The sequence below is a fragment of the Ralstonia sp. 110700041-2 genome (assembly GCF_056280165.1).
On the sequence record NZ_JBSFAI010000001.1, the window covers coordinates 57,672 to 112,224 of the forward strand.

Genomic DNA, 54,553 nt, shown 5'->3' on the forward strand with positions numbered 1-54,553 from the left:
GCGCTCGCCAGGATGGCCAGCGCCACCGCCACTTCCTGGAAAAGATCGCGGATGGCGCGCTCGTAGGCAGTCAGCGGCTGCGCCACCGTAGCGGAAATCTTGCCGTCGACGCTGTCGACCGTGTAGCTGCGCCACGGCTTGCCCTCCAGCATGATCTCGACGACGGTGCCGTGTGCCTTGCCGCATGGCATGGTGGGCGCACCGGGGAAGGCGGTGATGACGTTGCCGGCGCGATCGCACAGCACGTACCGGAATTCGCCAGGCAGGATGTTGGGCAGCGACAGGCCCAGCTTGATATCGGTAAGGCGGCGCAGGAATTCTTCGCGACGCGGCACGTCATCCATGTTGAGCGTGGTGAGGTCCGCATAGGCCTGCGCCGACATGCGCAGATCGCTCACCACCTGGCGGCTGTTGGTGCGCGAGATTTCCAGATGCGCGATGACGAGCTGCACCAGCAGCATCAACACCAGCGCGAGCAGGATCAGCACATACAGGCGGAACGACAGCGAGCGAACCCGCAGGATGGCTGGAACCGCCAGCTTCATTGGGCGGCCCCGCGGTTGCCACCGATCATGTAACCGACACCGCGAATGGTCTGGATGGTTTCGTTGCCGAGCTTGCGGCGCAGGTGGTGGATGACGACCTCCAGCGCGTTGGCGCTCACGCTGTCGCCCTCACGATAGAGCGCGTCCATGAGCGTCTCGCGCGGTACCCACCGGTGGGCGCGGCGCACCAGTTCAAGCAGCAGCTGGTATTCGCGCGGCGTGAGTTCGATGACCTGCCCCTCTTGCGTCACGCGCTTCTGCGAGGGTTCCACCACCAGGTTGCCGACGTTCCACTGATTGGTGCTCTGCCCCGCATGGCGGCGCAGCACGGCGCGCAGACGGGCGATGAGTTCGTCCACGGGGAACGGCTTGACGAGAAAATCGTCCGCGCCGGAATCCAGGCCCTTGAGCCGTTCCGACAGCGCGTCGCGCGCGCTGGCGATGATGACGGGCACGTCGCTGTGCGCGGCACGCAGTTCTTCCAGGAAAGTATGGCCTTCACCATCGGGCAACCCGAGATCGAGCACGATGGCTTCGAACGTGTTGGTGGTGATCCATTTCTGCGCGTCGACAAGGCGGCGCACCCAGGTCGCGTTGTAGCCGGCCTGACGCAGCGCGCGGGCCAGCGCCGTGCCCAACGGCAAATCGTCTTCGATGAGGAGGATGGCGTTCATGCGCGGGAATCTCGGCGGCGGTAATGACGGTAAACGGACAACCGGCACCTGGAAAACAGGCGCCGGCGAAGGTCGAAATCTACCGCAACGGACTGAGCTTTACCTTAAATGTGTGGAGGCACGTGACGAAGAAGTCTCCTCGCCAATACATACCGGGCGCGGGCTCGGGCATGCAACGTGGCGTTTAGCTATCATTCCGAAATTCCGATTGCATTTTCCTTAAGCCGCCGAGCATGTTCCGCCTGCCCACCACCGCCACCGCGCCGTTCTGCCCTTCCGAGGTGCGCGGCACCGTTGCCGTCCCGCCCGGCCTGCCCCTGTGGAAAAAGCTGCTGCGCTTTGCGGGGCCGGGGTTGCTGGTGTCGGTCGGTTATATGGACCCGGGCAACTGGGCGACCGACATCGAAGCCGGTTCGCGCTACGGCTACGCGTTGCTGTTCGTGGTAGGGCTCTCGAGCCTGGCGGCAATGGTGCTGCAGTGCCTGTCGGCGCGGCTTGGCATCGTCACCGGTATGGATCTGGCACGTGCCTCGCGCAACCGCTATCAGCCCGGCCCGTTACGCGCGCAGTGGCTGATGGCGGAGCTGTCCATCATTGCGTGCGACCTGGCTGAGGTGCTTGGTTGCGCGCTGGCCTTCCACTTGCTGCTCGGTGTGCCGATCCTGTGGGGCGTGGCGCTCACCGCGCTGGACACGCTGATCGTGCTGGGCCTGAAGGGCAAGAACTTCCGCCAGCTGGAAGCCATCGTGCTGGGGCTCATCCTCACGATCGGGCTGTGCTATTTCGTTGAACTCGTGCTCATCAAGCCGCATTGGCCGTCGGTGGCTGCAGGGCTGATGCCCTCGTGGCAGGCCGTGAGCCAGCGCGAGCCGCTGTACCTGGCGATCGGCATCCTGGGCGCGACGGTGATGCCGCACAACCTGTACCTGCATTCATCCATCGTGCAGACCCGCATGACGGCCAGCACCGAAGCCGCCAAGCGCGAGGCCATCGGCCTGTCGCGGCTGGACACCATCGTGTCGCTGGGGCTGGCGCTGCTCGTGAACGGTGCAATCCTGATCCTGGCCGCAGCGGCATTCAACGCGCACGGCCACCAGAACGTGGCCGACATCGAGGATGCCTACCACCTGCTGGAGCCCATCGTCGGGACGGCGCTGGCCGGGCTGCTGTTTGGCATCGCGTTGCTGGCGGCGGGGCAAAGCTCGACCTTTACCGGCACCATCGCGGGGCAAATCCTGATGGAGGGCTTCCTCGATTTGCGCATGCCCTGCTGGCAGCGGCGGTTGATCACGCGGGCGCTGGCGCTGATCCCGGCGTTCATTGGCGTGGCGATGCTGGGCGACCACGCCATCGGCAAACTGCTTGTCATCAGTCAGGTGGTACTCGGCCTGCAGTTGCCGTTTGCGATGTTTCCGCTGATCCGCATGACAGGCGATCGCACCTTGATGGGCGTCTTTGTTAACAGCCGATTCACGTCGTGGCTGGCGTGGGGCCTGTTCGTCGTCATCGGCGTCGCCAATATGTGGCTGGTATGGCAGGTACTGGCGGGCTGATACGCACATTGCGGGATTTCCCCCACTAAAAATCCGCGCACGGGGCTGCCCGCCGCCATTAGAATGCGCGCTTTGTTGCGCAATCCGGCCACGCCCGCGCCCGCATCATCCCGTCGCGCCCGAAGGCCTTTCTTGTCCTGCCTTGAGCGCGAACCTGCCTACCGCCTCCGACCTGCCCGACGCCCGCACGCCCTCGCTCGACTATCAGGCGCGCCATTTCGTGCCGATGATCCTCGCGCTGAGCAAATGCGGCGTGCTCGGTTACGGCTTCGCGATCATGCTGGGCTGGTCGGTCGGGCTGCTGCATCGGCCCGAGCCGTTGCTTGGACTGCTGCTTTTGCTGATGGCAATCGTGGTGACGGCGCAGCGGCATCGGCATACCGGCCTGTGGGGGCTGCTGGCGCTCACGCACCTGTTTGCCGAAGAGGTGGCCATCATCGCGTTCGGTTATCAGGCCGGGCTCCAATGGGTGCTCCCGGCGTTCTATCTGATGCCGCTTGCCACCAGCCCCGCGTGGCTCACCCGGCGCGATTTCTGCATTGCCATGGTGATGTGCGCCGCCGGGCCGCTCGTCGCGCTGCTCATCGCGCCGGAACCGGCCACGGCAATCCGCCACGGCTGGCTCGGTCTGGTGCTTTATCTGCCGATCTGCATTGCCGCAGCGGCGGTCATTCACCACTACCTGCTGCGCGCCATGGCCCGGCACTTTGCGGCCGAACGCAGCCTCGCCGATCGCGCCAACACGGACCACCTGACCGGCATGCTCGCGCGGCAGCGCTTCTTTGAACTCGGCAGCTTTGCGGTCGAGCGCGCGCAGCATCATGCCGAGCCGTTGTGCGCGTTGTACCTCGACGTCGATCACTTCAAATCCATCAACGATACGTGGGGACACGCCGCCGGCGACGAAGCGCTCGTCGCGCTCTCCGATGCGCTGGCGGGTGTGCTGCGCCCCGCCGATCTCTTCGGCCGCCTGGGCGGGGACGAGTTTGCCGTGCTGCTGCCGGGCTGCGGCCTGACGGGCGCGCTTGCGGTGGTCGAACGGCTCAAGACTGCCGTGGCCCGCACGCAAACGCCCGTCGGGCCCCTGACGGTGAGCGTTGGCGCCGCGGCGCTGCGCCCCGGGCAAGACCTTGCGCGCCTGCTGGCCGATGCCGATCTCGGCCTGATGGAAGCCAAGCGTCAGGGCCGCAACCGCGTGTGTGTATCGACTGACGCCGACCCCGCGGCAACGCTGCGGCCGTAGCGCAGGCACGCTATGTGCGGCGCAGCATCCGTGTTTTCTGCACGGAGAAACCCATGGAGTGGCTCAACGCCCACACCTTCCTGCGCGTGCCGGCCCGCGATTGGGCCGCCGCCACATTGACTGTCATCGCCGCGTATGCAGTGCTGTCAAGCGTATTGCGCCTCATCTGCAACCGGCTTGATGCGCGCGCGCGCCGTACCGGCCATCGCTTTGACATTCTCATCACCGCAGTGCTGCGCGATACGCATCCGCTCTTCATTGCACTGGCCGCATTGCTTGCCGGGTCGTACTTCATCGATCTGCCCACGCGCATTGCCAACAAGCTTGACCACATCTGGTTCGTCATCATCGGGTTCCAGATTGCGCTGTGGCTCAACCGCGGCGTGAAGCTGTGGGCGCGCGATCGGCTGTCGACGCAAACCCACGCCACACGCAATCCGGTCATCACATCAATGACCGCCTGGGTGCTGCGGTTTGCGCTGTGGTCAATGCTGCTGCTGGCCATTCTGGCCAACGTGGGCGTGAACATCACGGCCTTCGTCGCCAGCCTGGGGGTGGGCGGTGTGGCGGTGGCGCTGGCGGTGCAGAGCATCCTGAGCGACTTGTTTGCCTCGCTCGCCATCGGGCTGGACAAGCCGTTCGAGATTGGCGACTTCATCGTCTTCGAATCGATTGCCGGCACTGTGCAGCACGTGGGCCTCAAGACGACGCGCATCCGCAGCCTGTCGGGCGAAGAGATCGTCGCATCCAACACGGCGCTGCTCAAGAGCACGATTCATAATTACAAACGGATGTCGGAACGACGCATCGTCTTCGCCTTTGGGGTGACCTACGATGCGCGCGCCGCGCAACTGCAGAAAATTCCGGACATCGTGCGCCGTGCGGTGGAGGCCGTCGGCAACACGCGTTTCGATCGTGCGCACTTCAAGGAGTTTGGCGAGAACGCGCTGAACTTCGAGGTCGTGTATTTCGTGACCGATCCGGATTTCAATCTGTACATGGATATCCAGCAGCGCATCAACCTGACGATCCTGGAAGGGCTGGAAAATCTGGGCACCTCGTTCGCCCTGCCCACGCGTACGATCCAGCTGGTGCGCCGTGACGGCGAACCTGTTGGCCCGGAAGACCTCGCCGACCGCTCACCCGCCAGCACTCAGCGTGTGAGCGCGCGGGCTAGCGGTTGACCACTGCGGGCATGCTGAGAAACGCCGCATCGAGGCTGCGCCACAGCGGTCTTGAACGCGGCACCATGTCTTGCCGGAAATACCACCAAAAGTAGCCGCCGACAAAGCGAGGATGCGTGACTGCGAGCCCGTAATAGTGGGCAACGAGCGCCGTCTTGCGTGCGGCATGGCGCGTACCGACTTCTCCAAAGCCCAGTGCGGCGTGCGGAAACAGATCGCCCAAGCGGCTGAACACGGCGTTCCAGTCGGGTGGCGCGATCTTGCAGTCGTCTTCATAGAAGCTGATGAACACGTAGTCGAGCCCATCGCGCAGCCGTAGCGGCACATTGCGCTGCGTCCAATCAAACATGGCGCGTGATGGCTGCTCGGCGCAGCCCTCGTTGTAGTACAGCGTGAGCGCCGTGCGGCCGCCGCCGGCCTTGATGACCTCATAGGCTGCCATGGTCTTGTCGATCACGTCGCGTGTGGGGCCTGTCCACTCGCCGTTGATCTCATTGCCGATTTCCCAGACATCGACGTTGCCGGCGAGCGTGTGCAGATAAGCCGCGGCACGCTGGCGCAGTTGCGGGGTCGTGTACTGCTTGAGCGTGGAGGAATCGGCCAGCTCACCCATCACGTAAGCCACGTCCCGGATGGCGGCCACGGGCCCGACGTAATGCGGTGCGTCCATGCCTTCATCAAAGACGACGCGCACGGTGGGTGTGCGCGAGAGGTGCGACAGTGCGTCGACCACGGCGGGCACGTTGTCCACCGCATCGACGGTCACGCCATACAACGGCACAGGGCCGGAAGGCATCGCGCCCACCGGCCCTGCTGCTGCGGTGGATGCGCTCAAGACCAGCATGGCTGCCGCCACCAGTACCGAGCGCATCCGCAGCATCGCCTACTGCGCCGTGCTGGCATCCACCCAGGTAAAGCCCAGCGCGGTGATGCCGTTGATGATGGTTTGGAAATCCGCATAGCCCGGCGTGCCGATCTCCGGCTCAAGCCAGAACGGGTGGAAGAAGAACGAGGCAAAGCCGTCTCGCACCACCTGCGCATACGTCGCATTGGTCAGAATGTCCTGTGCGGTGTAGGTCAGGCACGACGACGGATCGATATTGCAGATGTTGTACTCCACGTTGCCCAGGTTTTCCGGAATGATGCGCTGGTTGTAGTAGTCCTTCTGAATGATGTACGGGAAGAACTGGCCAACCGAAAAATCATGACCCGGCGTCGAGGCATTCAGCGTCTGCGGATTGTCGGAGGTGTAGTACACCACGCGCTGATACGTGGTCTTGAAGTACTGGGGTACCGCCTTGATGGCTAGCGGAGACGACTGATAGTGCGGCGCCTCCCAGGCGAACGGCGCGTAGCCGTTGAGCTGGAACTCCAGCAGCCCCGACGACAATCGCCCTGCTGCCCATTGCGTTGAATCTTCGTTCACGGGCCGGTTCTGCGTGGCGAACCAGAACTCGAAGTCGTTCGCGCTGACGGCGTTGATGAGGTTCGGGATGTTGCTGTACTGGTGGGTGTAGCCGTGCATCAGGATCTTCCCCCCCCGCGCCAGTGCGTGGTTCAGTGCCGACTTGAGCCCCGTTGCATTGACGAGATGGATCGTCTGCGCAACGCCGCCGTTGTAGACACCGTTCGGGTCCTTGTACAGCGGGATGGTGGCAAGCGAGAACGGAATCTTGTTGCTGTACAGATAATCCGTGAGGGTATTGATGGACGTCACCGTGTTGGTGGCGTTGATGTCTTCCAGACGCACGAGCGCACGGTGCAGCGTCGGCGCATTGGTTCCCAGGATGTCATGCAGCATGTCGCATATCACCAAGTAGCGGTCGCGCGGTCCGATGTACGAGAACGGCATGTCGGCGAAGTACCAGAAGTTGCCTGAGCGGATCACATACGGAGCCGTCGCCTTGGTCACCGAGTTGGTGATCGTGACCAGGCTCGTCGCCTTGGTGGCATCGGCCACCGCCGTCACGCCAATGTCGGGGTCTGCGGAAATCGCCCCGGTCGTGGCGTTGAAGGCGTAGTACTTCGTCATCGTCTGGTTCTTGTAGGTGACCGTGTCAAAGAAGCCAGGGTTCGGTGCGCTGGCTGACGGTGCCGCGTTCATGCCCGCCAAGTTGGAGAACGAAATGCCGTAGCGCGAGGTAAACGGATACGCCGTATTCCAGGCAAGTTCCCACAGGTTGTACTTGAACCAGACCACGGTCTTCTGCGTGGTCGTCACATCCGACAGGAACGCTGCCGGTATGGGATTGTTGTAGTAACTCCCCATGTAGAAGATAGCGGTGTACTGCTCGGTCATGCCCGCCGTGTAGTTCTGCACGGGCAGCAGCGTGATGGTGGTGTTGAAGTGCGCGAGCAGGTTGTACAGCATGATCGCGTACGACTTGCCGAGGTTGGTGTACTGGTCGTTTGGCGGAGCGTCGTACAGCACGAGCATCGGGGCTGGCGCGGTCTGGGCCGATGCAGATCCACCAATGGTCACGCAGATGGGCCCAAGCCCAATTGTGCAGGTGGCGGCCTGCACTGGCGCTGTCAGCGAGACCCCGAGCATGCCGCCCGCAAAGACGAGCGCGCACAGAAACTTTCGTAGCAATGTCTTCATGATGACTCTCCGACTCATGGCAATCATGGGCGATAGACCGAGCCGTCCGCTTGGCGGTAGAGCCCGAGGTTGAAATTGGGGCCACGGTCGTGGCCACGTTCAGTGCCTGTCGTTTCGTTTTCCGGCATGCCGGGGCGGACTTCGGTCACGACGGCCGGGCGCGGCGGTGGGATGACCTGTCCGTTCTCGTCCATGACGCCGTAGCCGTAGGCGCGCGCGCCTCCGGTCACGGGCCTGGGCGTTGCTGCTGCCACAACGGTGGGCTGCATGGGTTGCGCAGCCATGGCCGTCGCCTTCGAAGACGCGGGCGGTGGGGCCTTCTTGTTCGTGCCGGCGCCGGGGGTGCCCTGGTCTGTCGCGCCGGTCACAATGGCAGGCACACCACCATCACCGCCCCCCGGTGGCGCGACGATCAACCAACCGGCGACAAGTGCGGAGGCAACCAACACGCCGCCCCCGATTTGCTTCGCTTTCATCAAAGCCTCCTAACCGTTCAGGCGGTGCTGTGTTGACGACCCTTGCGCGGTGGCACGCGCCGCTTCCAGATCGATGATTTCGGCCTCGGTGGCCGGTTTGCGAATGAGTTGCGGGCCGCGCGCTGCCTGCTTCGGCTGCGTGGTGAAGGCGTTCTTCAGCGCATCGACAATGCGCCGGCAGGCCTGGCCGTCGCCATAGGGGTTGTGCGCCTGTGCCATGCGTTCGTATTCGGCGGCGTTGTTAAGCAGCGTTTCTGCCTCGTCGACGATGCGTTGCGTATCGGTGCCGACCAGCCGTGCGGTGCCCGATGCCACAGCCTCCGGTCGCTCGGTCGTGTCGCGCGTTACCAGTACCGGTTTGCCAAGAGCGGGCGCCTCTTCCTGAATGCCACCGGAATCGGTGACGATCAGGTAGGCGCGGTCCATCAGGTAGACGAACGGCAGGTAGTCCTGTGGCGCAATCAGATGAACGTTGCCGTGGCCGGAAAGGATGGCGCTGACCGGCTGCTGCACGTTCGGGTTCAGGTGCACCGGATAGACGACCTGCACGTCCGGATGTCGCGCCGCCAGCAGGCGCAGCGCCACGCAGAAGTTCTCGAACGGCTCGCCGAAGTTCTCGCGGCGATGGCCTGTCACCAGGATCATCCGACGCCCAGCCGCCAGGAACGGATAGCGCGCCGCCAACTGCGCTGACAGCGCGGCATCGCTGTCCAGCCGTTGCTTCACGGCCAGCAACGCATCGATGACGGTGTTGCCGGTAAGCGTGACCTGCTCGGGGTCGATGCCCTCGTCCAGCAGGTTCTGGCGTGATTCGGCCGTAGGCGCGAAGTGCCAGGTGGTCACGGAATCGGTCACGCGCCGGTTCAACTCTTCCGGCCATGGCGACCAGATGTTGCCGGTACGCAAACCCGCCTCCACATGCCCGACCGGAATGCGCCGGTAGAACGCTGCGAGGCTCGCCGCCAGCGTGGTCGTCGTATCGCCGTGGACCAGCACGGCATCGGGCTTGTAGGCGTCTAGCACGCCGTCGATGCCGCTCAATACGTTGGATGTGATATCGGACAGCGTCTGCCCGGGCCGCATCAGGTTGAGGTCAAACTCCGGCACGATGCCGAAGAGCTCCAGCACTTGATCCAGCATCTGCCGGTGCTGCGCGCTCACGCACACTGCCGACGCAAAGCCTGCCTCGGCCTGCAATGCCTGCACCAGCGGCGCCATCTTGATGGCCTCTGGGCGCGTGCCGAACACGGTCAAGATCTTCCCCATCATCACTGCACTCCCCTGTCGTCTGCTCCGGCGCGCCTGCAAAGCACGACGGGCGCGAAGACGCGCGTGTCGCTTCTGACGCCGGGCAGACCTCGCTACTGAGCGAAGGCCGTGCCATGCGTCCTGCTTTGACCCACCATGGCGCTGCGACGCCATCCTGTGGACGCCGCTGCCAAGTCTCTTTGTTACCCGTTTCCCTCGGCGGTCAAAAACGTTTCATCTGCGACACCTCTGACTGGGGTCTGCTTGAATCCGGGGTTGCCCTAGAACCAAAGAATGGCTCGCGCGACCACCCCCTTTGCTCGATCCGCGTGCGTCAACGGCAAGCGGTATTGCACGGTCAAGTCCAGCCAACTGGCCGGCGCCGCGTAGTGCGACTCGCGAAACCAATAGCGGAAGTTGATGCCTGGGCCGACACCCAGCGCAAGCTGGTGGTCGATCGCCTTGTTGTCGTGATCGCCCGCCAGCACGATGTGCGGGTAGACCGTGAGCCGATCGCTGACGGAGTTCAGTAGCCACGTGTGTCCGTAGCGCATTTCCGTGCTGATGATCATCCGGCCCTGGTTGAGGAAATAGGCGCCCTCGCCATACACCTGCCAGGTCTGCCAGCGCGGCTTGGTGACCTGCAGGTCGAGCCCCTGGTCGGTCGAGAACCCGATGCGCAGCAGCGTGTCGTTGGTGGTCAGTTGCCCAATGCGGAAAAGGCGCTCGGCGGTGAACACCAGGTTGATGTCCTTGATCGGCTTGTAGCGCGCGCCCACCGAGCCCTGCGCGGTCGGGAGGCCTGTGTGGCCATTGCGGTCGTACACGTTGTCATAGCCGCGCGCAAAGACCTGGAAGATGCTGCCGTCCCGATACCCGATGCCGGGCGGCTGCCAGTACACCTCCGCGCCCGCTTGGCCCACGCTCACGGTGTTGGGCAAACCGAACGCCGAAGTTTGATATGCGCCCGAGACGACCATGCCGAAGTTACGCTGCATCTGCTCGACTTCGCGCCGGTAGCCGAAGCGGCGGTCGGGTGGAAGGCGGTCGTCGCCATTGCTGCCGCTGTCGCCCTTGGCATCGGCATCGGCGCGGTCGAGACTTTGCCGGAAAAGCCCGATGGCGGTCGGGTTGTCGCCCAGGCGCTTGGCCGCGTAGGCGGCATCGGCGTAGTGCGTCCAGCTGCCTTGGCCGGAGGCAAAGCCGCGCTGGAAGGCTGCCAGCGCGGCACGATCGTCACGCGCGCGCAGGTGACTGTAGGCATCGTTCAACTCACGCTGGCCGATCACGCGCCGGTCATTGGCGGACGTGGTTTCGCCCTGCGCTTCAGGTGCCATCGCCTGGGCAAGCAGCGCCTTGGCGTAGCGCTGGCGCGCCGGGTCCGTCGCGTGTTCGGCTGCCAGCGTGGCGGCCTGAGACGCACCATCGCGGTCGCCCAATTGCAGGCGAGATTGCGCGAGACGCAGTTGCACGTCGGCGTCGGGTTCGTCCTTCATGCCGCTCAGCGCATCGAGGGCGGCTTGCGGGTGCTTGGCCGAATATGCGCTGTCCGACCAGGCCAGATGCAGATTGCGCTGCTCCTGCGGCGTCCAGTCGGTGCCTTGCACAGCGTGTGCAAAGTCCTGTTCGGCCACGGCGGGATCGTCCGCTTTCTGCGCGAGGAACCCGTGCTGTGCAAAGACACGGGGCTCGTCGGGATACTTCCGCAGCAGCGCATCAGCCTGCGCGCGCGCCGCATCCAACTGGCCCTTGCGCGTCAGCACATCCAGCAGCAGCAGGTTCAGTTGCAGGCTGTCTGGCTGCGCGGCCAACGCCGCACGCGTGGCGGCTTCCGCATCGTCGAGCTTGTTGGCGTCGATGGCGCGATAGGCGCGGTCGGCGCGAAAATAGGCGTCGGGCTGCAACGGCGCGGGCGGCTCCGCCAGGGATACGCCATGACAGAGCGCCCACACTGCCGCGGCAATCGGCCAGCGCAAACGGCGCACGGTTAGACGAATGGCTCTCTCGTGTGTCATGCCACACCTCCCGCAACAGATGGGTTGGGCCGCGGCTCTGATCCGGGGGGCAGATCCGGCGGCACAGGAATCGGGGGGATGGTGGAAGCCTCGGATGCGGGTGCCGTGCCGGCTGCAATGCCTGGGCCGGCGCCCGTCATGGATTCGACGGCCAACATGGCCGAATGCGCCGACGGTCCGAATACGACCGTGGCACGGCGGTTAGGGTCGGCCATCTGCGCCAGCTCGGCCGACATCTCGTGGTCGCACGCCATGAAGCAGGCGACCTTGCGGCCCGCAGCGCGGGCCAGCTCTTCCAGCACTTCGCCCTCGGGCAACTCAGACACGGCGATGTTGAGCGACCCGTCTTCGCCAATCGAGAACGGCACCACGTGATGCCGCACGGCCAGGTCTCGCGGCAGGCAATCGGCCAGCGCTCCGAGCACGACGTTGGTCAGGCTCACGCGCGGCAGGTCGACCTGCTCGGCCAGCGCATCGGCCAGCGTGTCGGGCGTGACCAGCCCCTGCTCGACCAGCACTTGCCCAAGCCGGTGCCCGCTCTGGCGCTGGATGGCGAGTGCTGCATCCAATTGCTCCTGCGTGAGCACTTCCCACTTGACGAGCGTCTCGCCAAGCTTGCAGCGCGTACGGCCCAGCGCGTCGTTCGACAGATAGGTGTGCTGCGTCTTGTCCCAGGCGATGGGCTTACCTGTCAGGCAGTAGATCAGGAAGATCTTCCACGCCCGGCACACCGAGAAGAAGTTGATGAAGTTGTTCACCACCAGCCTGGGCAGGCACAACACGCCCTGCAACGGGCCGTTGAGCCGACCGACAAAGTACACGCGCTGCGCCAGCCGGTTAAAGAGCAGCGCCGCGTTGATGGCCAGCAGGTCCTGCATCCAGATGCTGCCGACCACGAACGTGCCATCGGGGATCGTGATCACGCCTTTGAACATCAGCGCGCCCAGCGCCAGATAGTTCAGCGACAGCACATAGGCCAGGATGGAGAACAGCGCCGTAAGCACGCCTTTTCGATCCCGGAAGAACATGTAGCGGGTAACGAGGTTGCCATTCCACCCCATCTGCAACCAGCCCTGGAACGCGATACCGAGCACCCAGCGCGCGCGCTGCCGATACGCCGTGCGGAAGGTGCTCGGAAAGTACTCCCGCGTGGCCAGCAGTTGCGGGCGGGTTCCCTTGCGCCGCCCAAAGCGCCAGCGTGTGCGCGTCTTGCCCTCGGCATCCTCGGTTGGTTCTGCGTTCTCGCAGATCGGGAAATGCACGAATGCTTCGCGCATGCCCAGTTCGCGCAGGCGAAAACTGAAGTCATAGTCTTCCGTGAGCGTGCTGGTGTTGAAGGGCGAATCGCCGCGCACCTTCATCACGGCTTCGATGGCACGGCGGCTGTAACAGAGCGCGACGCCAGCACCGGGCACCGTGCCGGTCAGCGCCTGGCGCGCCACCAGGTCTTTCTGGTGCGTCTCGGAAAAATCATCCATGTACGTGCCGGCCACCCACTCATACCACTTGCGCTCAAGCGAGAGCACCGGAAGTTGCACCAGATCCTGATCAAGGATGAAGTAGTTGAAGTACTTCAGCTCCAGCGGGTGGATCACGTCTTCACAGTCGTGCATGATCACGCCCGCAAAGCGGATACCGTGCCCAGCCTCGTGCCGGATGATGGTCTGGATGATGGTGTTCAGGCAGTCGGCCTTGCACGTCGGGCCATCGTGCGTGACCGCCGCGCGCACCACACGGCCGGGGTAGCGGCGCACCATGCGTTCGACTTCGGTGGTGGTTTCCGCATCGTTGCGGTACGCGCCGGCAAAGATAATGAAGCGCGTGTACTCCATCGTCGCCAGGGTGTTCTCAACCATCTTGGCGATGACGTCGTACTCCTTCCAGGCCGGCACCATGATGGCGAGCCATTGCTCTTCGCGCTCGCGCAACGATTGCGCCGAAATCGTGACCGGCGTGCGGCCACGCTGCGGCCAGAGCCACAGCTCCCGCACCCAGTAGAAGGCGTCCAGGAAGAAGTCGTCGGCGGTGCTGATGAAGATGACGAGCGTGGTCGCTACCGTCAAGGTGTTGAGCAACGCCAGGTAAAGCTCCCATGGCAAATCGCTCACGGCTGCTCCCCTGCCCCGGCCTTGCGGGCGCGTTGCGAGTGTCCGGCGTACCCCCCGCCTTGCGCAGTGGCGCTCATGCTTCCCCCAAGGTCTTTTCGACGTGCGACGCAACCGCTTTGCGCCATGGCATCCGACCCAATCTGCCACCGCCGATCGGGTTGACGCGTCGCCCTCTGGCCTGCTTCTCGTGAAGGGGAACGCGAGGACCATACCAACGCCCGCCAAAGCGCACAGTTATGCGGTGCAGCACATCACATGCGCCTTCAGACACGTGCCGGATAGCCCGGGTTGTTGCATGCGTGAACGCAGGAAACGGGCGGTGGCGGTGGCGGGATCAACGCCACGGCATACAACGCCATCTGATATGGGGGGGACATTCGTCCGGCAGCCAACAAGGCCTCCCTACAAACGACGGAGGCGCTGCCCGATCAAATGCAGGCGGTTTGGCTTAGGCGAGCGGGGAGCACCCCTGACCGGCGTGGGCGCGTGTTACCGCATGAACTAATGCGCGCAACTGGGCGCAGGTTGCAAAGTCTTATGCGCAAAGGCTCTGCCCGATGAATCGCGCGGCAAAACGCGACCGACCTCGCGGTCCGGCGTTGCGTTGGCGACGCCGCAACGCAAATCGTCGGCCGGATCAACAACCTCGGCCCAAGCAGTTCTGCAAATCGGTTGCAGCGCTGAAACACAAAGCCGCGCTCAGGGCGCGGCTTGTCGGGATGGACGTGTCGGCGGGTGCGTCAGAACTGTTCCCAGTCGTCGGCATCGTGCGAGACCGCGGCCAAGGCAAGCTTGCCGGGCTTGGGTTCAACTGCCACGGCAGGCGCTGCCTTCACGTCCTGAGCGGGCACAACAGCCGGTTTGACTGGCGCGGCCAAGCGCTTGCGTGCCGCACGCGCCGTCGCAACGGCAGGTTTGCGTGCCACCGGTTTGGCGACCGGGCCGGGGTTGCTGGACACGGCCGATGCAGCCGAACCAGCATGCGCCGCCTTTGGAGCTACGGGCGCCAGCACAGGTTCAACGTGTACACCCGCCGCCGGCAAGCGGAACGACGCGACCGCCTCGCGCAGCACACCTGCCTGCTCTTCCAGCGATTGGGCCGCAGCCGCAGCCTCTTCCACCAGCGCGGCGTTCTGCTGGGTCACTTCGTCCATTTGCGTGACGGCCTGGTTGACTTGCTCGATACCCGCGCTCTGTTCGTCCGATGCGGAGCTGATCTCGCCCATGATGTCCGTCACGCGCTTGACGGCCACCACCACTTCGTCGATCACCGCGCCGGCTTCGGTCACCAGCGTCGAGCCGTTCTCAACACGGCCCACCGAATCGCTGATCAATTCCTTGATTTCCTTCGCTGCCGTGGCGGAGCGTTGCGCCAGACTGCGCACCTCACCCGCCACCACCGCAAACCCCCGGCCCTGTTCGCCTGCGCGCGCAGCTTCCACTGCGGCATTCAACGCAAGGATGTTCGTCTGGAACGCAATGCCTTCGATCACGCCGATGATGTCGGCGATCTTCTTGCTGCTGTCGTTGATGCCCGACATCGTCTCGATCACGCGGCCCACCACTTCACCGCCCTTCACGGCGATGTCCGACGCGTTGCCGGCAAGCTGGCTGGCCTGACGTGCGTTGTCGGCGTTCTGGCGCACGATGCTCGTCAGCTCTTCCATGCTCGACGCAGTTTCTTCCAGTGACGAAGCCTGTTCCTCCGTACGCTGCGACAGGTCCATGTTGCCGGCCGCAATCTGCTTGGTGGCGCTGGCGATGGATTCGCTGCCGCCGCGCATTGTCACGATGGTGCGGATCAGGCCGCGCTGCATGTCGATGAGACCTTGCGTGAGCGCGCCCATTTCGTCCTTGCTGCCGACAGTGATGCGCTCGGTCAGGTTGCCGTTCGAGATCGCGCTGAAGTGGCCCAGCATCTTTGACAACGGCACCGAAATTGCCCGGTGCAGGCCAAATGCGCACCCCAGCGCCGCCGCAATGCCCACCCCGATGGCGCCGATGATCAGCATCAGGAACGCGTGCGATCGAGCCGCTGCGCTTTCGTAGGCTGCCTTGGCCTGTTCGACCTGGCTGCGATCCAGCGCATCGGCTGCCGCAGACAGCGCCACGGACAGCGGCGGAATCACGTTCATCACCACCTTGTCGACGGTCGCGGCATCGCGGGCACGCAATGCGGTCATCAGCGGCTCGATGCCGTCACGGAAGAATGCGTTGCGCTTGGTCTCCATGTCGGCGGCCAGACGGCTTTCGTCCGCGTTCATGGGCAGGGTCTTGTATTGCTTCCAGGCGTCGTCAGACTTCGTACGGTAGCCGTTGGCCTTGTCCAGGATGGCCGGCACGTCGGCGGCATCCGGATGGAAGACCGCGCGATCGAGCGTCGTGCGCACGATCGCCGCATTCAGCTGCGCCTTGCCGACCAGCGAGGTCGAAGCGAGCTGATTGGTGTAGATCTCGTTGATGTTCGCGTCGGACGCGCGCATTCCGATCACGCCAATGGTGCCGGTAATGGCGAGCAGCAAGGCCAGCAGCGTCAGCGCTGCATTGAGACGGAAACGGATGGAAAGTCGATTGAGCATGGGAATCACCGCGGGGTTATTGCCTCCGCTATATCGGTCGGCCCGCACCGTTTCTGAAGCCGGCGCGGGCGCTCCCATGCAGGAAGTGGCTAGTACGGCACTGCCATGTTGTTTTCGATGCGGGCGCGATTCCCCACGCGCAGGCCGTTGGGGTTGTTCTGGGTGAGCGTGACACGCGAGTTGTCGTTCAGCCGCATGGTCACGCGGTAGGTCTGGCCGACCACCGTGTTGCCTTCCACAGCGTTGCCCGCCATGGCACCCGCCACCGCGCCGCCGATGGTGGCCACGGTATTGCCGCGCCCGCCGCCAACCTGGTGGCCAAGCAAGCCGCCCACCACGCCGCCGAGCACGGCACCCACGCCGCTCGACTGGCCGCGCACGGGCACCGCTTCGACGTATTCGACAACGCCGTAGCGGTTATCCGCTGGCGCTTGATAAGACGGGTCGCCGTTGTTCGGATACGGCGAATAGTTCGGTTGCGAATATGTCGGCTGGGGCTGCGAATACGCCGGCGCCGGCTGCTGCGGATACGGCTGCGGCGCATTCGCGTCATAGCTGCCATAGCCGTTGCTGTACGTGTTGTCGTACCCGCTGGCATAGCCGCTGCTGTAGGTGGTCGGGGCGATGCTGTTGCCGTAAGCATTGCTGCCCGCGGCATAGCCTGCCCCATAACCGGCGCCGTAACCGGGGTACGCCGGCGCCGTCACGCAGCCCGTCAGCCCTGCTGCCACGGCGGCCAATGCGGCCACAGCCACCCAACGCGCTGCGCGCCCTGCACGGTCTAACTTGTTCGTTGCTCGCATGATGAATCCCGTCTGGTAAGCGAGGCATCTGGGCCGGACCGGCAGTCTGTTCTGCGGCCCGCGGCCATGCGCCTCCTGCCGCAAAGTCTATGCCGCGGCCCTGCAAACCCGTGCAACCAAACCTGCTCTTCGGTAACGGCGTGTAACCGCATGGCGCGCGTGGCTTTCCGCGTGGCGTTGGAGCGCGCGTTATCATCGCCAGGCGCTGCGCGACGCACCTCTTTGCCGGGTCTCGCCCCCATTCATGCGGCCCGTCTCCTCTTCCTACCCCATGCAACCGACCCTGCTGCTCCTCATTGCGATGACGCCCGAGAACATGGCGCAGATCGCTGAACATTTCCGCGTCATCCATGCACCCACCCGCGCCGAACGCGACGCCGCCATCGCGCGCGATGGGCGCGATGTCCGCATCGTGCTCACCAATGGCTCGACGGGCCTGACCGGCGCGGAGATCGCCGCGATGCCCAAGCTGGAACTCGCCTGCGCGCTGGGCGCCGGCTACGAGAACATCGACGTGGAGGCCGCCCACGCGCGTGGCGTGGCCGTAGCCAACGGTGCAGGCACCAACGATGCCTGCGTGGCCGACCACGCGTTTGGCTTGCTGCTGGCCACCGTGCGCGGCATTCCCAAGCTGGATCGGTCCACACGCAACGGTATCTGGCGCGACGACATTCCGCTGCAGCCCGGTGTATGCGGCAAGCGCCTGGGCATCGTCGGCCTTGGCACCATCGGCCTGCAGATCGCGCGCCGCGCAGCCGGTTTCGACATGCAGATCGGCTATCACAATCGCAAGCCGCGCGACGGGGTGTCGTACCGCTACTTCGATGTGCTGAAGGACATGGCCGCGTGGGCCGACTTCCTGATCGTTGCCACGCCGGGCGGTGCGCAGACGAAGCATCTGGTCAACCAGACGATCCTGGAAGCGCTGGGCCCGCGCGGCTACGTGGTCAACATTGCGCGCGGCAGCGTGGTGGATACGGCGGCGCTGGAAGCGGCCATCCGTTCAGGAAAGCTGGGCGGCGCGGGGCTGGATGTATATGAGAGCGAGCCCAAGCCGCCGGCCGGGCTGCTGGACCTGGAGCAGGTCGTGCTGACGCCGCACATTGCCGGCTGGTCGCCGGAATCGGTGCAGGCGACGGTGGATCGCTTTCTGGAGAACGCCCGCGGACACCTGGCGGGCACAGGCGTGGTGTCCCCGGTCTAAGCCAGGGACACCTGCACGCTACGTTACGACGCCGGACGCTTCATCTGGCACGACGTCGGCTGGGCCGCCAGGTGCGGTTCCAGCGTGACGTCGGTACGCCAGCCGTAGCCAGTGTTTTCCTGGTCGTACTTGATCTTCTTGCCGTCGGCCTTCACCCAGGTCGTCACGTACAGCGTCTGCTGCGCCTGGTGATCGGTCTTGCGCATCTCGATCGGGCCGTTGAGCCCATCGACCGTCATGCCTTCCATCACCTTGGCCACCTTGGCCGGCTCAGCCGAACCGCTGGTCTTGATGGCCTTGGCCAGGAAGGCGATGCCGGTGTAAACATCGGCGTTGAAGAAATCGTCGTTGTACTTCTTCTTGAAGCCGTCGAGCACAGCGCTCGTCTTCGCGTTGCCGTCGTTCGGCGCGAAGTAGCTGATGACCTTCACGCGGTCGGCGCCTGATGCGCCCATCGCCGTGGGCACACCGGTGGTGCCAGCGTAGTACGTATAGAAGTTGGTGGTGAGGCCCGCATCCTTCGATGCGCGGATCAGCAGTGCCAGATCGCTCCCCCAGTTACCGGTGATGACCGTATCCGCGCCCGAAGCACGAATCTTCGCGACATACGGCGAGAAGTCCTTCACCTGCGCGAGCGGGTGCAGATCCTCACCCACCACCTGGATGTCCGGGCGCTTGCGCTTGAGGTACTCCTTCGCCGCGCGCGCCACCTGGTGGCCGAACGAGTAGTTCTGGTTCAGCAGGTAGACCTTCTTGATGCTCTGGTCCTTGGCGAGATAGCTCGTCAGGGCCTCCATCTTCATGTCGGAGTTGGCGTCCAGGCGGAAGTGCCAGTAGTTGCACTTGCTGTTGGTCATGTCCGGATCGACCGCGGCGTAATTGAGATAGATGATCTCCTTGCCCGGGTTGCGGTCGTTGTACTTGGCGATCGCGTCTTGCAGCGCCATGCCCACGCTGGAACCGTCGCCCTGCGCGACGTAGCGGATGCCCTGGTCGGTGATCTGCTTGAGGATCGTCAGGCTTTCTTGCGGCGACACCTTGTTGTCAAAGCCGACGACTTCAAACTTGGTGCCGTTGCCGCTCCAGTTCTGCTGGTTGGCCAGATCGGCCGCGTATTGCCAGCTGCGCAACTGGTTCTGGCCCAGCGCGCCCATCAGCCCGGACAGCGGATCGATCCACGCGATCTTGACGGTCTCGGCGTGGACGATGCTCGGGCAGAGTGCGCCCGCGAATGTGCCAACTGCTGCCGCCGCGCACAGCGCGAGTCGGAATGCCTTCATGCAAATGTCTCCTGATGTCTTATCGTTTGACGCCGTGCAGAAGGCATCGTCGAGCATGGTTCTTGTACTAAACCGCAAACCGAGGCTTACGGTAGCTCGATCCTTCCATACACAAACGTATGTGCATGGTAGGAGCGCGTTTGTTGCCGTGTCAACCCGCGCAAACCAGGGGGCCTCAGCACGATTTAAGCGCTGGACAGACCTGTTAGCGGGACTAGAATCCGCCTTCATGCCCAAGCCTTCCCTGCTGCTCGACAAACACGACGACACCGTCGACGTCGGTGCCGATTCCGCCTCCCCTGCCGCGCCGCGTGCACAGCTCACGCCCGACGACTGGGTGCGCGCCGCCACCGATCTGCTCGTCACCAAGAGCATCGATGCGGTGCGCGTGGATGTGCTCGCCAAGCAGTTGGACGTGACGCGTGGCAGCTTCTACTGGCACTTCAAGAACCGCGACGACCTGCTGCACCAGGTGCTGCAGGACTGGAGCGAGCGCACGCGCGTGGGCCCCAAGCTGGAGCGGCAGAACCCGTCGGTGCAGGGGCTCGTCCGCGATCTGCTGGCACTGCCGTTTCGCGGTCGCAGCGCGCGACGCACGGCCATGATCGAATTCGCCATCCGCGCCTGGGCGCGGCGTGACCCGATGGCGCAAGAAGCCGTTGAAGCTGTCGACGAGCATCGCATGGACTACTACGTCCAGCATTTCCAGGCGATCGGCTTTGCGCGCAAAGACGCCAAGACGCGCGCCTTCATGCTGTACGCCTACCAGCTATCGGAAGCCACGCTCTGGCACCAGGGCAGCAAGCCCGATAAGGACGCGCGCCGCCGCTTCTTTGAAGACACGCTACTCGCGGGCGCACCGCAAGACGGTTCGGCCGCGCCTTCGCGGGAATAAATCGTGCTGCATCGTGCGCAATCCTCTCCGGGTGCGCCGCGATGCCCGAATCGCCAGCCTTTCACACATCAGACCTGCCCAGCCGGCTCGATCGCCTGCCCTGGAGCCGCTTTCACACGCGCGTGGTTATTGCACTGGGCATTACGTGGTTGCTCGACGGCCTGGAGGTGACGCTGGCCGGCGCGGTGGCGGGCGCGCTCAAGCAAAGCCCTGCCCTGCATCTCACCAACGCGCAGGTTGGCATTGCCAGCAGCGCGTATCTGATCGGGGCAGTGTTCGGCGCGCTGTTGTTCGGCTGGATGACCGATCGGCTCGGCCGCCGCAAGCTGTTCTTCATCACGTTGGGGGTGTACATCCTCGCCACGCTCGCCACGGCGTTTTCGTGGAGCTTTGCCAGCCTGGTCGTATTTCGCGTGCTCACCGGCGCGGGGATCGGCGGCGAATATGCGGCCATCAATTCGACGATCCAGGAGCTGACGCCGGCACGCGTGCGCGGCTGGACGGACCTCGCCATCAACGGCACGTTCTGGGTCGGAGCGGCGTTGGGCGCTGGCGCATCGTTGTGGTTGCTGGACCCCGCACACATGAGCGTCGATACCGGCTGGCGGCTGTGCTTCTTCATCGGCGCCCTGCTGGGGCTCATCATTCTGGTGATGCGTTTCTGGATTCCGGAAAGCCCGCGCTGGCTCATCACGCGCGGTCGCCACGAAGAAGCGCAGACCATCGTGCAGGACATCGAAAGCGAGATCGCCACGCGTGGCCATCGCTTCGATTCCGCGCCGCTGCCGGCATTGCGCATGCGCAGCCGCGGCCATCCCCGATTGATGGAAGTCGCACGGGTGCTGTTCGTGCAGCACCGGCAACGTGCGTTGGTGGGCCTCGCGCTGATGGCCGCACAGGCGTTTTTCTACAACGCGATCTTCTTCACGTACGCGCTGGTGCTGACGGATTTCTACGATGTGCCCGCGACGAAGGTCGGCACCTACCTGCTGCCGTTCGCGCTGGGCAATTTTCTCGGGCCCCTGCTGCTCGGGCGGATGTTTGACGTGGTGGGCCGGCGCACGATGATTGCCGCCACGTATGCGATCAGCGGTCTGCTGTTGCTCGTGAGTGGCGCACTGTTCAAGGCGGGTGTGCTAGACAGCGCCACGCAGACGATCGCGTGGACCGTCGTGTTCTTCTTTGCATCGGCCGCTGCCAGCTCGGCCTATCTGACGGTGAGCGAAACCTTCCCGCTGGAAGTGCGCGCGCTGGCCATCGCGCTGTTCTATGCCGTGGGCACCGGGCTGGGCGGCGTGGCCGGGCCTGCGCTCTTCGGCTGGCTGATCGATACGCACTCGCGCGGTGCCGTGTTCGGCGGCTATGCGTTCGGCGCGGTTCTGATGCTGCTTGCGGCCGCGGTGCAGGCGTACTGGGGGACGGCCGCTGAGCGCAAACCGCTCGAACACGTGGCTGCGCCGCTGTCGGTGGACGACAGCCCCGCTTGATCTGCGCCAAACCTGCGCGACGCGCGTCGCCAACGGTCGCCTATATACTTCGCGCAGCGCTTTCCTGTGCCTTTTCCGCTTACTGGAGACACCCATGCCTGACGCGACTTACGACAACCAGAACATCTTCGCCAAGATCCTGCGCGGCGAGCTGCCCTGCATCAAGGTGTACGAAGACGACCACACCGTCGCCTTCATGGACATCATGCCGCAGGCCGACGGCCACGTGCTGGTGCTGCCCAAGGAAGGCGCGGCAGAGCTGTTCGACCTGTCCGACGATGCCGCATCGGCCGCCATCCGCACCACGCGCAAGCTGGCGCGCGCCGTGCGGGCTGCGTTCACGCCGCCGGGCATCGCCATCTTCCAACTCAACGGCAGCGCCGCCGGGCAGACGGTGCCGCACGTGCACTTTCACGTGCTGCCGCGCTACAGCGATACCCCGCTGCAACCGCACGCCCGCGTGCAGGCCGACAGCGACAAGCTCAAGGCTCAGGCCGAGAAGATCATCGCCGCACTGCAGGCCGAGTAAGCGCCACCGTTACGGTGCGGCGGATGGCACCGCCGAATCTGCCCGCGCCGTAATGCCTTCCCGCTCTTCCTCCCGTCGATAGGCCAGCCCAGTGCAGGTGCTGGTCGACTACTTCGACGCAGTAGCCGCCGATCGCAACATCACCATCGACGTGCAGGGCGATGCGCAACTACGCGCAGATGCCACGTTGCTGCGCCGGGCGATCAACAACCTGCTCGACAACGCACTGGGTCACACCCCCACCGGCGAGCGCATCGACGTGACGATCTAGACAGCGCCGCAGAGGGTCGCCATCGCCGTGCGCAACCCAGGACCGGGCATTCCGCCCGCCGCCCTGCCGCTGCTGTTCGAGCGGTTCTACCGCGGCACCCCCTCGCGGGCGCAATCCGGCACGCAGTCTGGTGCGCAGTCGAGCCAGTCCACCGGGTTGGGACTGGCCATCGTCAAAACCATCATGGACCTGCACGGCGGTAGCGTGCAGGCCAGCAGCCCGCCGGGTGGGCGGACCGAGTTCCGGCTCGTGTTTCCGGCTTGACGCCAGGCCTCAGGTGCCAATCCGCTGTGCCGACGGCGTACGCGCGGCATCCTGCCCGTCGTCGCGCAGAATCTGCCGATATGCAGCCACAACCACCGAGCCGATAAAACGCAGCAGGCGGCGGGGCGCATTGATGTCTTCGGTCACCGCAAAGCGCGCCGGCGTGCCTTCGACCGGCTCACCGGACAACCAGAACCGCACGCCCGCCGGCACGTCGATCGATTGGCCCGGCTTGAGCCAGATGTCCTGACGCTGATGCTCCTGCGTGACCCACAACAGCCCGGCTTGTGCGGCGATGGTTTGGGCCCGTGCCGACCGCCAGCTCACCGGCACGCCCGGCCGGTCCAGTTCGAATATTCTGATTTCGCGCATGATTGAGACTCCTGTGCCGGGGTTAGTGGTGGATGATTTTTATGGGGACTGCGGATCGGCACGGTCCCATCTTGCGCGGCAGCGCAACCGGTTGACATGAACAGTTGTGAACAGTTTCGCTGAACTGTTCACCATCTTTCGCGAACAGTTCATCCGCATGACCGACAGAACTACATTTGGATATGTCAAACCGTTCGTTTTCGGTCGGGCACCGGGTGGCTAGCATGGTCCATCGCCATTGCTCGGAGCCGCCATGCCAGACGATCACAACGCCGCCATCGACACCACGTTCGGCACCTTGCGCGTACGCCGCGTGGCCGGACATATCGGCGGGGAGGTGCTCGACCTCAAGCTCGGCGCGGAGTTGGCGGAAGACACGTTCGCGAGCCTGTATGCCGCGCTGCTCAAGTACAAGGTGTTGTTCTTTCGCGACCAGCAGCAGTTGGACGATGATCGACACCAGGCCTTCGGCAAACGCTTCGGCCGCATCGTCGCCCATCCGACCGTGCCCGCACCCACCGGCACGCAACTGTTTGAACTCGACGCGTCAAAGGGCGGTGGCCGTGCCGACTCGTGGCACACCGACGTGACCTTTCTCGATGCGTTTCCGAAGGTGTCGATCCTGCGCGCGGTGACGATTCCCGCTTACGGCGGCGACACGGTCTGGGCCAACACGGCCCGCGCCTACGAGCAATTGCCGGATACGCTCAAGCAGCTTGCCGAGCAACTCTGGGCCGTGCACACCAACGATTACGACTACGGTGCCGAGCGCACGCAAATCGACGGCGCACGCCTGCGGCATCACCGCGAGGTGTTTACCGCGTCGGTGTATGAAGCGTCGCACCCCGTGGTGCATGTGCATCCGGAAACCAGCGAACGCGCCCTGCTGCTCGGGCATTTCGTCAAGCGCTTCACCGGCCTGCCGGGGAGCGAATCGACGCGGCTGTTCGAACTGCTGCAGAACCGCGTGACGCGCCTGGACAACACCGTGCGCTGGCAATGGCGCCAGCACGACGTCGCCATCTGGGACAACCGCGCCACGCAGCACTACGCCATCAACGATTACGGCAATCAGCCGCGCCTGGTACGCCGCGTGACCGTGCATGGGGACACGGCCATCTCGGTGGATGGCAGCCGCAGCACGCAACTGCGCCGCCCCGAAGCCACCAACGACGCGCACATCGACACGCTGCTGGCTGGCGCGCACTGACATCAGGCCCCGGCCGCCTGCTGCACCAACCGGTGGTAGAAGCGGATCAGCTCCACCAGGTTGGCTTCGGTGATCCGCTCGTTGGTACCGTGAAAGCGCGGCAGGTCTTCCGGCTTGGCGCGCACCGGCGAGAACCGATACACATGGTCGGCAATCTCGATCATGTGGCGCGAATCCGTCGCACCGATCATGAGCCCGGGCGCCACGACCGTGCCCGGGAACAGCTCGCGCACCGTCTTGTTGATCAACTGATACGACGCCGATTGCGTGGGCGACACCGGCGAGGCCTCGCTCGAACCGGGCAGCCGGCTCAACTCGAACTTGCCTTTAGGTGCAGCGGCCTTGGCGGCGTCTTCCACATGCGCGGTGACGGAGGCGATGGTGTCGCCGGGCAGCAGCCGGAAGTTGACCGTGGCCTCGGCGCGGCCGGGCAGCACGTTGTCCTTGTTGCCGGCTTGCACGATGGTCAGCGCGGTGGTGGTGCGAAGCATGGCGTTGGAGCTGCCCGATGCCTCCAATTGCTTCTGGAGCAGCGGCCCGAAAAGCCACAGGTTCGACAGTGCCACGCGGCTGAAACCCTGCATCTCGGGCGCCAGCGTTGCAAACATCTCCTGCGCAACGCCCCTAATGCCCGCAGGCAATTGATCGTCATCCAGCCGCTTGAGCGTGGCGCTCATCATGGCGATGGCGCTCTGCCCTGGCGGGGGCGGCATCGACGAATGCCCCGGCGTAGCGCCCACCTTGAGCTGCACGGAGAGAAAGCCCTTCTCTGCCACGCCAATCAGCGCCGCAGGTTTGGTGAGCCCCGGCAGCACGCCTTCGGTAATGAGCAGCCCTTCGTCGATCACGAAGTCGAGCCGTTCGCCGCGCGATTTGAGCAGCGCGGCAATCTGCTTGGCACCGCGCTCGCCGCCCACTTCCTCGTCGGCGCCAAAGGCCAGGTGGATGGTGCGGCGCGGCTTGAAACCGCTGGCGGCCAGCAGCTCGATGGCCTCCATCTGCGAGATCAGGTTGCCCTTGTCGTCCCACGCACCGCGCCCCCAGACCATGCCGTCTTTGACGACGCCATCGAAGGGCGGCTGCGTCCAGTCGCCTTCGGTGCCGGGGGCGATCGGCACGACATCCTGGTGGGCCATCAGCATGATGGGCTTCAGCGACGGGTCAGCGCCCTTCCAGGTGTAGAGCAACGCAAAGTCGCCCACCTGCTCACGCTGCAGCACGGCGTGCGCCTTGGGGTAGCGCGCCTCGAGCATGGCGTGCAACTGGCGGAACTGGTCCGCATTCAGTTGCGCATCGGTGGCGCTCGACACGGTCCGTGCGCGCACGGCCTCGGCCAGGTGCGCCGCAGCGGCCGCGCCATCCACCGCGACCGGCGTGACGGCCGGCACATCCAGCTGGCGCGAGTCGTGTCGCCACGTATTCACGCCCACAACCGCCGCAAGACCCACCAGGATGACGGCGATTGCCAGCAGCAATCGCCCCACCACCCGCCCCGCCGTCGCCCGGCGACGTTTGAAAGATGCATGCATCGAAGAGTCCCCTCCTTGTGATTGAACTGCCACGGTCGTCCGCAAGTATCGCCCTAACCCAGACCGAGTAACCATCTAAGCAAATATTCGTGGGAATAGGTCCGGTTGCCATGCTGGAATCACCGCATGTTCCCTTTGCGGTAACCATGCCCATGAAACTGACCCAACGACTCGCCCTGGCACTCAGTGCCCTCACCGTTGCCGCTGCCGCCCACGCGGCGCCACTGCGCATCGGCGTCACGCCTGGTGCGCTGGCCGACTCCGTGGAGGTGGCCGCCGCCGAAGCCCGCAAGCAGGGGCTGGACGTCAAGGTGGTGGAGTTGACCGACTGGACCACCCCCAACGTGGCACTCGCCTCGGGCGACCTGGATCTCAATTACTTTCAGCACCAGGCCTTTCTCGACAACGCGATCAAGGAACGTGGCTATGCCTTCAAGAGCGTCGGCATCGGCGTGCTGGGCAACATCGGCCTGTATTCCAACAAGATCAAACGCCTGAGCGATTTGAAGGACGGCGCGCGCGTGGCCGTGGCCAATGACCCCGTCAACCAAGGCCGTGGTCTGTTGCTGCTGCAGAAGGCGGGGCTGATCAAACTGCGCGATGGCGTGGGTGCACGCGGCACGCTCAACGACGTGGTCGCCAATCCGAAGAAGCTGAAGTTTGTCGAAATCGAAGGGCCGCAGCTCGTACGCGCGCTGGATGACGTGGACCTTGCACAGGGCTACCCCGCGCACTTCGTCAACGCGGGCAAACCGGACGTTGCAAGCGCTGGCTTGCTGTACTCGGGCATCGACGACGAGTACTTCGCTATCCGCTTCGTTGCCCGCAACGACAATGCCAACGACCCGCGCATCGCCCGCTTCATCAAGCTGTATCAGGACTCACCAGCCGTGCGCCAGCAGGTGCGCACGTCCTATGCCAACGACGACAAGCTCTTCACTCTGCCCTGGGTGAAACGGTGACACGTTGACACGCTAAGGCCATGACCACACTCGTCTCAAACCCCGCACACATCTGGACCGACGCGATCGCGCCGCATGCCAGACACGCCGATGCCGCGGTCTCCACGCCCACCGCCGGCACCATCACGTTTCGCAACGTCGGCAAGACGTACCGCGCGGCGGCGGGCGATGTGCATGCACTGCAAGGCATCGACCTCGACATCCCGGCTGGGGGCATCTTCGGCATCATCGGGCGCAGCGGTGCGGGCAAATCCAGCCTGCTGCGGACCATCAACGGACTCGAACAGCCCACCCGCGGGCAGGTGCTGGTGGACGGCGTCGATGTCGGCACGCTTGGCAGGGCCGCACTGGTGGGGCTGCGCCGGCGCATCGGCATGATCTTCCAGCACTTCAACCTGCTTTCTGCCAAGACGGTCTGGGAAAACGTCGCGCTGCCGCTGAAGGTGGCAGGCGTGCCACCGGCCGAGATCGCGGAGCGCGTGGATGCGCTGTTGGCGCTGGTCGGGCTGGAGGGCAAGCAGCACGTGTATCCCGGGCGCCTGTCCGGCGGGCAAAAGCAGCGCGTCGGGATTGCGCGCGCACTGGTGCATCGCCCCGAAATTCTGTTGTGCGATGAGGCCACCTCCGCGCTCGACCCCGAAACGACCGACGCCATCCTCGCCCTGCTGCGCGACATCAACCGCCGGCTGGGTCTGACGATCGTGCTCATCACGCATGAGATGGGCGTGATTCGCGATATCTGCGACAACGTGCTCGTGCTCGAAGCCGGTCGCATTGCCGAGCAAGGCCCCGTATGGCGCGTCTTTGGCGACCCGCAGCACGACGCCACACGGGCGTTGCTCGAACCGCTACGCGGCGGCCTGCCTGAAGACGTCGCCCTGCGTTTGCAGCCCACGCCGCCCGCGCGCGCGCCGTTCGAGCAACTGATCGAACTCAGCTACACCGGCACCGCCGCCGTGCCGGAACTCGCGCAGATTGCCCGAGCACTGCACCAACCCACACGCCTGCTGCGCGCCGACCTTGACCGCATCCAGGGCCGCACGCAAGGGCGCCTGCTGGTCGCGGCGGCGGGCAGCACGCTCTCGGCCGACGCGCTCGCCGCGCTGCAATTGTCCCAACACACCCGGAGCCTCGGCTATGTCGCCGCTCACGATTGATCGCATCTGGCAGGGCTTGCTCGACACGCTCACGATGGTGTCGGCCTCCGCGCTGATCGCCTTGCTGGCCGGTATTCCGCTGGCGCTCATCCTGGTGCTGACGGCGCCGGGCAACGCGCTGGAATCGCCGCGCGTGCACCGCGTGCTGGGCGCACTCATCAACGGCTTTCGGGCCACGCCGTTCATCATCCTGCTGGTGGCGCTGCTGCCGTTCACGCGGCTGGTGGTGGGCGCGACGATTGGCGTGTGGGCGGCCGTGGTGCCGCTGTCGATCAGCGCCACACCGTTCTTCGCGCGCATTGCCGAGATCAGCCTGCGCGAGGTCGACCGCGGCCTGATGGAAGCCGCGCAGGCCATGGGCTGCGAACGCCGCCACATCGTCTGGCACGTGCTGCTGCCAGAGGCACTGCCCGGCATCATCGGCGGCTTTACGCTGACGGTGGTGTCGTTGATTGGCGCATCGGCCATGGCGGGTGCCGTTGGCGCAGGCGGGCTGGGCGACATTGCCATCCGCTACGGCTATCAGCGCTTCGACACCACCGTCATGGCGGTGGTGATCGTGGTGCTGATCGGGCTGGTGAGCCTCGTGCAGTGGGTGGGGGATGTCTCGGTGCGGCGGCTGAAGGCGCGTTGAGAGCTCGTTGATTTTTTTTGCTAGTGGTCCATTCCCGGTTTCATCCCCGGCAGGGGGAGAAAAAGAGACGCACCACCACCCCCCGCCCCGCCCCGCCAAAGGCCAAAGGCCAAAACAAAAAAACGCCCCGCCAGCCCGTGCATCGGACCAACAGGGCGTCTTTCTTCAACAGCCCAAAATGCCTTACCGCCGGGCCAGCGCCCCCACCACGCGCACGAGTTCATCCACCTCCTCGCACGTGTTGTAAAACGCCAGGGATGGCCGCACCGTGGCCTCCACCCCAAAGCGCCGCAGGATGGGCTGCGCACAGTGATGGCCGGAGCGCACGGCAATACCTTCGCGGTTGAGCGCCGCGCCCACTTCTTCGGTGCGGTACCCAGCCAGCGTGAACGACAGCACGCTCGCCTTGTTGGCAGCCGTACCGATCAGCCGCAAACCGGGAATGCGCGACAGCCCATGCGTGGCATACACCAGCAGGTCGTGCTCGTAGCGCGCGATGTGCTCCAGGCCGATACGTTCGACGTAATCAAGCGCAGCGCCCAGCCCCACCGCATCGGCAATGTTGCCGGTGCCGGCCTCGAAGCGCGCGGGTGCGGGCTGGTACAGCGTCTTCTCGAACGTGACGTCGGCAATCATGTTGCCGCCGCCCTGCCACGGCGGCAGCGTGTCGAGCAGATCCTGCTTGCCGTAGACCACGCCAATGCCCGTCGGCCCGAAGACCTTGTGGCCGGAGAACACGTAAAAGTCCGCGTCCAGCGCCTGCACGTTCACACGCAAGTGCGAGACCGCCTGCGCCCCGTCCACCAGCACGCGCGCGCCGGCCGCATGCGCCAGTGCGATGATCTCCTGCACGGGCGTCACCGTCCCAAGCGCATTCGACACCTGCGTGACCGACACCAACTTCGTCCGGCTGCTCAGCAGCTTGCGGTATTCATCCAGCAGGATCTGCCCGCTGTCGTCCACCGGAATCACGCGGATGCGCGCCCCCACCTGCACGGCCAGCTGCTGCCACGGCACGATGTTGGCGTGGTGCTCCAGGTGCGAGACGATGATCTCGTCCCCCGCGCCGATGTGCTGACGGCCAAACGTCTGCGCGACGAGGTTGATCGCCTCGGTGGCGCCGCGCACGAAGATGATCTCGCTTGCCGACCGCGCACCGAGAAAGCGCGCCGCCTTGTTGCGGGCACCCTCATATGCGTCGGTTGCACGTGCGGCCAGTTCATGCGCCGCGCGGTGGATGTTGGAGTTCTCGTGCGCGTAGAAATACGCCAGCCGATCGATCACCGCTTGCGGCTTGTGCGTGGTGGCAGCGTTGTCCAGCCAGATCAGCGGTCGGCCATTGACGCGCTCGGCCAGGATCGGAAAATCCCGCCGCACGGCATGCACGTCGAAAGCGCCAACGCGATGCGGCTGGTGGCTCTGCTGGTCCCTCGTATTGCGCGGTGCCTCCAGCGTGGGCGTGGGAGAGCCACCGGCTGGCGCGAGGAAATAGAACTGCCCCGCCTGCGCTGCGCCGCCGGGCTGCTGCAAGGCGTCGGGCCCGGCGGGCGGCGTGCCTGCCGCTGCATCGATCAACCGTGCCAGCGCATCGGTGCCCGGCAGCTGAAACGGCTGCGCCGAAACACGATCCTCCGGCACACCCGCCTCCGACGCCGCCACACCCGCATGCGGCACAGCGGACTGATAGCCGCTCGCCTCACCCAGGAAGTAGTACGGCGAACTCGGTGCCGAGACGGAATGCGCCGGTACAGGTTGGCCATGACCGGATGCAGCCTGCGGCAACGCCGCCGCATACTGCGTCGGCACGCCCAGCACAGGCACCTGCGGAGCAATCGGTGCGGCATCCGCAACGGGCAACGCACTGAGTTGCGGCGACGTACCCGCCGGCGCCAGATCGATAGAGGGCTCCGGCTCATGACCGGGCAGTGCTGTGAAGAACGCGTTGGCAAGTTGCGCCAGCGCGGCCACGTCCGGCAAACCTGCCGGCACATCGCCCACCGCCGGCGCCAGGCCGCTCACGCCAGGCGCATTACTTGTAAGTGTCGGGGTAGTCATGGTACTTGCCGATCTCCACGTCTTCGAGCACTGCCAGCGCGTCTTCGGTCAGCACGGCCAGCGAGCAATACAGCGAAATCAGATACGACGCGATGGCGTTCCGGTTGATGCCCATGAAGCGCACCGACAGCCCCGGGCTCTGCTCGCCCGCCACACCCGGCTGATACAAGGCGACCACGCCCTGGCGCTTGTCGCCCACGCGCAGCAGGAGGATCTTCGTGCGGCCGTTCTCGTCGATGGGCACCTTGTCCGACGGAATCAGCGGCAGGCCGCGCCACGTCAGGAACTGCGAGCCAAACAGGCTGACGGTCGGCGGCGGCACACCACGGCGCGTGCATTCGCGGCCAAACGCGGCAATCGCCAGCGGATGCGCAAGGAAGAACGCCGGCTCTTTCCAGACCTTGGTGATCAGCTCGTCCAGATCGTCAGGCGTGGGCGCGCCGGTGAGCGTGGAGATGCGCTGCGTTTCATCCACGTTGGCCAGCAGGCCGTAGTCGGGGTTGTTGATCAGTTCGCTTTCCTGACGCTCCTTGATGGTCTCGATGGTCAGGCGCAGCTGCTGCTGGATCTGATCGTGCGGGCTGCTGTACAGATCGGAGACACGCGTATGCACGTCCAGCACCGTCGTCACCGCGTTGAGGAAGTACTCGCGCGGATGTTCGTCGTAGTCGACAAAGGTCTGCGGCAGCTCTGCCTCGTCGCGCTGCGAGCAGGCAACACGCACATCGCGCGGATTCTTCACGCGGTTCAGGCGGAAGATGCCGGCCTCCACCGGCTGCCACTGCAGCAGGTGCACCAGCCAGCGTGGGCTGATGGTGGACAACTGCGGAACGGTCTTGGTCGCGTTCGCCAATTGGCGTGCGGCACTGTCGCCTAGCGCGGTGCGCACGTCCTGGGTATCTGCTTCTGCCATGCAATGACTCCCAACTTCATTTGAAAAAATGCCCCCGTTTCTCTGGCGGGTGCGGTGGATAAAACCGGTGGGAAAGGCACGTCGGGCGAATCAGCGCGCGGGGTGTGCCTCGCTGTGGCTGTGCGTGTGCGGCCGAGGGCTCTGAACGCCCTCCTGCACGCCGCTCTGTACGTTTGCCTGGGTGACGCTGCTGCCGGGCGGCACGCTGCGCGTGAGCCACACGTTGCCGCCAATGGACGAGCCGCGTCCGATGGTGATGCGCCCGAGGATGGTCGCGCCGGCGTAGATGACGACGTCGTCTTCCACCACCGGGTGGCGCGCAACGCCCTTCTCAAGATGGCCATCGGCATCGGCAGAAAAGCGCTTGGCACCGAGCGTCACCGCCTGGTAGATCCGAACGCGCTCGCCAATCACGGCGGTCTCACCAATCACCACGCCCGTACCGTGGTCGATGAAGAAGCCGCTGCCGATCTGGGCGCCGGGGTGGATGTCGATGCCGGTGTCGGCATGCGCGGTCTCGGCCACCATGCGCGCAAGCAGAGGCAACCCGGCGCGGTACAGGTGATGCGCAATGCGGTGATGGATGACGGCGAGGATGCCGGGGTAGCACAGCAGCACCTCGTCGACGCTGCGCGCTGCCGGATCACCGTGGTAGGCGGCCAGCACGTCGGTATCGAGTAGGCGACGCAGCGCGGGGAGTGCCGCCGCGAAGTCGCGCACGAGTTGCACCGCCTCGGCATCGGGATCGCGATCCACGGCGCGCGCCTGGCGCACCGTGTGACGCAGCTCCAGCCGCACCTGCGCCACCAGCGCATTGAGTGCCGAATCGAGCGTATGGCCGACATAGAAGTCTTCGCTTTCCTCACGCAAGTCTGTGGGGCCGAGCCGCATGGGGAAGAGGGCCCCGCGCAGCGCCTCCAGGATCTGCCGCACCGCCTCGCGCGAGGGCAACTCGCGGCCCGTGACTTCGGTACGGCCGTTGCGGGCGCGCCAATCAGCCCGGGCCGCACGCAGCTCGCTGACGATGCGGTCCAGTTGCCAGCCTGGGTCGTGCGCGGGCGCAGGCCTGCCCGCGATGACGCTATCGCTCATCGTCGCTCCCCTGTTCTGTTGGTTTGGTTGTTAGCGGATACGGATACGGTGGCGCTTAGTCCTGCTGCCAGGGCAGGCCCCAGCGGCGCCAGCCGCCGGCTTCGCCGCGCTGCTGCTGTTCGTCCAGATCGCCCTCAAAGCCTTCCAGCACGTTGAACACGTTCTGGAATCCGGCAGCGGCGGCGGCTTCCGCTGCGGCTGCAGAGCGTTTGCCACTGCGGCACAGCAGCAGCACCACGGCGCTCTTGGGCGCGGCTTTCTCCAGCTCGCGCAGGAAGCGCGGGTTCTTGATCATGGCGGGCCCGGTCTGCCACGCCGCGTGCGGGGTATCCGGCACACGACCCACGAACTTCCGTTCTTCTGCGGTACGCACGTCCACGAGTACGGCGTCGCCACGGCTGACCAGCGCCCAGGCTTCGGCCGGTGTCAGCCCGCCCGCATAGCGCAGTCCCTGCGCGCTGGCGTGGCTGCGTGCGCGCTCCAGCAGCGTTGACGAGGGTGTAGACAGCACGCTGTCGAGCACGGCCTGCACAGCCGGATCGCGTGGCGCAGTTTGAACGGTGGTGGCAGACATCGAACCTCCGACTTAGTGATCGCAACGAGCGCGCAATGGGTGACGGACAAGCCCACTCTAGCCGTGGGTGATATTTGATAAAACGAATAAAACCGCCCTTCGATCCACGGTCATCGCATAACGCCGGCCTGCATGACGCGCCGTACCGAAGCGCGTCCGTTGGTGCGCCGGGTCATTACAATGCGAACAGTCCCGAACAGTTGTACGTGACTGTTCCGAATCATCTGCCCGGAGGGCTACCGCCCATGAAACTCCAGATCGATCCCGCCACCCGCGTCCCCATCTCCGACCAGATCGTGGCCGGCGTGCAGGCGTGGATCGGCGGCAATGACGTGCGCCCCGGCGCCAAGCTGCCGTCGATCCGGCAACTGGCGGCCGACTACGGCATCAGCCGCTTCCCCGTGATCGAGGCATATGACCGGCTGGTCTCGCTGGGGCTGCTGGACTCGCGCCACGGCTCGGGCTTCTACGTGGCCGAGAGCAACCTGACCGGGCGCGACGGACGCGGCTGGTCGGACCCGCGCCGGGCCGAGGCCGAGTCCAAACACATCTTCGAGCAGTTCAGCTACCCCGACGGCATGCTCAAGCTCGGCGGCGGGTTCGTGCCGGCCGACTGGCGCGATGTCGACGGCCTGACGCAGGCCATCCGCCAGGTGTCGCGCACCGACACGCACGCGGTGATCGACTATTCCTCGCCACTCGGCAACACCGCGCTGCGGCATCAGGTCATGATGCGTGCGCGGCAGCTCGGCATCCAGGCCGAACAGCCCAATGTGCTGATTACCGCCGGCACGAGCCAGGCAATCGACCTGGTGATGCGGCACCTGCTGAAACCCGGCGACACGGTCTTTGTGGAGGACCCGGGCTATTACACCGTGTTTGGGCTGCTGCGGTTGCACGGCGTGAAGCTGGTCGGTATTCCGCGCCGCACCGACGGGCCTGACGTGGAAGTGACGGAAGCGATGCTGCGCGAGCACCGGCCCAAGCTGTTCTTCATCAATAGCGTGCTGCAGAACCCCACCGGCTCGGTCGTGTCGCCACCGGTCGCGTTCCGGCTGCTTGAACTGGCGCGGCGCCACGGTTTCACGTTTCTGGAAGACGACATCTTTGCCGACCTGCAGACCGATCCGACCGCGCGCCTAGCGACGCTGGATCAGCTCGATCACGTGATCTACGTGGGCGGATTTTCCAAGACGGTGTCGGCGTCGCTGCCGGTGGGTTACCTGATTGCCAAGCGCGAGCTGGTGCATGACCTGACCAACGTGAAGATGCTCACCAGCGTGGGGGGCTCGCGCTTTGCCGAGGCCGTGGTGAGCACGCTGCTGGAGCGCGGCGCCTATCGCAAATATGTGGAGCGGCTGCGCCAGCGCGCGGGTGACTCCGTCATCGCGTCGCTCGATGTGCTGGCCGATGCGGGCTGGGAGGTGTTTCACCATCCGTCAGGCGGCAACTTCCTGTGGGCGCGTGTGCCGCATGTGGAGGATTCGCGCGATCTGGCGGCCACCGCAGAAAAGCATGGTGTGACGCTGGCGCCCGGGCATTACTTCCGCCCGAACCTGGAGGTATCGCCGTGGGTGCGCATCAATAGCGCCTATGCGACGGAGCCGCGTGCGGTGGCCTTCCTGCAAGAAGCCGGGCGCCGGCCGGGCCGCAAGCGCGCCTGACGCACGAGGCCGGGCACGCGCGTTGCGGCGCTGTTGAGGTTCATGCCGCATGCAGCGGCGCAGGAGCCCGATCATGCACAACGCCGAGCACAACCAAGCGCAGCCTCAGCCCGAAGAGCCCGTCACCCGCCAACCCGAAGGCGCCAAGCTGACGAAACCGCCGTCCGACTCGCCCCGCAACGACCCGCTTGCGCGCGCCTCCCACCGCATCCGCTCCGTCGACGCGGCGGGTGCCGAGGCGACTGACAACACCGTCGACACAGACGGGAAGGGCCTGGAGGCTGCGAAGAGCCCATCACAGTGGCAAGACAACGTGATCTACTCCAACGCCTCGCTCGACAACAGCCGCCCCGAGCCCGATCCGGCAGCACCCATCGCCGGGGTAGACAGCCGGCCAAGCCAAGGGCGCCCCACCATCGCTGTGCAGCCTGGCCAGCGCGTCGTCATGCGGGGCGTGGTAGACGAAACGGCACGCAACGGTACGCGCGCTGCGCAGCGGTTTTCCGTGGAAGAGGATGAGCAGCCGTAGCATGGCGCGTTGACCCGCCCTTCCCTCGGAGAGGTAGCCCAACCCGCGCTCAGGTAGTTGAATCGCCACCGCGCGGGCTGAAGGTGCGCGGGAAGGCCACCGGCGCGCTCAGTGCGCCACGGCGTTGAAATTGGGCGGCCGTCGATCGACGAACGCCCGGAAGGCTTCATGCGCCTCCGGAGACTTCAGCCGCTGCGCAAAGCAGGCGCTCTCCGCATCCATCTGCTGTTTGAGCAGTTCGGCATCGCGCATCAGGCGCTTGGTTTCGGTCAGGGCGCCGAGCGGCTGGCGCGCCAGTCGGGCAGCAACGGCTTGCGCCTCCGTGCCGAGCTGGTACAGCGGCACCACGCGATTCGCCAACCCCCACGCGAGCGCCGATTCGGCGCTTACCGCATCGCCCAGCGCGAACATCTCGAACGCGCGCACGTGACCTAGGCGCGCGGGCATCAGCAGGCTCGATGCCGCTTCCGGCACCAGCGCCAGATTGACGAACGGCGTGGAAAGCTGCGCGTTGTCGGCCAACAGCACGAAATCGCAATGCAGGAGCATGGTCGTGCCAATGCCGACCGCGCGGCCTTGCACGGCCGCCACCAGCGGGCGCGTGGCACGCGCGAGCGCATGCAGGAAGCGGATGACGTTGCGCTCGCCATCGCCCTTGTCGCCCGTCATGGCGATCGATGCGAATTCGCCGATGTCGTTGCCGGCGGAGAACATGTCGCCTTCTGCGCGCAGCAACACCACGCGCACAGTGTTGTCGCGCTCGGCGGCGGTCAGCGCATCGGCCAGCGCGCCGTACATCGCGTCGGTCATGGCGTTCTTCTTGTCGGCGCGCGCCAGGGTGAGCGTCAGCACGCCGTCGGCGTTGTGGCTCTGGATGTGTTCACTCATTGCTCGTCTCCGTTGGGGAACTTGGTTTGCAGGCTGGCCAGCCAGCGTGCGACAACGTCAATTTCGGCGTCGGTAAAACCTTCGGTCAGCCGCGCGTTCAGTTCGGCCAGGCCGTTGCGTGTTGCTGCCAAGGCTTCGCGGCCGGCGGGCGTGATCCAGAGTTGCCAGGCGCGGCCATCCTTGGCGTCAGCGCGGCGCTCGATGAGGCCGGCGTCGGTGGTTCGATCGACCAGGCCGCTCATGGCGGAGGGGCCGAGGTCCAGCGCGGCGCCAGCTTCGCGCATCAACGCGCCGTCGTTCTTCTCCAGGAAGAACAGCAGGCCGGACTGCGCGGCGGTCACGCCCTCGCCGGTACGCGATTGAATCCAGCGCTGCAAGCGGCGTTGTCCAACGCTGATCAGATACACAAGGCGGCGGTCGGGCGCAGTCATGCAGCCTCCACTTCGTTGCGTGGGGCGGCGGCACGCTCGCGCAGCCAATCCACCAGACCTGGCCACAGCGTGGTGGCGAACTGCGAGCGGAAGAAGCCCAGGTGCCCCACCGCGCCGCCGGCCTGCGCAGGCGCGATCTGCCGGCGCTCGACCCACGTGTTCGTGAAGTGCATCGTCAACGCATTGATGGCGGCGGGCGTGGCCCACGGGTCGTCGTCAAAGCCATAGACGAGCACCGGATGCGTCACGCGGTTGAAGCGCTCGATGGCGCCGAGCGTCGGATCATCGAAGAAGTAGCGCTGCATGCCGGCCCACGCGCCCCATTCGATGGCAACGCCGCCCGGCAGGTCTTCGCCCAGGCCCATCCGCTTGCCGGGCACGTAGCCGATCAGCCGCGCCATCAAGGGGCCAACGCCGCGCAGGATCAGCTCCACGCGCAAGCGTTCGCCGCGTTGGCGGATGAAGCGCGAGTTGCCCGTGTGGCAGGCCACTTGCACAACGCCCGCGACATCCCAGTCTGCGCAGCACAGGCCGATGGCGTGGCCGCCCACCGAGTGCCCGACCGCCAGGTGGGGCAACTCCGGATAGCGCGCCCTTGCCCACCGCATCACACCTTCGGCGTCGAGCAGCGCCCAGTCGCGCATGCGGGCAGCAAAGCGGCGCAGGCTCTTGGGCCGGGATGCGCCGATGCCACGGTAGTCGTACGTCATCGTGTGGAAGCCGTGCTCGGCCAGGAATTTGGCAAAGGCTTGATAGATGCGTTGCGGCACGCCCGTGGCCGGGTGCATGACGACCACGCCCTGCGGCGTGCCGGCGGCCGTCCAGAGCATGGCGCCCAGCGGGTAACCGTCGGTGGCGGGAATGGTGTGCGGTGTGCTGTTCATTGCGGCGATTTAGTTCGCATGCGAAGTTTTTTACTTTGTATGCGAAGTAAATTGGCCTGTCAACGACAGAAAGATAAAGTACTTGCTTAACTATTCGGACTCGCTATAGTTAACCACATGCTTAACCATGACACCTCTCTCGATCTCGCCTTCCAGGCACTGGCCGACGGCAACCGGCGCGCGATGCTGGTGCAGCTCGTGCGCGGGCCGGCGTCGGTGAGCGAACTTGCCCAACCCCTCGATATCTCGCTGCCCGCGGTGATGCAGCACCTGTCGGTGCTGGAGAACTCCGGTCTCGTGCGATCGGAAAAAGTGGGCCGCGTGCGGACTTGCCGTATCGAACCCGGGGCGCTGAGCCTCGCAGAGCAGTGGATCAACCAACGACGCCTGGAGTGGGAACAGCACTTCGACCGCCTCGGCGCCTATCTGGAAACACTCAAGACCCAAGGAGACTTGCATGACGACCATTGACAGCCCCGCCGGCACGACCCTGCGCCCTCTCGTGATCTCGCGCACGTTTCCCGTTTCGCGCGACTGGGTCTTCAAGGCCTGGAGCACCGCCGACCACATCAAGCGCTGGTTCTGCCCGACGCACTACACGGTGCCCGACGCGACGGTGGAGTTTCGCGTGGGCGGCAAGTTCGATGTGTGCATGCGCTCGCCCGAGGGGCAAGACCACTGGTCGCGCGGCCACTTTCTGGAGATCGTGCCCAACGCGCGCCTCGTCATCGACATGAACGTGGTGGACGGCGACAACCGCCCGCTGATGAACGCCCACACCGTCGTCACCTTTGCCGAGGAAACCGGCGGTGGAACGCGCATGGAAGTCACCCAGACCCACACGCCGCTCGCGCCGATTGCCGAGATGATGATCAAGGGTGCGCCCGAAGGCTGGAAGCAGACGCTGGACAAGCTGGAGCGCGAAGCCGCAAGCATGCCGCTGGCCGAAGGCATTCAGCGCTCCGTCGTGCATGCCACCTTTACGGTGGAACGCACGTACGACGCACCGCGCTCGCGCGTGTTCAAGGCACTGACCGACCCGGCCGCCAAGGCCAAGTGGTTTGCCGGCGGCAACGGCTACACGCTGCTCGTGCGTGAAATGGATGCCACGCCCGGCGGCCGCGAAGTCGTCAAGGGCCGGTGGGACAGCGGTGTCGTGTCCAGCTTCGAGGCCCTGTATCACGACGTCATCCCCAACGAACGCGTCGTCTATTCGTACGTGATGCACCTGGACGACCGCAAGATCTCCGCCTCACTCGCCACGTTGGAGTTGCGTGAGCCGAAGGACGGCTCCGGCGGCACGCACCTCGTCATGACCGAGCAAGGCGCCTTCCTGGATGGCTACGACGACTCCGGATCGCGCGAGCGCGGCACGCAGTTCCTGCTCGACATGCTGGGCAATTCGCTCAAGGACTGAGCCTTTGCAAGACGTCGCGCGCGACGACCGCCAACGTGACCGCCGCGCCGACGATCAACACTGCCGCCCACAGCACGCCGCCCAGGTGCGCCAGAAGCGCCTGGCGCGGCGTCATTGCGCGTACTGCGCGAGACCGTTTCCGAACGACCAGTTCTCGGGCAGCACCTCCACCAAGTTGATGAATACGTCTTCGGGCCGTACGCCGGGCTTGTCGCCCAGCAACTCGACGATACGGCGATAGAGCGCCTGCTTCTGCTCAAGGTTGCGCGTGTTGTTGGCGGTGATCTGGATGATCACCACGTCGTCGCTACGCGCAAGGCCGAAGTACGTCGGGCTGACGCTGAAGGTGCTGGCGTCGTGCTCGGTGAGCGTCATGAAGCGATCGTCTTCCGGCACGTTGAACGTCTCGCGCATGGCGCGATAGACGCCGTCGAAAATGGCCTGGTGATAAGCGGCAGGCTTGCCGCGCCGCAGCGACATTTGAACGAGAGGCATGGCGGACTCCGTGATTTGCAGTCACGACAGAATGCCTCACGTTGATCATTGAAAAAAGACATCCTAAGATATTTCAATCATTCGATTTCAAAATGATTTGACCATGAGGATGCTCGATCTGGAGGCCGTCCAGGCCTTTGTGCTGACCGCCGATCTGAAGAGCTTCACGCGCGCGGCAGAGGCCATGGACTCCACGCAATCTGCCGTGAGCCTGAAGATCAAGCGGCTGGAAGATGCGCTGGGCCGCCGGCTTCTGGAACGCACGCCGCGCCTGGTGCGGTTGTCTCAGGACGGGGCGGCGTTCCTTGCGGCGGCGCGCGAACTGGTGGCCGCGCACGAAGGGGCGCTGGGCGCGTTTGGCGTGGAACGGCGGCGCTTGTCGGTCGGGATGAGCCACCACATCGTCGGCGCGGAACTGCCACGGCTGCTGCGGCAGATGGGTCGCGCCGAGCCCGCCCTGACGCTGGAGATCCGCATAGCCAGTTCCTGGGAAATCCTGGAGATGTTTGAAAGCGGCGCGTTGGATGCCGCCATCGTGCTGCGCCACGACAACCGGCGCACCGACGGCGAAGTGCTGATGGACGAACCCTTTGGCTGGATGGCCGCACCCGACTTCGAGCACCGCGCGGGCGAACCCGTCCGCCTGGCCAATCAGACCGAAACGTGCCGCATACGACAGATGGCAACGACAGCATTGGACGCCGCCGGCATCGCCTGGCAAGAGGTGTTCGTCGGGGGCGGCGTGGCCACCATTGGCGCAGCGGTGGCGGCTGGCCTTGCGGTGGCGGCACTCAGCCGACGCGTGGCACCGGCCGGCACCATCGACGTGGGCGAAGCGCTCGGCCTGCCGCCGCTGCCGCCGCGCAGCGTGGTGCTGCACTCGCGGCTCGCCGATCCGGTCGCGAAGAAGGCGCTGCGGACGTTTGCCACCACGTTGCGGGCCACGGGCGGACGATAGCGGGACGCCCCTGCCGCACGCGCATTTTGCGCAATCGCGGCACCGCGCGACGCCTGCGGGGCGACTATGCTTTGCCGCATGAAACCGCGCACTGAACACGATTACCACCGCCGCATCGCCCATCGGCGCCGTGGGCTTCTCGTTGGGCGGCTACACCGTGCTGGAACTGGCCGGCGCACGCACGGATGTCGCAGCCTTCATGGCGTTCTGCGGCTCGCCACAGGCCGATGCAATCTGCCATCCACCCGAGATGGCCGGCGCGCAGATCAACCCCACCGTCGCCACGACGAGATCACCGCAGACGGAAGCGTCGCTCGCCCGCTCCGGTGCGTCCTACCGCGACGCACGCATCCAAGCCGTCTTTGCGATGGCGCCCGCACTGGGCATGGCGATGGACGCCACGTCGCTTGGCAACATCAGCATCCCGGTCTCGCTGATGGCCGGAGACGCGGATGTCACCGTGCCTATCGACACCAACGTACGCCGCGTCGCCAAGATGCTGCCCAAGGCCGATCTGCTGCTGGTGCCGGGCGCGTCGCACTACACGTTCGTGGACACGTGCCTGCCAGGTGCCGCACCCCACGTGCCGCTGCTGTGCAAGGACAACGCCGGCGTCGATCGCGATGCGGTGCATGCCCAGGCCGTGCGTCGGGCGCTGGACTTTTTCGCGGCGACGCTGCCCGGTCAGACCTGAGCGTCGCCCGCGATTCGATGCAGATCGATTACTGCTTCTGCACCGCCACGCTGCCGATCGAATAGCCCGCGCCAAACGAGCAGATCATGCCCAGGTCGCCCGACTTCAGGTCGGCACGGTGGCGGTGGAACGCAATGATGGAACCCGCCGATGCGGTGTTGGCAAACTCATCCAGAATGACCGGCGCCTCGTCGGCCGATGCATCGTGCCCAAGCAGGCGCTTGCCGATCAGCTGGTTCATCGCCAGGTTGGCCTGATGCAGCCAGAAGCGGCGCACGTCGGCCGGGGCATGGCCCAGTTGCTGCAGATGGCCGGCAATGTGCTCGGCCGCCATCGGGCAGACTTCCTTGAAGACCTTGCGGCCTTCCTGGCGGAAGAGCTGATCGCGGTCGTCCGGGTTGCGGTCTTCGCTGCGCGAGAGGTAGCCGGCGTTGTTGCGGATGTTGTTGGAAAAGCTCGTCGCGCACTTGGTGCCGAGCACACGCCAGGCGTCCGCAGAGCGCGTGTCTTCCGCGCGCTCGACCAGCACGGCCGTGCACACGTCGCCGAAGATGAAGTGGCAGTCGCGGTCTTTCCAATCGAGGTGGCCGGAGGTGATCTCGGGGCTCACCACCAGCGCGGCGCGCGCTGTGCCGCTGCGCACGGCGTTGATGGCCTGCTCCAGCCCGAAGGTGGCCGACGAGCATGCGACGTTCATGTCGAACGCATAACCGCCTGCGCCGATGCCGTTCTGGATCTCGACACCCAATGCCGGATACGGGCGCTGGAAGTTGGACGTCGCACAGAGCAGCATGTCGACGTCGGCGGCGTCGCGTCCGGCAGCGACCAATGCGTCGCGCGCGGCGGCCACGCCAATCTCGGCTTGCAGCGACAGCACATCGTCGGGGCGCGGCGTCAGGTGCGGGCGCATGCGCGTCGGGTCCAGCACGCCGGCCTTGTCGATCACGTAGCGCTGTCGAATACCCGAAGCCTTCTCAATGAACTCGGCCGACGACTCCGCCAGCGGCGTCAGCTCGCCCGCCGCAATCGCTGCGGCGTGCTGCGCGTTGTAGCGCTGGGTGTAGGCGTTGTAGGAGGCGACCAGCTCCTCGTTGGTGATGACCTCGGGCGCGACCCACAGGCCCGTGCCGCTGATGACGACGTCGTGCATACCCGGAATTTGTGAATTTTTCGTGGCGGCGACGATAGCACATCGGCCGGCCAAATGCGGGTTGCAGGATGTGATCGTTTACATCTAGTTGGGCCTTGCGCTGCAGCGCACATGGGTAGGCGCACCCTTGAGCGAAAAACAATGCGTTACGCTAGTCGCCATCCCCGAACTTCGCAGGAAACCCGCACACCTATGCTCAGCCCTTTCCGAATTGCCCAAGCGTGTGTGGCCGTTGGCGCCGCCCTCACTACCTCGCTGGCGCTGGCCCATCCGAAACTGCTCTCGGCCAATCCCGCCGACAAGTCCGTTGGCCCCGCACCGGCCCAGATTGCGCTCCATTTCTCGGAAAAACTGGTTGCCCAGTTCTGCGACGCCACGCTGATCATGAACGCAGCCTCCGGCTCGACGAATGTCGCTGCCAAGGTCGCCACGAGCAGCGATGGGCGGACACTGACGGTATCGCCCACGCAGCAGCTCGCGCCTGGGGCGTACCGCGTTGACTGGCATGTCGTGGCCGCAGACACGCACCGCGTGACCGGCAACCTGACGTTCCAGGTGAAGTAACGCGATGCCCGAGGACTGGCTGGCGGTCATCCTGCGCTTTTCGCTGTACCTGGATTTGATGGTGCTCTTTGGCGTGCCGCTTTTCAGCCTTTACGCGCTTGGGCCAAGCGGCAAATCTCCGGCCATCCCGCGGTTGTACGGCACGGTGGCCGCAGCATCGGCATTGGCCGGCATCGTGCTGTCGATCTGGGACGTGGTGGCGATGGCCGAGTCGATGACCGGCGCCTCCCGCTACAGCCAGCTGAGCAGCCGTGTCTTCGACATGATCCTGACCGGCACCGCAGTCGGCGCGGCATGGCTGGTACGCATGGCGGTGCTTGCGGCCGGTCTTCTCGTGGGAATCGCATGGCGCCAAGATCCGCTCCGCCAGCGGGCCGTGCTTGCGGCGTCGGGCGCCATCGCGCTGGCCACGCTTGCATGGGCCGGGCACGGTGCCATGGACGACGCCTTGCGCGGCGCACTCCATCTTGCCGCCGACATTACGCATCTGCTGGCCGCTGGCATGTGGGTGGGTGCCCTGGTCGCATTCGTGTTGCTGTCGTCTGCCCGACATGCAGACACGCCCGATACTGTGCAAACGCTCAGCCGTGCCTCCAGCGGCTTCGCGACCATCGGCACGTGCATCGTTGGGATGTTGATCGCCACGGGCGTCGTCAACTATGTGCTGGTTGCCGGCCCGACGCTCGATGCACTCTTCACGGTGCCGTATGGGTGGTTGCTGCTCGGCAAGCTCACGCTGTTTGTGTTGATGCTCGCGCTGGCTGCGGGCAATCGCTATCGATTGAGCCCCCGGCTCGCGACTGCAATCCGCGCTGGCGATTGCGCAAGCGCGGCCAGGGCGCTGCACAACAGCCTGCGGGCGGAAGCCGGTCTTGCCATGCTGATCCTGGCGCTGGTGGCATGGCTCGGCATGCTGTCGCCGCTGCCTTCTTAGTGCCGGCGCAGGCAGCAAAAAAAAAGGGCGACAGCACCGCTCTGTCACCCGCTCTTTGTTGCGTACCGCCGGCGCAGATCTTACTTGCCCGCAGCAAGCTCCATGATCATGCGCGACAGCAGATAAAGACGCGGCACGACGCTCTCCACTTCCGCGTATTCCTCCGGCGTATGAATGCCGCCCCCGACAATCCCGAAGCCGTCGAGCGTTGGCGTGCCGACACCGGCCGACAGGCTGGAATCGGCTGCGCCGCCGCTGCCTTCGAGCGTCAGCTTGCGACCGATCTCGCCGTAGATGGCCTGTGCCTTGGCGGCGAGCTGGTCCGACGCTGGGTTACGCGGCATCGGGGGGAAGCTGCGCACCAGCGAGGTCTTCACTTCCGTCTCGGCGATCAGCTTGTTGGCCGACACGCGCGTCAGATCGCGCTCCACGCGGTCGAATTCTTCCGGCACTGCCACGCGCACGTCTGCGTAAGCCGTTGCATGGTCGGGGATGACGTTGGTCGCATCACCCGCCTTGAGCACCGTCACGTTGAACGTCGTCTGCTTGGCGCTGTCACCCAGCTTGCCGACTTGCAGCACCTGGTGCGCCAGTTCGTTGGCGGCGTTACGACCAGTTTCTGGCGCCACACCGGCGTGCGCGGCCTTGCCTTTGACGTCGATCTCCGCCGTGCCGCTGCCCTTGCGCCACACGACCAACCCATCGGCGGGCCGGCCGGGCTCCAGGTTGAGCGTCACGTCATGCTGCTTGGCCTCGCGCTCGATCAACGCGCGCGTGCCCTTGGAGCCGGTTTCCTCGTTCGTGTTGAGCAGCAGCGTGACTTGCCCGTATTGCTTGAAGTCGAGCTGCTGCAGGATCTTCATCGCATACAAACCCGCCACCACACCGCCCTTGTCATCCATCACGCCGGGGCCGTAGGCGCGCTTGTCCTTGATGTAAAAAGGCTTGGCGCGTGCGGTGCCGTCCTTGAAGACGGTGTCCATATGCGCCATCAGCAGAATGCGCGTTTTGCCCGTGCCCTTCCAGGTCGCGAGGATGTTGTTGCCCACCGCCGGCGCGGCGGACACTGTTTCCACCTGGGCGCCAGCCTTGCGCAGTTCGTCAGTGACGATGGTGCCAATCTGGCTGAGCCCCGCTTCGTTGCCCGTCCCCGAATCGATGTTTACCAAGCGCTCGAGCAGGTGCAGCGCGTCGCCACGGTAGCCCTCGGCGGCGGAGAGCACCTTGGGATTGGCATCGGCAGCGCAGGACAGGCCTGAGGCACACAGCAGCAGCGCAGCAACGGCAAGGCGGGACGGTTTCATGCGGGACCTTTGTAGCGAAGTGGCAAAACAGCCATTACACACAACATCAGTGCTGGCCGGGCAGCCATGTTGCGCCAGGCGCACGGTCTTCACCCGCAGCTTGCTCTTGGCAAGCCGTCATGCAGTGGCACAACTATTCATTGCATGCATTACCGGTCATTCAAAGAATAAATTTCACAAATAATGCACGCGCCGCTAATCTGGTTTCCCCTTTGATTTGGCGAGCAGACGATGGCGGAGCTTTATCTCGTACGGCACGGACAAGCCTCGTTTGGCGCGGCGGATTACGATCGGCTCTCTGAGCGCGGCGAGCAGCAGAGCGTCTGGCTTGGGGAATACTTCGCGCGGCAGGACATCGTTTTTGATCGCGTCATCTGCGGCACATTGCGCCGCCATGAGCAGACCGTCGACGGCATCCTGCGCGGCATGGGCATGTCGGGCACGGCGTATGAGCAGCATGCCGGGCTGAACGAATACGACTTCCAAGGGCTGTTTGCCGCGCTCGGCGAGGATTTTCCGGAGCTGACGCAGCTCGCTTCGGGCTCGATGCGCGACCACTACCGGGCGCTCAAGCAGGTGCTGCATCTGTGGTCGGACGACAAGATCCGCGGGCCGCTGCCCGAAACGTGGGCCGCCTTCCAGCAGCGCGTGGCCGATGCGCGCGCGGCCATCCAGGCCGGCGGCGGGCAGCGTGTACTGGCGATCAGTTCCGGCGGTCCCATCGCTGTGACGGCGCAGCAGGTGCTGGCCGCACCGCCAACGAGCGCCATCGCGCTGAACCTGCAGATCCGCAACAGCAGCGTCTCGCAGTATTTCTTCAACGCCGAAGCGTTCCAGTTGGCCACCTTCAACGGCATCCCGCATCTGGACGACCCGGCGCGGCGCGCATTCCAGACATACGGCTGAACGCCCACGCGGACACGCCCACAACACATAACCATTGGAGGAGCACACCATGAGCACCAACCTGTTCGACCTGACCGGAAAGATCGCCCTGGTAACGGGCGCAAGCCGTGGCATTGGCGAAGAGATTGCCAAGCTGCTGGCAGAACAAGGCGCGCACGTGATCGTGTCCAGCCGCAAGCTGGCCGACTGCGAAGTCGTGGCGGAACGCATCCGCGCGGCAGGCGGCAAGGCCGAAGCGCTTGCCTGCCACGTCGGCCGCATGGAAGACATTACGGCGGCGTTCGACACCATCCGCAGCAGGCACGGCCGGCTCGACATCCTCATCAATAACGCGGCGGCCAACCCGCACTTTGGGCACATCCTTGAGACGGACTTGGCGGCCTATGAGAAGACCGTGGAAGTGAACATCCGCGGCTACTTTTTCATGTCGGTTGAAGCCGGCAAGATGATGAAGGCGCAGGGCGGCGGCGCGATCGTCAACACCGCGTCGGTCAACGCGCTGCACCCGGGCGACAAGCAGGGCATCTACTCCATCACCAAGGCGGCCGTGGCCCACATGACGCGCGCGTTCGCCAAGGAATGCGGGCCTTTCGGCATTCGCGTGAACGCGCTGCTGCCGGGGCTGACCAAGACCAAGTTCGCAGGCGCCCTCTTTGAAGACAAGGCCACGTACGACCGCTGGATCAGCGAAATCCCACTGCGCCGCCACGCCGAGCCGCGCGAGATGGCCGGCACGGTGCTCTACCTGGTGTCTGACGCAGCGAGCTACACCAACGGCGAATGCATCGTCGTCGATGGCGGCATGACGGTCTGACAACGGGGCGCTTACCGCATCGACCGAGCCGCCGCGCTATTGCGGCGCGGCCGCAACATCGTCCTTGAAATCTGTGGATACCTGTATATATTTACAGTAACTGTAAATTTATACAGCTCTTGTCATGGACGACCTGATCCGCATCGAAAACGAGTACGACCGCCAGACGGTGCTTTGGCTGCGCGAGCGCCTGGGTGAACAGGCTCTGAACGAAGTCGTGTTGCGCATGGATGTGCGCGGGCGGCCGTATGTGTCGGAAGTCTGCCGCACGCTGGGCCTGACGCCCCCGCCGCGCAGACGGGCGGCACCGCGTGCCCGACCGTTCAACCGGGCCGTGGGCGAAGCATATCTGGCCACCATTCGCGGCATCCTGGGCGGCCGGCAAGCGACGGCATAAGCCCGGCTGACGTTAATCCGCCAGCGTGGCGGCCGCCTCTTCGCGCAACCAGTCAAGCCACGCGCCGGCCGGGCTGTCGGGCGCAATAGGCGCATCGGCCAGCAGGTTGTAGCTGGAGCCGTCACGTCGGAACCCTTCGGGCGCAATCAGCCGCCCATCTTTCAGGTCATCACCGGTCATCAGCTTTGACGCGATGGCGGTGCCCTGCCCCGCCAGGGCCGCCTGCAAACTCAGATAGAAATGTTCGTAGCGCGCTTCGGGCAGCCGCCCTCGCGGCCGTGCCGTGCTGCTGGCGCGCCACCATGCCTGCCATGCATCGGGGCGCGTGGCGGTGTGCAGCAGCCGTCGACGCGCGGCAATATCCGCTTGGCGGGCGTGTACCGGGCCGATCCACTCATCGCAAATGGGCGCCGCATGCACGTGCGCGGGCCACGCAAAGTCATCACGGCGCAATGCGACGTCCACCCCGGTGCGCGCGAAATCGATCGGCCCGCCCGCCGCAAACAGATGCACCTGGATGGCCGGATGCCGCGCCTGGAAGCGCGACAGCCTCGGGATCAGCCACCGCATCGCCAGCGTCGGTTCGCATGACACCACCAGCGTTGAAGACATTGCCCGGCGGGCAATCCGGTCGATGCAATCTGTGAGAATTTCAAACGCATCGGTGGCAGCCGCATGCAACTGGTCGCCCGCTGGCGTCAGGAAGACGGCCCGATTGCGCCGCTCGAACAGATCCACTCCTAACGACGCTTCCAACTGTCGTATCTGCCGGCTGACAGCGCCATGCGTTACGTGAAGCTCCTGCGCCGCACGCACGAAGCTGCCGTGCCGTGCCGCAGCTTCAAACACACGCAGGGTATTCAGTGGAGGCAGCGCCATCTGTCAGTTTTTCTCACCTAAAAACGGCATCATAAATCGATTTTCAGCGATGACGGGTGCATCCAGAATTGGCGCACCCCCGCTTTGCGATTGCGCCCGACATGACCGAACTCCTTGCTGTTGCCGTCATCACCATCCTCGCCGTCATCAGCCCAGGCGCGGACTTTGCCATGGTCACGCGCAACAGCCTGCTGCATGGGCGGCGCGCCGGCGTGCTGTGCGCGCTGGGCATTGCGCTGGGCGTACAGGTGCACGTGTTCTACACGATGTTCGGCGTGGGGCTGCTGATTGCGCATGCGCCAACCCTTCTGCAGGGCATCAAGCTGGTGGGCGCGGCGTACCTGGTGTGGATTGGCTGGAATACGCTGTCGGCCAAGCCGTTGCCCAGCGGCGAGACTGCCGGTAACAGCGCCGGCGCTCCAACGCTATCGACCTTCGCAGCCCTGCGCATGGGCTTTCTCACCAATGCGCTCAATCCCAAAACGACGCTGTTCGTAGTCAGCACGTACACGCAGGTCGTTCACCCGGGCACGCCGCCGGCCGCGCAGTTCGGCTATGGCGTGTTCATGTCGGCGGCGCACGCGGTGTGGTTTGCGTTGGTGGCCGCAGTGTTTGCGTCAGGCGCGTTACGGCGTTCGCTGCTGGCACGGCAACGCATCGTGGACGGCGTGATTGGCGTGCTCCTGATCGGATTGGGATTGGCGCTGGGGCTCGCGCGGCTTGCGTGAGGCCGCGCACGGCAACCTCCCCATGCCGGTATCCATGCCGTCTGTCCCAGGTCTTCTGCTGCATTAACAGGCGCCAGCCTGTTTGAGACAGTGCCCTCGCGCCCTACCCGTCGCTACGTGGCGATGGAGACCACCGCGCAAACCCGCTGACTCGCAGCACAACCTCACACCTGGAGTGCAACCATGCAATGGAATCGCGCCTTCACCGACCTCATCCGCAACGGCCGCGCAGCTTACTGGGGCAACTGGACGCTCGCCCCCACCATCAAACCCGGCGCCGTCGGTTTTGTGTCGCCCGACACCGGCGACTTCACGCCCGTCAAGCCGGAAACACCGGGCGTGGCGGTCAACACGCGCACCGTACCGAACCAATGGAAGCTGTCGACCAACAACGTCCACCGCACCGAGACCAACGTCAAGCTCGATGGCTCGGCCACCGACCCTGAAAGCGGCACCAAGATCAACGCGGGCGTGGAAGTGAAATGGGAGTTCTCGTCGGTCGGGTCGATCGCCTCGGAATTCGGCATTGCCTCGGAGTCGTACATCAGCGACCTGACGCAACTCACGCGGCCCGAAACGATCAAGTGGCTCGCCGAACAGGCGCAGTCCGTCAGCATGGGTTCGGGCGGGAACATCGCGCAGGGCTTCGGCGTGGTGACCAGCGTGATCCTGGCCAACAGCGGGCTGAACGTGGGCTCGCAAGACAACAACGCGTCGTTCTCGATCACGGGCTCGGCCGGTGCCGTGCATGACATGCTCGGCAGCGCGACGGGCAAGGGGTCGTTCGTGTCGGTCAACCAGACCAAGAGCGTCGACCAGCATCTGTGGCCGTTCGAGCCCGGCAAGCAGGCGCCCGCGCCCATTCCGGTGGCCTACACCTTTGCATCGTTCGACGGCAACCTGCTGATCCCGAACTGGATCACGCGCCTGGGCGGCTTCGAGATCTACTTCAACAACAAGCCGGGCAGCACTTACGTCACGCACATCAAGCTGCGGTTCAACACGCCGCAAGGCCCGCGCAGCGATGAGTTTTCGCTCAGCGGCGGCATCTCCAAGACGGTCGCGAACATCCCGCTCAACGCCACCGATATCCAGGTCGACGTGAAGTTCCAGGGCGTCGTGAACAGCGACAACTATTCGTTCCGCTGGCCCAGCCCGCTCGGCCAATGGCTGACCGGCCGGCGCGAGATCGAGATGACCGGCGTGTGGCCGGGCCCGACGCACGCCGTCGAGAAGTAACGCCAAAAAGCAAAAGCAAAGCGGCGGATCGTCCGGGAGGGGACGTCCGCCGCGCTGCATCCGTGTGCGGGGTGTGTCGCGTTACGCCGCCTGTTGGCGCTTGCGTTCGATATCCGGCAGGAAGACCGTCAGCAGGCCGATGAGCGGCAGGAACGAGCAGAGGTGATAGACGTTGTAGATGTCAGTTGCATCGGCCAGCTTGCCGAGCACCGCGGCGCCAATGCCGCCCAGCCCGAACGCAAACCCGAAGAACAGGCCCGACACCATCCCGACCTTGCCGGGAATCAGCTCCTGCGCATACACGAGGATGGCCGAGAACGCCGAGGCCAGCACCAGCCCGATGATCACCGTCAGCACGGCCGTCCAGAACAGGTTGGCGTACGGCAACAGCAACGTGAACGGCGCCACCCCGAGGATCGACACCCAGATTACGACCTTGCGGCCCACGCGATCCCCAATCGGACCACCCACGATCGTGCCCACCGCCACCGAGAACAGGAAGAGGAACAGGAACAGCTGCGACGTCTGTGCCGACAGGTGGAACTTGGTGATCAGGAAAAACGTGTAATAGCTGTTCAGGCTCGCCAGATAAAAGTACTTCGAGAACAGCAGCACGACCAGCAGCGTCATTGCAAACGCGACCTGCCCGCCCGACAGCTTGATCGCGGCGTGTGCACGGCCACCCGCCTTGCTGCCATGGCCCGCGGCACGTTCACGCTTGTACCAGCCGCCCACGTGGTACAGCACGAAGATGGCGATCAGCGCAGCAATCGAAAACCACGCCAGGCTGTGCTGCCCATACGGCATGATGATGATTGCCGCGAGCAATGGACCCATCGCGCTGCCCGCATTGCCGCCCACCTGGAACAGCGACTGCGCCAGCCCATGACGGCCGCCCGACGCCATACGCGCCACGCGCGACGATTCCGGATGGAAGATCGACGAGCCCGTGCCCACCAGCGCGGCTGCCAGCAGCACCGTGCCAAAGTTGGGCGCCACCGACAGCAGCACCAGCCCCACCAGCGTGAAGCCCATGCCCACCGACAGCGAATACGGCTTCGGGTGCTTGTCGGTATACAGCCCGACCATCGGTTGCAGCAGCGAGGCGGTGATCTGATACGTGAGCGTGATCAGCCCGATCTGTGAGAAGTCGAGATGAAAATTGCCCTTGAGCAGCGGATAGATCGCCAGGATCAACGACTGCATCATGTCGTTGAGGAAGTGCGCGAAGCTGATGGCGCCGATCACGCCAAAGCCGGTCTTGTCGGCCTGCGCGGCAGCGGCTGCCGATGCAGCGGCCGTGCCGTTTGCGGTGGTTTGCATGATGGGTTGAGGTCACGATATTGAGGCGAGGAAGCGCTCAATGTTGCGCCTAAACGGTGCAGGCGTGTTACCGCAAATTCGACAACGATTAGCGCAAACCGGACAATTTATTGTCGAGGCAGAAGCGTCACCCCACGCCGCGCCGGGTTCAACAAAACTCGGGGCATCTTCCCGCAAACCCGCGCCCAGCTTGCCCTGGCAGGCAGCTAACGTGTTAGCCATTTTCTCGCGCGGGGCTACTCCGTTCGGAGCATGGCCGCTCAGGAGACGCTTTCTATACTCGCCAGCATGGACTGCAGCACGGCGCCCGGCCACCAGCCAGGTGCCAGTGCCGACGGCCTGACGGAACCCGATGCGTGAGCAACTTCACACGCACGACGATCCGCAACCCGAACCGATGACCAGCATCGACGATGCCGCACATCGGCCAACATGGGAGGGGAAGCCATGATGATCCTGCTAACGGGAACTCTATGCCGCGCGATGGGAGACCTTTTCTATCAGGCTCTGCTCGACGACCGGGTCGTCTGCTGCTTCGTCACCTCCGAAGCCGTGGATGTCACCGGCAACGCCACGCGCCCGCCGCCCGCTTCGTCCCCGTGTACCGACCCTCGGCTCGCTGACGTCTCTCGGTCAGCGAGTTATTGCGCGCCCCTCGTCCCGTAGGGCGCGCTCTTTTCTGCCGATGCCGTCAGCGCGGGGGCGCTGGCGGGTCACCCCGCGCATCAACGAGAAACGCGTCAGCCGATCAGCCCGGCGTCCGTCAGCTCGCGTTTCATATAGGCGTACAGCACTGGCGCGGCAATTACCCCGCCCACACCAAACAGCGCCTCCATCACGATCAGCGCGAGAATCAGTTCCCACGCGCGCGCATCGATGCGGCTGCCGATGATGCGCGCGTTCACGAAGTACTCCAGCTTGTGCACCACCACGAGGAAGATGAGTGAAGCCACCGCCAGTTCCAATGAAGCGGTCACGCTCATCACCACGATCGCTGTATTGGAGATGAGGTTGCCCGCCACCGGAATCAGCCCCGCCACGAAGGTCAGCAGGATCAGCGATTTGGAATACGGCACGTGCTGCCCGAACAGCGGCAGCGCACCCAGCAGGTAGACCGCAGCGAGCGCCGTGTTGAGCGCGGAGATCTTCACCTGCGCAAACACCACCGCCTCGAATGCATCGGTCAACCGGCTCAGCCGGCTCACCAATGCTGCGGCCAGCGGCTTGTGGTGCTCGGAATCAGGTGTTTCCGACCAAGCCACCATCGCCCCCAGGATCAGCCCAACCAGCATCAATGCGCTGGCTCGCAACCCGTCGATGCCGAGGGTCGACACCTGATGGCCGTGCTCCTTGATCATCTGTACAAGCTGCACACGCAGCTCCGTCACCGACTGCGGAACGTAATTGACTACCGCTGCCGGCAACGATTCACGCAGGTTGTCGAGCACGTCGGCAATGCGCGTGAGCATGCCTTCGAGCCCATGCCCATGTTCGACCAAGCGGCCGATCCCGACGCCCAGCGCCGCAAGAATGAGCGCCGCGATCACGAACACGCAGATCACGGCAATCGCCTTTGCGCGCTGGGACAGCGTGCGGCGCCGGCGCAGGCGCGCCTCCAGCTTGCGCGCCAACGCGTAGACGAGGAAACCGGCTATGGCGGCCGGCAACAGGTGCAGCCACAGCACTGACGCAATCATCGCCGCCACCAGTACGTAGCTGACAGCGTTGATGGCGCGGGTGTGCGCGTTGGGAGGAAGCTCGGGGGGCAGCATCGTCATGAGAACAGGCCGGCAGCAATGTTGATGGAGAGCGCGAGGATGCTCGTATTGAAGAAGAACGACAGCAGCGATTGCCCCAGCACCGCCCGCCGCATTGCGCGCGAACGGATGCTGACATCGGCCGTCTGGCTGGCGACCGCGATCGTAAAGGAGAAGTAGAGGAAATCCCAGTAATCGGGCTCAAGCTGCTCGTCGGGAAACCGCAGCGGCGGCTCGTGGGGCGCACGGTAATACAGATGCGCGTAGTGCACCGTGAACATCATCGGCACCATGAGCCAGGCGCCGAGCACTGTGATGCCGGTGAACACGTAGTGCGACGTCTGTGCATGCCCAGCCGACTTGGCCGTCGCCAGCTCAAACGCAATGGCCACCATGCTGGCCACCACACCGAGGCAGACTACCGCCAGCACGGCAGATGCGCGTGCGTCTTCACGGCGGGCGACGGCGCGGATGCGGTGTGGGTCTGCGCGCAACATCATCACCGTGATCAGAATCAGGTACGCCCACACGGCGATGTCCCAGCCGAGCAGCAGGCGCGCAAGCCACCCGTGCGCCGGCACAACGGCCACAGCAATGGCGCCCAGCGCAAACGCCGACAACAGGCGCGGCCGAGTCGCTGCAAAGCGGGAAAGCTGGGAAATTTCGGAGGACTTGTCTTGCGGGTTCACATGGGCCTCGGGTGCGTGCTCGGGGTGTTCACACAAGGCCGGCAACGCCAGCCGATGAGGCGACATGGTAGCCGCTTCAGCGCATCAGGACGCTGAGAGCATTGAAGCGAACGAGCGCTTGCAGCGCTCCTGCAGGCGTTCGTGCGTTGAGAGCTGTTCTGCGATGACGGTGGCTTCCGGATACACGCGGCACATGCCGATCATGGCGGTCTCAAGCGCCCCCTGCGATCCGGCCTGGAACTGGAACTGCTCCAGCACCGTGTCATCGGCATCACGCACGGTGATCAGGAACGGGCCCGGGGTGACGGTCGCGCAACCGGCGAGCATGCCGGCCGCGGCCAGCGTAAAGCACAGGAGGGAGCGGGTCGGACGACGAGAACGAATCATCATGGCTTCCAGGTTGCGATGAGAGTGAGACGCGGCAACGGCGACTCGGTTCGCAATCATCGCG

At 64.9% G+C, this 54,553-nt stretch carries 55 protein-coding genes (1 of these 55 running past the window's edge); 26 read left to right on the forward strand and 29 right to left on the reverse strand.

Annotated features, from left to right (window positions below):
* Positions 1 to 545, reverse strand: partial view of an ATP-binding protein gene (locus ACUXH0_RS00230; protein ID WP_024541770.1) — the 5' portion only. Its footprint begins 943 nt before the window's first position; the window shows 545 of its 1,488 coding nt (coding positions 1–545); its start codon is at positions 543 to 545; its stop codon lies beyond the left edge, outside the window.
* Complete coding sequence (locus tag ACUXH0_RS00235; RefSeq protein WP_004631528.1) at positions 542 to 1,219, reverse strand: response regulator; 678 nt, start codon at positions 1,217 to 1,219, stop codon at positions 542 to 544. The genes ACUXH0_RS00230 and ACUXH0_RS00235 overlap by 4 nt, the downstream gene beginning before the upstream one ends.
* Positions 1,220 to 1,452: 233 nt before the next feature.
* Between ACUXH0_RS00235 and ACUXH0_RS00240 the strand changes: the two genes are divergently transcribed.
* The 3 genes from ACUXH0_RS00240 (at position 1,453) to ACUXH0_RS00250 (ending at position 5,199) form a co-directional block, all read left to right on the forward strand.
* Complete coding sequence (locus tag ACUXH0_RS00240; RefSeq protein ID WP_182593646.1) at positions 1,453 to 2,772, forward strand: Nramp family divalent metal transporter; 1,320 nt, start codon at positions 1,453 to 1,455, stop codon at positions 2,770 to 2,772.
* 142 nt (positions 2,773 to 2,914) lie between these two features.
* The gene (locus ACUXH0_RS00245; protein ID WP_024541768.1) at positions 2,915 to 4,015 is read left to right on the forward strand and encodes a GGDEF domain-containing protein; all 1,101 of its coding nucleotides are present in this window, start codon (positions 2,915 to 2,917) and stop codon (positions 4,013 to 4,015) included.
* 53 nt (positions 4,016 to 4,068) lie between these two features.
* Positions 4,069 to 5,199, forward strand: a complete 1,131-nt coding sequence (locus tag ACUXH0_RS00250) for a mechanosensitive ion channel family protein (RefSeq protein WP_137910740.1) — start codon at positions 4,069 to 4,071, stop codon at positions 5,197 to 5,199.
* Here the strand turns inward: ACUXH0_RS00250 and ACUXH0_RS00255 are convergent.
* The 8 genes from ACUXH0_RS00255 to ACUXH0_RS00290 form a co-directional block, all read right to left on the reverse strand.
* Positions 5,189 to 6,079 (reverse strand): hypothetical protein, encoded by an 891-nt coding sequence (locus ACUXH0_RS00255; RefSeq protein WP_024541766.1) that lies wholly within the window; start codon positions 6,077 to 6,079, stop codon positions 5,189 to 5,191. The two genes, ACUXH0_RS00250 and ACUXH0_RS00255, sit on opposite strands and share 11 nt — an antisense overlap.
* A 3-nt stretch (positions 6,080 to 6,082) precedes the next feature.
* Positions 6,083 to 7,801 carry a DUF2334 domain-containing protein gene (locus ACUXH0_RS00260; RefSeq protein ID WP_065851564.1) on the reverse strand — a complete coding sequence of 573 codons (1,719 nt, stop codon included), beginning with the start codon at positions 7,799 to 7,801 and terminating at the stop codon, positions 6,083 to 6,085.
* Between the two features lie 23 nt (positions 7,802 to 7,824).
* Positions 7,825 to 8,277, reverse strand: a complete 453-nt coding sequence (locus tag ACUXH0_RS00265; protein ID WP_004631522.1) for a hypothetical protein — start codon at positions 8,275 to 8,277, stop codon at positions 7,825 to 7,827.
* Between the two features lie 9 nt (positions 8,278 to 8,286).
* Positions 8,287 to 9,546, reverse strand: a complete 1,260-nt coding sequence (wecB, locus tag ACUXH0_RS00270; RefSeq protein WP_004631521.1) for a non-hydrolyzing UDP-N-acetylglucosamine 2-epimerase — start codon at positions 9,544 to 9,546, stop codon at positions 8,287 to 8,289.
* Positions 9,547 to 9,806: 260 nt separating this feature from the next.
* Entirely contained in the window at positions 9,807 to 11,540 is a 1,734-nt protein-coding gene (locus ACUXH0_RS00275) for an NfrA family protein (protein WP_182593644.1), read from the reverse strand.
* Positions 11,537 to 13,648 (reverse strand): glycosyl transferase family protein, encoded by a 2,112-nt coding sequence (locus ACUXH0_RS00280; RefSeq protein WP_024541762.1) that lies wholly within the window; start codon positions 13,646 to 13,648, stop codon positions 11,537 to 11,539. Before ACUXH0_RS00280 ends, ACUXH0_RS00275 begins: the two co-directional genes overlap by 4 nt.
* Before the next feature lie 740 nt (positions 13,649 to 14,388).
* Positions 14,389 to 16,227 (reverse strand): methyl-accepting chemotaxis protein, encoded by a 1,839-nt coding sequence (locus ACUXH0_RS00285; RefSeq protein ID WP_024541761.1) that lies wholly within the window; start codon positions 16,225 to 16,227, stop codon positions 14,389 to 14,391.
* Positions 16,228 to 16,316: 89 nt separating this feature from the next.
* On the reverse strand, positions 16,317 to 17,030 hold the full coding sequence (locus ACUXH0_RS00290) for a glycine zipper 2TM domain-containing protein (protein WP_024541760.1): 714 nt from the start codon (positions 17,028 to 17,030) through the stop codon (positions 16,317 to 16,319).
* Between the two features lie 271 nt (positions 17,031 to 17,301).
* Here ACUXH0_RS00290 and ACUXH0_RS00295 point away from each other — a divergent pair, with 271 nt between their 5' ends.
* Positions 17,302 to 18,234, forward strand: coding sequence for a 2-hydroxyacid dehydrogenase (locus ACUXH0_RS00295; RefSeq protein ID WP_024541759.1), 933 nt, complete (start codon positions 17,302 to 17,304; stop codon positions 18,232 to 18,234).
* 23 nt (positions 18,235 to 18,257) lie between these two features.
* Here ACUXH0_RS00295 and ACUXH0_RS00300 read toward each other — a convergent pair whose 3' ends face one another.
* Entirely contained in the window at positions 18,258 to 19,514 is a 1,257-nt protein-coding gene (locus ACUXH0_RS00300; RefSeq protein ID WP_004631515.1) for a branched-chain amino acid ABC transporter substrate-binding protein, read from the reverse strand.
* Positions 19,515 to 19,743: 229 nt separating this feature from the next.
* Between ACUXH0_RS00300 and ACUXH0_RS00305 the strand changes: the two genes are divergently transcribed.
* The 5 genes from ACUXH0_RS00305 (at position 19,744) to ACUXH0_RS00325 (ending at position 22,960) form a co-directional block, all read left to right on the forward strand.
* The gene (locus tag ACUXH0_RS00305; protein ID WP_004631514.1) at positions 19,744 to 20,409 is read left to right on the forward strand and encodes a TetR/AcrR family transcriptional regulator; all 666 of its coding nucleotides are present in this window, start codon (positions 19,744 to 19,746) and stop codon (positions 20,407 to 20,409) included.
* A gap of 41 nt (positions 20,410 to 20,450) precedes the next feature.
* Positions 20,451 to 21,896, forward strand: a complete 1,446-nt coding sequence (locus ACUXH0_RS00310; protein ID WP_024541758.1) for an MFS transporter — start codon at positions 20,451 to 20,453, stop codon at positions 21,894 to 21,896.
* Between the two features lie 94 nt (positions 21,897 to 21,990).
* Positions 21,991 to 22,425, forward strand: a complete 435-nt coding sequence (locus ACUXH0_RS00315) for an HIT family protein (protein ID WP_004631512.1) — start codon at positions 21,991 to 21,993, stop codon at positions 22,423 to 22,425.
* Positions 22,426 to 22,516: 91 nt separating this feature from the next.
* Positions 22,517 to 22,696, forward strand: coding sequence for an ATP-binding protein (locus ACUXH0_RS00320; protein WP_004631511.1), 180 nt, complete (start codon positions 22,517 to 22,519; stop codon positions 22,694 to 22,696).
* 21 nt (positions 22,697 to 22,717) lie between these two features.
* Entirely contained in the window at positions 22,718 to 22,960 is a 243-nt protein-coding gene (locus ACUXH0_RS00325) for an ATP-binding protein (protein ID WP_268747290.1), read from the forward strand.
* Between the two features lie 9 nt (positions 22,961 to 22,969).
* Here ACUXH0_RS00325 and ACUXH0_RS00330 read toward each other — a convergent pair whose 3' ends face one another.
* Positions 22,970 to 23,332: a DUF2917 domain-containing protein gene (locus ACUXH0_RS00330; protein WP_182593642.1), complete on the reverse strand. Its 363-nt coding sequence runs from the start codon at positions 23,330 to 23,332 to the stop codon at positions 22,970 to 22,972.
* A gap of 253 nt (positions 23,333 to 23,585) precedes the next feature.
* On the opposite strand from ACUXH0_RS00330, the gene ACUXH0_RS00335 reads away from it, so the two are divergent.
* Positions 23,586 to 24,542: a TauD/TfdA dioxygenase family protein gene (locus ACUXH0_RS00335; protein ID WP_182593641.1), complete on the forward strand. Its 957-nt coding sequence runs from the start codon at positions 23,586 to 23,588 to the stop codon at positions 24,540 to 24,542.
* 2 nt (positions 24,543 to 24,544) lie between these two features.
* Here ACUXH0_RS00335 and ACUXH0_RS00340 read toward each other — a convergent pair whose 3' ends face one another.
* Positions 24,545 to 26,071 carry a M20 family peptidase gene (locus ACUXH0_RS00340; RefSeq protein ID WP_182593640.1) on the reverse strand — a complete coding sequence of 509 codons (1,527 nt, stop codon included), beginning with the start codon at positions 26,069 to 26,071 and terminating at the stop codon, positions 24,545 to 24,547.
* Positions 26,072 to 26,223: 152 nt separating this feature from the next.
* On the opposite strand from ACUXH0_RS00340, the gene ACUXH0_RS00345 reads away from it, so the two are divergent.
* The 3 genes from ACUXH0_RS00345 to ACUXH0_RS00355 are packed head-to-tail and all read left to right on the forward strand — an operon-like array spanning position 26,224 to position 28,824.
* Positions 26,224 to 27,033 (forward strand): MetQ/NlpA family ABC transporter substrate-binding protein, encoded by an 810-nt coding sequence (locus ACUXH0_RS00345; RefSeq protein ID WP_182593639.1) that lies wholly within the window; start codon positions 26,224 to 26,226, stop codon positions 27,031 to 27,033.
* Between the two features lie 20 nt (positions 27,034 to 27,053).
* Positions 27,054 to 28,190 carry a methionine ABC transporter ATP-binding protein gene (locus ACUXH0_RS00350; protein WP_182593638.1) on the forward strand — a complete coding sequence of 379 codons (1,137 nt, stop codon included), beginning with the start codon at positions 27,054 to 27,056 and terminating at the stop codon, positions 28,188 to 28,190.
* Positions 28,171 to 28,824 carry a methionine ABC transporter permease gene (locus ACUXH0_RS00355; protein WP_182593637.1) on the forward strand — a complete coding sequence of 218 codons (654 nt, stop codon included), beginning with the start codon at positions 28,171 to 28,173 and terminating at the stop codon, positions 28,822 to 28,824. Before ACUXH0_RS00350 ends, ACUXH0_RS00355 begins: the two co-directional genes overlap by 20 nt.
* A 183-nt stretch (positions 28,825 to 29,007) precedes the next feature.
* Here ACUXH0_RS00355 and ACUXH0_RS00360 read toward each other — a convergent pair whose 3' ends face one another.
* The 4 genes from ACUXH0_RS00360 to ACUXH0_RS00375 all read right to left on the reverse strand — a co-directional run bounded on the left by ACUXH0_RS00360 (position 29,008) and on the right by ACUXH0_RS00375 (position 33,458).
* Complete coding sequence (locus ACUXH0_RS00360; RefSeq protein ID WP_182593636.1) at positions 29,008 to 30,879, reverse strand: family 2A encapsulin nanocompartment cargo protein cysteine desulfurase; 1,872 nt, start codon at positions 30,877 to 30,879, stop codon at positions 29,008 to 29,010.
* The gene (locus ACUXH0_RS00365; RefSeq protein ID WP_182593635.1) at positions 30,854 to 31,792 is read right to left on the reverse strand and encodes a family 2A encapsulin nanocompartment shell protein; all 939 of its coding nucleotides are present in this window, start codon (positions 31,790 to 31,792) and stop codon (positions 30,854 to 30,856) included. Before ACUXH0_RS00365 ends, ACUXH0_RS00360 begins: the two co-directional genes overlap by 26 nt.
* A 90-nt stretch (positions 31,793 to 31,882) precedes the next feature.
* Entirely contained in the window at positions 31,883 to 32,884 is a 1,002-nt protein-coding gene (epsC, locus tag ACUXH0_RS00370; RefSeq protein WP_182593634.1) for a serine O-acetyltransferase EpsC, read from the reverse strand.
* Positions 32,885 to 32,939: 55 nt separating this feature from the next.
* On the reverse strand, positions 32,940 to 33,458 hold the full coding sequence (locus ACUXH0_RS00375; RefSeq protein ID WP_004631500.1) for a rhodanese-like domain-containing protein: 519 nt from the start codon (positions 33,456 to 33,458) through the stop codon (positions 32,940 to 32,942).
* Between the two features lie 245 nt (positions 33,459 to 33,703).
* On the opposite strand from ACUXH0_RS00375, the gene ACUXH0_RS00380 reads away from it, so the two are divergent.
* Both ACUXH0_RS00380 and ACUXH0_RS00385 read left to right on the forward strand, forming a co-directional pair.
* Positions 33,704 to 35,122, forward strand: a complete 1,419-nt coding sequence (locus tag ACUXH0_RS00380) for an aminotransferase-like domain-containing protein (RefSeq protein ID WP_004631499.1) — start codon at positions 33,704 to 33,706, stop codon at positions 35,120 to 35,122.
* 73 nt (positions 35,123 to 35,195) lie between these two features.
* Positions 35,196 to 35,651, forward strand: a complete 456-nt coding sequence (locus tag ACUXH0_RS00385; protein ID WP_182593633.1) for a DUF3005 domain-containing protein — start codon at positions 35,196 to 35,198, stop codon at positions 35,649 to 35,651.
* A 108-nt stretch (positions 35,652 to 35,759) separates the two neighbouring features.
* On the opposite strand, the gene ACUXH0_RS00390 is transcribed toward ACUXH0_RS00385, so the two are convergent.
* From ACUXH0_RS00390 to ACUXH0_RS00400, 3 genes are read right to left on the reverse strand one after another with little or no spacing between them, the layout of a single operon-like run.
* Complete coding sequence (locus ACUXH0_RS00390; RefSeq protein ID WP_024542068.1) at positions 35,760 to 36,539, reverse strand: enoyl-CoA hydratase; 780 nt, start codon at positions 36,537 to 36,539, stop codon at positions 35,760 to 35,762.
* Positions 36,536 to 36,970: a MarR family winged helix-turn-helix transcriptional regulator gene (locus tag ACUXH0_RS00395; RefSeq protein ID WP_004631496.1), complete on the reverse strand. Its 435-nt coding sequence runs from the start codon at positions 36,968 to 36,970 to the stop codon at positions 36,536 to 36,538. The genes ACUXH0_RS00390 and ACUXH0_RS00395 overlap by 4 nt, the downstream gene beginning before the upstream one ends.
* A complete protein-coding gene (locus ACUXH0_RS00400) occupies positions 36,967 to 37,854 on the reverse strand; it encodes an alpha/beta hydrolase family protein (RefSeq protein WP_182593632.1) in 888 nt (295 codons plus the stop codon). Before ACUXH0_RS00400 ends, ACUXH0_RS00395 begins: the two co-directional genes overlap by 4 nt.
* Before the next feature lie 117 nt (positions 37,855 to 37,971).
* Between ACUXH0_RS00400 and ACUXH0_RS00405 the strand changes: the two genes are divergently transcribed.
* Positions 37,972 to 38,325: an ArsR/SmtB family transcription factor gene (locus ACUXH0_RS00405; protein ID WP_024542070.1), complete on the forward strand. Its 354-nt coding sequence runs from the start codon at positions 37,972 to 37,974 to the stop codon at positions 38,323 to 38,325.
* Positions 38,312 to 39,271, forward strand: a complete 960-nt coding sequence (locus ACUXH0_RS00410) for an SRPBCC family protein (protein ID WP_004631493.1) — start codon at positions 38,312 to 38,314, stop codon at positions 39,269 to 39,271. The genes ACUXH0_RS00405 and ACUXH0_RS00410 overlap by 14 nt, the downstream gene beginning before the upstream one ends.
* Here the strand turns inward: ACUXH0_RS00410 and ACUXH0_RS00415 are convergent.
* Together ACUXH0_RS00415 and ACUXH0_RS00420 are read right to left on the reverse strand one after the other, a co-directional pair.
* Complete coding sequence (locus ACUXH0_RS00415) at positions 39,261 to 39,386, reverse strand: hypothetical protein (protein WP_004631492.1); 126 nt, start codon at positions 39,384 to 39,386, stop codon at positions 39,261 to 39,263. The two genes, ACUXH0_RS00410 and ACUXH0_RS00415, sit on opposite strands and share 11 nt — an antisense overlap.
* A complete protein-coding gene (locus tag ACUXH0_RS00420; protein ID WP_182593631.1) occupies positions 39,383 to 39,766 on the reverse strand; it encodes a tautomerase family protein in 384 nt (127 codons plus the stop codon). The genes ACUXH0_RS00415 and ACUXH0_RS00420 overlap by 4 nt, the downstream gene beginning before the upstream one ends.
* A 103-nt stretch (positions 39,767 to 39,869) precedes the next feature.
* On the opposite strand from ACUXH0_RS00420, the gene ACUXH0_RS00425 reads away from it, so the two are divergent.
* Positions 39,870 to 40,724: a LysR family transcriptional regulator gene (locus tag ACUXH0_RS00425; protein ID WP_004631490.1), complete on the forward strand. Its 855-nt coding sequence runs from the start codon at positions 39,870 to 39,872 to the stop codon at positions 40,722 to 40,724.
* A gap of 130 nt (positions 40,725 to 40,854) precedes the next feature.
* Positions 40,855 to 41,418, forward strand: a complete 564-nt coding sequence (locus tag ACUXH0_RS00430) for an alpha/beta hydrolase family protein (RefSeq protein WP_259393652.1) — start codon at positions 40,855 to 40,857, stop codon at positions 41,416 to 41,418.
* 28 nt (positions 41,419 to 41,446) lie between these two features.
* Here the strand turns inward: ACUXH0_RS00430 and ACUXH0_RS00435 are convergent, their stop codons facing one another.
* On the reverse strand, positions 41,447 to 42,568 hold the full coding sequence (locus ACUXH0_RS00435; protein ID WP_004631488.1) for a beta-ketoacyl-ACP synthase III: 1,122 nt from the start codon (positions 42,566 to 42,568) through the stop codon (positions 41,447 to 41,449).
* 192 nt (positions 42,569 to 42,760) lie between these two features.
* Here ACUXH0_RS00435 and copC point away from each other — a divergent pair, with 192 nt between their 5' ends.
* Both copC and copD read left to right on the forward strand, forming a co-directional pair.
* Positions 42,761 to 43,132 carry a copper homeostasis periplasmic binding protein CopC gene (copC, locus tag ACUXH0_RS00440; protein ID WP_137910742.1) on the forward strand — a complete coding sequence of 124 codons (372 nt, stop codon included), beginning with the start codon at positions 42,761 to 42,763 and terminating at the stop codon, positions 43,130 to 43,132.
* 4 nt (positions 43,133 to 43,136) lie between these two features.
* Positions 43,137 to 44,066, forward strand: coding sequence for a copper homeostasis membrane protein CopD (copD, locus tag ACUXH0_RS00445; protein ID WP_182593630.1), 930 nt, complete (start codon positions 43,137 to 43,139; stop codon positions 44,064 to 44,066).
* An 80-nt stretch (positions 44,067 to 44,146) separates the two neighbouring features.
* Here the strand turns inward: copD and ACUXH0_RS00450 are convergent, their stop codons facing one another.
* On the reverse strand, positions 44,147 to 45,370 hold the full coding sequence (locus ACUXH0_RS00450) for a M20/M25/M40 family metallo-hydrolase (RefSeq protein WP_182593629.1): 1,224 nt from the start codon (positions 45,368 to 45,370) through the stop codon (positions 44,147 to 44,149).
* 231 nt (positions 45,371 to 45,601) lie between these two features.
* On the opposite strand from ACUXH0_RS00450, the gene ACUXH0_RS00455 reads away from it, so the two are divergent.
* From ACUXH0_RS00455 to ACUXH0_RS00465, 3 genes are all read left to right on the forward strand, one after another.
* A complete protein-coding gene (locus ACUXH0_RS00455; RefSeq protein ID WP_004631483.1) occupies positions 45,602 to 46,276 on the forward strand; it encodes a histidine phosphatase family protein in 675 nt (224 codons plus the stop codon).
* A 49-nt stretch (positions 46,277 to 46,325) separates the two neighbouring features.
* Positions 46,326 to 47,090: an SDR family oxidoreductase gene (locus ACUXH0_RS00460; protein ID WP_004631482.1), complete on the forward strand. Its 765-nt coding sequence runs from the start codon at positions 46,326 to 46,328 to the stop codon at positions 47,088 to 47,090.
* A 124-nt stretch (positions 47,091 to 47,214) separates the two neighbouring features.
* Positions 47,215 to 47,487: a CppA family protein gene (locus ACUXH0_RS00465; protein ID WP_004631481.1), complete on the forward strand. Its 273-nt coding sequence runs from the start codon at positions 47,215 to 47,217 to the stop codon at positions 47,485 to 47,487.
* A gap of 12 nt (positions 47,488 to 47,499) precedes the next feature.
* Here the strand turns inward: ACUXH0_RS00465 and ACUXH0_RS00470 are convergent, their stop codons facing one another.
* Entirely contained in the window at positions 47,500 to 48,366 is an 867-nt protein-coding gene (locus ACUXH0_RS00470) for a LysR family transcriptional regulator (protein ID WP_182593628.1), read from the reverse strand.
* A gap of 101 nt (positions 48,367 to 48,467) precedes the next feature.
* Between ACUXH0_RS00470 and ACUXH0_RS00475 the strand changes: the two genes are divergently transcribed.
* Both ACUXH0_RS00475 and ACUXH0_RS00480 read left to right on the forward strand, forming a co-directional pair.
* Entirely contained in the window at positions 48,468 to 49,094 is a 627-nt protein-coding gene (locus ACUXH0_RS00475; protein ID WP_182593627.1) for a LysE family translocator, read from the forward strand.
* 183 nt (positions 49,095 to 49,277) lie between these two features.
* Complete coding sequence (locus ACUXH0_RS00480; RefSeq protein WP_182593626.1) at positions 49,278 to 50,333, forward strand: hypothetical protein; 1,056 nt, start codon at positions 49,278 to 49,280, stop codon at positions 50,331 to 50,333.
* Positions 50,334 to 50,414: 81 nt separating this feature from the next.
* On the opposite strand, the gene ACUXH0_RS00485 is transcribed toward ACUXH0_RS00480, so the two are convergent.
* The 4 genes from ACUXH0_RS00485 to ACUXH0_RS00500 form a co-directional block, all read right to left on the reverse strand.
* A complete protein-coding gene (locus ACUXH0_RS00485; RefSeq protein ID WP_182593625.1) occupies positions 50,415 to 51,656 on the reverse strand; it encodes an MFS transporter in 1,242 nt (413 codons plus the stop codon).
* Between the two features lie 740 nt (positions 51,657 to 52,396).
* Positions 52,397 to 53,434: an AI-2E family transporter gene (locus tag ACUXH0_RS00490; RefSeq protein WP_182593624.1), complete on the reverse strand. Its 1,038-nt coding sequence runs from the start codon at positions 53,432 to 53,434 to the stop codon at positions 52,397 to 52,399.
* Entirely contained in the window at positions 53,431 to 54,102 is a 672-nt protein-coding gene (locus ACUXH0_RS00495; RefSeq protein ID WP_182593666.1) for a DUF1345 domain-containing protein, read from the reverse strand. Before ACUXH0_RS00495 ends, ACUXH0_RS00490 begins: the two co-directional genes overlap by 4 nt.
* 84 nt (positions 54,103 to 54,186) lie before the next feature.
* Positions 54,187 to 54,489, reverse strand: a complete 303-nt coding sequence (locus ACUXH0_RS00500; protein WP_182593664.1) for a hypothetical protein — start codon at positions 54,487 to 54,489, stop codon at positions 54,187 to 54,189.
* Between the last annotated feature and the right edge of the window lie 64 nt (positions 54,490 to 54,553).

Excerpts from the sequence above, each read along its gene's own strand:
- ACUXH0_RS00235 (WP_004631528.1), bottom strand. The coding sequence starts at position 1,219 with ATGAACGCCATCCTCCTCATCGAAGACGATTTGCCGTTGGGCACGGCG.
- ACUXH0_RS00240 (WP_182593646.1), top strand. The coding sequence starts at position 1,453 with ATGTTCCGCCTGCCCACCACCGCCACCGCGCCGTTCTGCCCTTCCGAG.
- ACUXH0_RS00250 (WP_137910740.1), top strand. The coding sequence starts at position 4,069 with ATGGAGTGGCTCAACGCCCACACCTTCCTGCGCGTGCCGGCCCGCGAT.
- ACUXH0_RS00255 (WP_024541766.1), bottom strand. The coding sequence starts at position 6,079 with ATGCTGCGGATGCGCTCGGTACTGGTGGCGGCAGCCATGCTGGTCTTG.
- ACUXH0_RS00260 (WP_065851564.1), bottom strand. The coding sequence starts at position 7,801 with ATGAAGACATTGCTACGAAAGTTTCTGTGCGCGCTCGTCTTTGCGGGC.
- ACUXH0_RS00265 (WP_004631522.1), bottom strand. The coding sequence starts at position 8,277 with ATGAAAGCGAAGCAAATCGGGGGCGGCGTGTTGGTTGCCTCCGCACTT.
- wecB (WP_004631521.1), bottom strand. The coding sequence starts at position 9,546 with ATGATGGGGAAGATCTTGACCGTGTTCGGCACGCGCCCAGAGGCCATC.
- ACUXH0_RS00275 (WP_182593644.1), bottom strand. The coding sequence starts at position 11,540 with ATGACACACGAGAGAGCCATTCGTCTAACCGTGCGCCGTTTGCGCTGG.
- ACUXH0_RS00285 (WP_024541761.1), bottom strand. The coding sequence starts at position 16,227 with ATGCTCAATCGACTTTCCATCCGTTTCCGTCTCAATGCAGCGCTGACG.
- ACUXH0_RS00290 (WP_024541760.1), bottom strand. The coding sequence starts at position 17,030 with ATGCGAGCAACGAACAAGTTAGACCGTGCAGGGCGCGCAGCGCGTTGG.
- ACUXH0_RS00295 (WP_024541759.1), top strand. The coding sequence starts at position 17,302 with ATGCAACCGACCCTGCTGCTCCTCATTGCGATGACGCCCGAGAACATG.
- ACUXH0_RS00300 (WP_004631515.1), bottom strand. The coding sequence starts at position 19,514 with ATGAAGGCATTCCGACTCGCGCTGTGCGCGGCGGCAGCAGTTGGCACA.
- ACUXH0_RS00305 (WP_004631514.1), top strand. The coding sequence starts at position 19,744 with ATGCCCAAGCCTTCCCTGCTGCTCGACAAACACGACGACACCGTCGAC.
- ACUXH0_RS00310 (WP_024541758.1), top strand. The coding sequence starts at position 20,451 with ATGCCCGAATCGCCAGCCTTTCACACATCAGACCTGCCCAGCCGGCTC.
- ACUXH0_RS00315 (WP_004631512.1), top strand. The coding sequence starts at position 21,991 with ATGCCTGACGCGACTTACGACAACCAGAACATCTTCGCCAAGATCCTG.
- ACUXH0_RS00330 (WP_182593642.1), bottom strand. The coding sequence starts at position 23,332 with ATGCGCGAAATCAGAATATTCGAACTGGACCGGCCGGGCGTGCCGGTG.
- ACUXH0_RS00335 (WP_182593641.1), top strand. The coding sequence starts at position 23,586 with ATGCCAGACGATCACAACGCCGCCATCGACACCACGTTCGGCACCTTG.
- ACUXH0_RS00340 (WP_182593640.1), bottom strand. The coding sequence starts at position 26,071 with ATGCATGCATCTTTCAAACGTCGCCGGGCGACGGCGGGGCGGGTGGTG.
- ACUXH0_RS00345 (WP_182593639.1), top strand. The coding sequence starts at position 26,224 with ATGAAACTGACCCAACGACTCGCCCTGGCACTCAGTGCCCTCACCGTT.
- ACUXH0_RS00350 (WP_182593638.1), top strand. The coding sequence starts at position 27,054 with ATGACCACACTCGTCTCAAACCCCGCACACATCTGGACCGACGCGATC.
- ACUXH0_RS00355 (WP_182593637.1), top strand. The coding sequence starts at position 28,171 with ATGTCGCCGCTCACGATTGATCGCATCTGGCAGGGCTTGCTCGACACG.
- ACUXH0_RS00360 (WP_182593636.1), bottom strand. The coding sequence starts at position 30,879 with ATGACTACCCCGACACTTACAAGTAATGCGCCTGGCGTGAGCGGCCTG.
- ACUXH0_RS00365 (WP_182593635.1), bottom strand. The coding sequence starts at position 31,792 with ATGGCAGAAGCAGATACCCAGGACGTGCGCACCGCGCTAGGCGACAGT.
- epsC (WP_182593634.1), bottom strand. The coding sequence starts at position 32,884 with ATGAGCGATAGCGTCATCGCGGGCAGGCCTGCGCCCGCGCACGACCCA.
- ACUXH0_RS00375 (WP_004631500.1), bottom strand. The coding sequence starts at position 33,458 with ATGTCTGCCACCACCGTTCAAACTGCGCCACGCGATCCGGCTGTGCAG.
- ACUXH0_RS00380 (WP_004631499.1), top strand. The coding sequence starts at position 33,704 with ATGAAACTCCAGATCGATCCCGCCACCCGCGTCCCCATCTCCGACCAG.
- ACUXH0_RS00385 (WP_182593633.1), top strand. The coding sequence starts at position 35,196 with ATGCACAACGCCGAGCACAACCAAGCGCAGCCTCAGCCCGAAGAGCCC.
- ACUXH0_RS00390 (WP_024542068.1), bottom strand. The coding sequence starts at position 36,539 with ATGAGTGAACACATCCAGAGCCACAACGCCGACGGCGTGCTGACGCTC.
- ACUXH0_RS00395 (WP_004631496.1), bottom strand. The coding sequence starts at position 36,970 with ATGACTGCGCCCGACCGCCGCCTTGTGTATCTGATCAGCGTTGGACAA.
- ACUXH0_RS00400 (WP_182593632.1), bottom strand. The coding sequence starts at position 37,854 with ATGAACAGCACACCGCACACCATTCCCGCCACCGACGGTTACCCGCTG.
- ACUXH0_RS00405 (WP_024542070.1), top strand. The coding sequence starts at position 37,972 with ATGCTTAACCATGACACCTCTCTCGATCTCGCCTTCCAGGCACTGGCC.
- ACUXH0_RS00410 (WP_004631493.1), top strand. The coding sequence starts at position 38,312 with ATGACGACCATTGACAGCCCCGCCGGCACGACCCTGCGCCCTCTCGTG.
- ACUXH0_RS00415 (WP_004631492.1), bottom strand. The coding sequence starts at position 39,386 with ATGACGCCGCGCCAGGCGCTTCTGGCGCACCTGGGCGGCGTGCTGTGG.
- ACUXH0_RS00420 (WP_182593631.1), bottom strand. The coding sequence starts at position 39,766 with ATGCCTCTCGTTCAAATGTCGCTGCGGCGCGGCAAGCCTGCCGCTTAT.
- ACUXH0_RS00425 (WP_004631490.1), top strand. The coding sequence starts at position 39,870 with ATGAGGATGCTCGATCTGGAGGCCGTCCAGGCCTTTGTGCTGACCGCC.
- ACUXH0_RS00435 (WP_004631488.1), bottom strand. The coding sequence starts at position 42,568 with ATGCACGACGTCGTCATCAGCGGCACGGGCCTGTGGGTCGCGCCCGAG.
- copC (WP_137910742.1), top strand. The coding sequence starts at position 42,761 with ATGCTCAGCCCTTTCCGAATTGCCCAAGCGTGTGTGGCCGTTGGCGCC.
- copD (WP_182593630.1), top strand. The coding sequence starts at position 43,137 with ATGCCCGAGGACTGGCTGGCGGTCATCCTGCGCTTTTCGCTGTACCTG.
- ACUXH0_RS00450 (WP_182593629.1), bottom strand. The coding sequence starts at position 45,370 with ATGAAACCGTCCCGCCTTGCCGTTGCTGCGCTGCTGCTGTGTGCCTCA.
- ACUXH0_RS00455 (WP_004631483.1), top strand. The coding sequence starts at position 45,602 with ATGGCGGAGCTTTATCTCGTACGGCACGGACAAGCCTCGTTTGGCGCG.
- ACUXH0_RS00460 (WP_004631482.1), top strand. The coding sequence starts at position 46,326 with ATGAGCACCAACCTGTTCGACCTGACCGGAAAGATCGCCCTGGTAACG.
- ACUXH0_RS00465 (WP_004631481.1), top strand. The coding sequence starts at position 47,215 with ATGGACGACCTGATCCGCATCGAAAACGAGTACGACCGCCAGACGGTG.
- ACUXH0_RS00470 (WP_182593628.1), bottom strand. The coding sequence starts at position 48,366 with ATGGCGCTGCCTCCACTGAATACCCTGCGTGTGTTTGAAGCTGCGGCA.
- ACUXH0_RS00475 (WP_182593627.1), top strand. The coding sequence starts at position 48,468 with ATGACCGAACTCCTTGCTGTTGCCGTCATCACCATCCTCGCCGTCATC.
- ACUXH0_RS00480 (WP_182593626.1), top strand. The coding sequence starts at position 49,278 with ATGCAATGGAATCGCGCCTTCACCGACCTCATCCGCAACGGCCGCGCA.
- ACUXH0_RS00485 (WP_182593625.1), bottom strand. The coding sequence starts at position 51,656 with ATGCAAACCACCGCAAACGGCACGGCCGCTGCATCGGCAGCCGCTGCC.
- ACUXH0_RS00490 (WP_182593624.1), bottom strand. The coding sequence starts at position 53,434 with ATGACGATGCTGCCCCCCGAGCTTCCTCCCAACGCGCACACCCGCGCC.
- ACUXH0_RS00500 (WP_182593664.1), bottom strand. The coding sequence starts at position 54,489 with ATGATTCGTTCTCGTCGTCCGACCCGCTCCCTCCTGTGCTTTACGCTG.